At 38.4% G+C, this 57,428-nt stretch carries 60 protein-coding genes (1 of these 60 running past the window's edge); 42 read left to right on the top strand and 18 right to left on the bottom strand.

Annotated features, from left to right (window positions below; all coding sequences use genetic code 11):
• A protein-coding gene (gene aroA, locus V6W77_RS05335; RefSeq protein WP_334254015.1) for a 3-phosphoshikimate 1-carboxyvinyltransferase crosses the window boundary here: on the top strand, positions 1–1,008 show its 3' portion. Its footprint begins 291 nt before the window's first position; only the last 1,008 of its 1,299 coding nucleotides appear in the window; the start codon falls outside the window, past its left edge; its stop codon occupies positions 1,006–1,008.
• A gap of 48 nt (positions 1,009–1,056) precedes the next feature.
• Here aroA and V6W77_RS05330 read toward each other — a convergent pair whose 3' ends face one another.
• The 3 genes from V6W77_RS05330 to V6W77_RS05320 form a co-directional block, all read right to left on the bottom strand.
• Positions 1,057–1,665 (bottom strand): TIGR04211 family SH3 domain-containing protein, encoded by a 609-nt coding sequence (locus V6W77_RS05330; protein ID WP_334254014.1) that lies wholly within the window; start codon positions 1,663–1,665, stop codon positions 1,057–1,059.
• A gap of 65 nt (positions 1,666–1,730) precedes the next feature.
• Positions 1,731–2,996, bottom strand: a complete 1,266-nt coding sequence (locus V6W77_RS05325) for an inorganic phosphate transporter (protein ID WP_334236322.1) — start codon at positions 2,994–2,996, stop codon at positions 1,731–1,733.
• An 8-nt stretch (positions 2,997–3,004) separates the two neighbouring features.
• Positions 3,005–3,685, bottom strand: coding sequence for a TIGR00153 family protein (locus V6W77_RS05320; protein ID WP_334236323.1), 681 nt, complete (start codon positions 3,683–3,685; stop codon positions 3,005–3,007).
• Between the two features lie 257 nt (positions 3,686–3,942).
• On the opposite strand from V6W77_RS05320, the gene V6W77_RS05315 reads away from it, so the two are divergent.
• The 8 genes from V6W77_RS05315 to V6W77_RS05280 all read left to right on the top strand — a co-directional run bounded on the left by V6W77_RS05315 (position 3,943) and on the right by V6W77_RS05280 (position 10,597).
• Positions 3,943–5,406, top strand: a complete 1,464-nt coding sequence (locus tag V6W77_RS05315) for a replicative DNA helicase (RefSeq protein ID WP_334254013.1) — start codon at positions 3,943–3,945, stop codon at positions 5,404–5,406.
• Positions 5,390–5,704: a YcgL domain-containing protein gene (locus tag V6W77_RS05310; protein ID WP_428981775.1), complete on the top strand. Its 315-nt coding sequence runs from the start codon at positions 5,390–5,392 to the stop codon at positions 5,702–5,704. Before V6W77_RS05315 ends, V6W77_RS05310 begins: the two co-directional genes overlap by 17 nt.
• On the top strand, positions 5,704–6,153 hold the full coding sequence (gene nrdR, locus V6W77_RS05305) for a transcriptional regulator NrdR (RefSeq protein WP_025236064.1): 450 nt from the start codon (positions 5,704–5,706) through the stop codon (positions 6,151–6,153). The genes V6W77_RS05310 and nrdR overlap by 1 nt, the downstream gene beginning before the upstream one ends.
• 8 nt (positions 6,154–6,161) lie before the next feature.
• Positions 6,162–6,941 (top strand): peroxide stress protein YaaA, encoded by a 780-nt coding sequence (gene yaaA, locus V6W77_RS05300; protein WP_334234633.1) that lies wholly within the window; start codon positions 6,162–6,164, stop codon positions 6,939–6,941.
• Positions 6,934–7,512 (top strand): ABC transporter ATPase, encoded by a 579-nt coding sequence (locus V6W77_RS05295; RefSeq protein ID WP_334254012.1) that lies wholly within the window; start codon positions 6,934–6,936, stop codon positions 7,510–7,512. The genes yaaA and V6W77_RS05295 overlap by 8 nt, the downstream gene beginning before the upstream one ends.
• Positions 7,509–8,414 carry a cation diffusion facilitator family transporter gene (locus V6W77_RS05290; protein ID WP_334254011.1) on the top strand — a complete coding sequence of 302 codons (906 nt, stop codon included), beginning with the start codon at positions 7,509–7,511 and terminating at the stop codon, positions 8,412–8,414. The genes V6W77_RS05295 and V6W77_RS05290 overlap by 4 nt, the downstream gene beginning before the upstream one ends.
• Complete coding sequence (locus V6W77_RS05285; RefSeq protein WP_334254010.1) at positions 8,414–9,169, top strand: Zn-ribbon-containing protein; 756 nt, start codon at positions 8,414–8,416, stop codon at positions 9,167–9,169. Before V6W77_RS05290 ends, V6W77_RS05285 begins: the two co-directional genes overlap by 1 nt.
• 102 nt (positions 9,170–9,271) lie before the next feature.
• Positions 9,272–10,597, top strand: a complete 1,326-nt coding sequence (locus V6W77_RS05280; RefSeq protein WP_334254009.1) for an L-cystine transporter — start codon at positions 9,272–9,274, stop codon at positions 10,595–10,597.
• A 54-nt stretch (positions 10,598–10,651) separates the two neighbouring features.
• On the opposite strand, the gene V6W77_RS05275 is transcribed toward V6W77_RS05280, so the two are convergent.
• Positions 10,652–11,314: an NAD(P)H-dependent oxidoreductase gene (locus tag V6W77_RS05275; protein ID WP_334229201.1), complete on the bottom strand. Its 663-nt coding sequence runs from the start codon at positions 11,312–11,314 to the stop codon at positions 10,652–10,654.
• Positions 11,315–11,543: 229 nt separating this feature from the next.
• Here V6W77_RS05275 and pheS point away from each other — a divergent pair, with 229 nt between their 5' ends.
• From pheS to yciH, 12 genes are all read left to right on the top strand, one after another.
• The gene (pheS, locus tag V6W77_RS05270) at positions 11,544–12,527 is read left to right on the top strand and encodes a phenylalanine--tRNA ligase subunit alpha (protein WP_334229202.1); all 984 of its coding nucleotides are present in this window, start codon (positions 11,544–11,546) and stop codon (positions 12,525–12,527) included.
• Between the two features lie 59 nt (positions 12,528–12,586).
• Entirely contained in the window at positions 12,587–14,974 is a 2,388-nt protein-coding gene (pheT, locus tag V6W77_RS05265) for a phenylalanine--tRNA ligase subunit beta (protein WP_334254008.1), read from the top strand.
• Between the two features lie 58 nt (positions 14,975–15,032).
• On the top strand, positions 15,033–15,332 hold the full coding sequence (locus V6W77_RS05260; RefSeq protein WP_025236055.1) for an integration host factor subunit alpha: 300 nt from the start codon (positions 15,033–15,035) through the stop codon (positions 15,330–15,332).
• A 52-nt stretch (positions 15,333–15,384) separates the two neighbouring features.
• Positions 15,385–15,909, top strand: a complete 525-nt coding sequence (locus V6W77_RS05255) for an NlpC/P60 family protein (RefSeq protein WP_334254007.1) — start codon at positions 15,385–15,387, stop codon at positions 15,907–15,909.
• 29 nt (positions 15,910–15,938) lie between these two features.
• Positions 15,939–16,982, top strand: a complete 1,044-nt coding sequence (gene degS, locus V6W77_RS05250; protein WP_334254006.1) for an outer membrane-stress sensor serine endopeptidase DegS — start codon at positions 15,939–15,941, stop codon at positions 16,980–16,982.
• Positions 16,983–16,991: 9 nt separating this feature from the next.
• The gene (gene cmk, locus V6W77_RS05245; protein ID WP_334254005.1) at positions 16,992–17,666 is read left to right on the top strand and encodes a (d)CMP kinase; all 675 of its coding nucleotides are present in this window, start codon (positions 16,992–16,994) and stop codon (positions 17,664–17,666) included.
• A 92-nt stretch (positions 17,667–17,758) separates the two neighbouring features.
• Positions 17,759–19,402: a 30S ribosomal protein S1 gene (gene rpsA, locus V6W77_RS05240; RefSeq protein WP_025236051.1), complete on the top strand. Its 1,644-nt coding sequence runs from the start codon at positions 17,759–17,761 to the stop codon at positions 19,400–19,402.
• Positions 19,403–19,531: 129 nt separating this feature from the next.
• The gene (locus V6W77_RS05235) at positions 19,532–19,813 is read left to right on the top strand and encodes an integration host factor subunit beta (protein WP_025236050.1); all 282 of its coding nucleotides are present in this window, start codon (positions 19,532–19,534) and stop codon (positions 19,811–19,813) included.
• Between the two features lie 39 nt (positions 19,814–19,852).
• Positions 19,853–20,140 carry a LapA family protein gene (locus V6W77_RS05230; RefSeq protein WP_025236049.1) on the top strand — a complete coding sequence of 96 codons (288 nt, stop codon included), beginning with the start codon at positions 19,853–19,855 and terminating at the stop codon, positions 20,138–20,140.
• A gap of 3 nt (positions 20,141–20,143) precedes the next feature.
• Positions 20,144–21,337 (top strand): lipopolysaccharide assembly protein LapB, encoded by a 1,194-nt coding sequence (gene lapB / locus V6W77_RS05225; RefSeq protein WP_334229206.1) that lies wholly within the window; start codon positions 20,144–20,146, stop codon positions 21,335–21,337.
• 20 nt (positions 21,338–21,357) lie between these two features.
• Positions 21,358–22,053, top strand: a complete 696-nt coding sequence (pyrF, locus tag V6W77_RS05220; protein ID WP_025236047.1) for an orotidine-5'-phosphate decarboxylase — start codon at positions 21,358–21,360, stop codon at positions 22,051–22,053.
• A gap of 66 nt (positions 22,054–22,119) precedes the next feature.
• Entirely contained in the window at positions 22,120–22,431 is a 312-nt protein-coding gene (gene yciH / locus V6W77_RS05215; RefSeq protein WP_025236046.1) for a stress response translation initiation inhibitor YciH, read from the top strand.
• Positions 22,432–22,471: 40 nt separating this feature from the next.
• Here yciH and ushA read toward each other — a convergent pair whose 3' ends face one another.
• Complete coding sequence (gene ushA, locus V6W77_RS05210; protein WP_334254004.1) at positions 22,472–24,115, bottom strand: bifunctional UDP-sugar hydrolase/5'-nucleotidase UshA; 1,644 nt, start codon at positions 24,113–24,115, stop codon at positions 22,472–22,474.
• A 38-nt stretch (positions 24,116–24,153) separates the two neighbouring features.
• Entirely contained in the window at positions 24,154–24,516 is a 363-nt protein-coding gene (locus tag V6W77_RS05205) for a diacylglycerol kinase (protein WP_334254003.1), read from the bottom strand.
• 252 nt (positions 24,517–24,768) lie between these two features.
• Between V6W77_RS05205 and sstT the strand changes: the two genes are divergently transcribed.
• The 3 genes from sstT to V6W77_RS05190 all read left to right on the top strand — a co-directional run bounded on the left by sstT (position 24,769) and on the right by V6W77_RS05190 (position 28,985).
• Positions 24,769–25,983 carry a serine/threonine transporter SstT gene (gene sstT, locus V6W77_RS05200; protein WP_025236044.1) on the top strand — a complete coding sequence of 405 codons (1,215 nt, stop codon included), beginning with the start codon at positions 24,769–24,771 and terminating at the stop codon, positions 25,981–25,983.
• 140 nt (positions 25,984–26,123) lie between these two features.
• Positions 26,124–28,424 carry a DNA internalization-related competence protein ComEC/Rec2 gene (locus V6W77_RS05195; RefSeq protein ID WP_334254002.1) on the top strand — a complete coding sequence of 767 codons (2,301 nt, stop codon included), beginning with the start codon at positions 26,124–26,126 and terminating at the stop codon, positions 28,422–28,424.
• Positions 28,425–28,781: 357 nt separating this feature from the next.
• Positions 28,782–28,985, top strand: coding sequence for a hypothetical protein (locus V6W77_RS05190; RefSeq protein WP_334236336.1), 204 nt, complete (start codon positions 28,782–28,784; stop codon positions 28,983–28,985).
• Between the two features lie 27 nt (positions 28,986–29,012).
• Here the strand turns inward: V6W77_RS05190 and queA are convergent, their stop codons facing one another.
• On the bottom strand, positions 29,013–30,098 hold the full coding sequence (gene queA, locus V6W77_RS05185; protein ID WP_334254001.1) for a tRNA preQ1(34) S-adenosylmethionine ribosyltransferase-isomerase QueA: 1,086 nt from the start codon (positions 30,096–30,098) through the stop codon (positions 29,013–29,015).
• 601 nt (positions 30,099–30,699) lie between these two features.
• Between queA and V6W77_RS05180 the strand changes: the two genes are divergently transcribed.
• A complete protein-coding gene (locus V6W77_RS05180; RefSeq protein ID WP_334254000.1) occupies positions 30,700–30,894 on the top strand; it encodes a hypothetical protein in 195 nt (64 codons plus the stop codon).
• A gap of 106 nt (positions 30,895–31,000) precedes the next feature.
• Here V6W77_RS05180 and purK read toward each other — a convergent pair whose 3' ends face one another.
• Genes purK through purE form a run of 3 tightly spaced genes read right to left on the bottom strand, consistent with a single transcriptional unit; the run spans position 31,001 to position 33,581 of the window.
• Positions 31,001–32,089: a 5-(carboxyamino)imidazole ribonucleotide synthase gene (purK, locus tag V6W77_RS05175; protein ID WP_334253999.1), complete on the bottom strand. Its 1,089-nt coding sequence runs from the start codon at positions 32,087–32,089 to the stop codon at positions 31,001–31,003.
• Between the two features lie 15 nt (positions 32,090–32,104).
• Entirely contained in the window at positions 32,105–33,070 is a 966-nt protein-coding gene (locus tag V6W77_RS05170; protein ID WP_334229210.1) for an asparaginase, read from the bottom strand.
• 13 nt (positions 33,071–33,083) lie between these two features.
• Complete coding sequence (purE, locus tag V6W77_RS05165; protein WP_334253998.1) at positions 33,084–33,581, bottom strand: 5-(carboxyamino)imidazole ribonucleotide mutase; 498 nt, start codon at positions 33,579–33,581, stop codon at positions 33,084–33,086.
• Positions 33,582–33,755: 174 nt separating this feature from the next.
• Here purE and V6W77_RS05160 point away from each other — a divergent pair, with 174 nt between their 5' ends.
• Complete coding sequence (locus V6W77_RS05160; protein WP_283385832.1) at positions 33,756–34,400, top strand: glutathione S-transferase N-terminal domain-containing protein; 645 nt, start codon at positions 33,756–33,758, stop codon at positions 34,398–34,400.
• Positions 34,400–34,804: a ClpXP protease specificity-enhancing factor gene (locus tag V6W77_RS05155; RefSeq protein ID WP_025236035.1), complete on the top strand. Its 405-nt coding sequence runs from the start codon at positions 34,400–34,402 to the stop codon at positions 34,802–34,804. Before V6W77_RS05160 ends, V6W77_RS05155 begins: the two co-directional genes overlap by 1 nt.
• A gap of 90 nt (positions 34,805–34,894) precedes the next feature.
• Here V6W77_RS05155 and V6W77_RS05150 read toward each other — a convergent pair whose 3' ends face one another.
• A complete protein-coding gene (locus tag V6W77_RS05150) occupies positions 34,895–35,335 on the bottom strand; it encodes a nuclear transport factor 2 family protein (protein ID WP_334236339.1) in 441 nt (146 codons plus the stop codon).
• Between the two features lie 51 nt (positions 35,336–35,386).
• Positions 35,387–35,962 (bottom strand): NAD(P)H-binding protein, encoded by a 576-nt coding sequence (locus V6W77_RS05145; protein WP_334253997.1) that lies wholly within the window; start codon positions 35,960–35,962, stop codon positions 35,387–35,389.
• A 111-nt stretch (positions 35,963–36,073) separates the two neighbouring features.
• On the opposite strand from V6W77_RS05145, the gene V6W77_RS05140 reads away from it, so the two are divergent.
• Entirely contained in the window at positions 36,074–36,964 is an 891-nt protein-coding gene (locus V6W77_RS05140; protein WP_334253996.1) for a LysR family transcriptional regulator, read from the top strand.
• A gap of 67 nt (positions 36,965–37,031) precedes the next feature.
• On the opposite strand, the gene efp is transcribed toward V6W77_RS05140, so the two are convergent.
• A complete protein-coding gene (gene efp, locus V6W77_RS05135) occupies positions 37,032–37,598 on the bottom strand; it encodes an elongation factor P (protein WP_025236031.1) in 567 nt (188 codons plus the stop codon).
• A 167-nt stretch (positions 37,599–37,765) separates the two neighbouring features.
• Here efp and V6W77_RS05130 point away from each other — a divergent pair, with 167 nt between their 5' ends.
• The 7 genes from V6W77_RS05130 to V6W77_RS05100 all read left to right on the top strand — a co-directional run bounded on the left by V6W77_RS05130 (position 37,766) and on the right by V6W77_RS05100 (position 44,821).
• On the top strand, positions 37,766–38,305 hold the full coding sequence (locus tag V6W77_RS05130) for a Cj0371 family chemotaxis-regulating polar lipoprotein (protein WP_283385839.1): 540 nt from the start codon (positions 37,766–37,768) through the stop codon (positions 38,303–38,305).
• A gap of 45 nt (positions 38,306–38,350) precedes the next feature.
• Positions 38,351–39,343 carry an EF-P beta-lysylation protein EpmB gene (epmB, locus tag V6W77_RS05125; protein ID WP_334236342.1) on the top strand — a complete coding sequence of 331 codons (993 nt, stop codon included), beginning with the start codon at positions 38,351–38,353 and terminating at the stop codon, positions 39,341–39,343.
• A 1-nt stretch (position 39,344) separates the two neighbouring features.
• A complete protein-coding gene (locus V6W77_RS05120) occupies positions 39,345–39,839 on the top strand; it encodes a hypothetical protein (protein ID WP_334253995.1) in 495 nt (164 codons plus the stop codon).
• Between the two features lie 333 nt (positions 39,840–40,172).
• Positions 40,173–41,576, top strand: coding sequence for an asparagine--tRNA ligase (gene asnS, locus V6W77_RS05115; protein WP_283385842.1), 1,404 nt, complete (start codon positions 40,173–40,175; stop codon positions 41,574–41,576).
• 278 nt (positions 41,577–41,854) lie between these two features.
• Complete coding sequence (gene sbcB, locus V6W77_RS05110) at positions 41,855–43,399, top strand: exodeoxyribonuclease I (protein WP_334253994.1); 1,545 nt, start codon at positions 41,855–41,857, stop codon at positions 43,397–43,399.
• Position 43,400: 1 nt separating this feature from the next.
• Entirely contained in the window at positions 43,401–44,000 is a 600-nt protein-coding gene (locus V6W77_RS05105; protein WP_334253993.1) for a DNA glycosylase, read from the top strand.
• A gap of 2 nt (positions 44,001–44,002) precedes the next feature.
• On the top strand, positions 44,003–44,821 hold the full coding sequence (locus V6W77_RS05100; protein WP_334253992.1) for a PHP domain-containing protein: 819 nt from the start codon (positions 44,003–44,005) through the stop codon (positions 44,819–44,821).
• 56 nt (positions 44,822–44,877) lie between these two features.
• On the opposite strand, the gene glnS is transcribed toward V6W77_RS05100, so the two are convergent.
• Complete coding sequence (glnS, locus tag V6W77_RS05095; RefSeq protein WP_334253991.1) at positions 44,878–46,548, bottom strand: glutamine--tRNA ligase; 1,671 nt, start codon at positions 46,546–46,548, stop codon at positions 44,878–44,880.
• Between the two features lie 229 nt (positions 46,549–46,777).
• Between glnS and V6W77_RS05090 the strand changes: the two genes are divergently transcribed.
• From V6W77_RS05090 to V6W77_RS05070, 5 genes are all read left to right on the top strand, one after another.
• On the top strand, positions 46,778–47,737 hold the full coding sequence (locus tag V6W77_RS05090) for an ABC transporter substrate-binding protein (protein ID WP_334253990.1): 960 nt from the start codon (positions 46,778–46,780) through the stop codon (positions 47,735–47,737).
• Positions 47,738–47,798: 61 nt separating this feature from the next.
• Positions 47,799–48,059 (top strand): GlsB/YeaQ/YmgE family stress response membrane protein, encoded by a 261-nt coding sequence (locus tag V6W77_RS05085; RefSeq protein WP_025236021.1) that lies wholly within the window; start codon positions 47,799–47,801, stop codon positions 48,057–48,059.
• A 195-nt stretch (positions 48,060–48,254) separates the two neighbouring features.
• Complete coding sequence (locus V6W77_RS05080; RefSeq protein ID WP_334253989.1) at positions 48,255–48,893, top strand: nucleoside recognition domain-containing protein; 639 nt, start codon at positions 48,255–48,257, stop codon at positions 48,891–48,893.
• Positions 48,890–49,348, top strand: a complete 459-nt coding sequence (locus V6W77_RS05075) for a YjiG family protein (RefSeq protein WP_334229225.1) — start codon at positions 48,890–48,892, stop codon at positions 49,346–49,348. Before V6W77_RS05080 ends, V6W77_RS05075 begins: the two co-directional genes overlap by 4 nt.
• A 12-nt stretch (positions 49,349–49,360) precedes the next feature.
• Positions 49,361–50,485 carry a M20/M25/M40 family metallo-hydrolase gene (locus V6W77_RS05070; protein ID WP_334253988.1) on the top strand — a complete coding sequence of 375 codons (1,125 nt, stop codon included), beginning with the start codon at positions 49,361–49,363 and terminating at the stop codon, positions 50,483–50,485.
• An 83-nt stretch (positions 50,486–50,568) separates the two neighbouring features.
• Here V6W77_RS05070 and V6W77_RS05065 read toward each other — a convergent pair whose 3' ends face one another.
• Positions 50,569–51,459 carry a LysR family transcriptional regulator gene (locus tag V6W77_RS05065; RefSeq protein WP_025236017.1) on the bottom strand — a complete coding sequence of 297 codons (891 nt, stop codon included), beginning with the start codon at positions 51,457–51,459 and terminating at the stop codon, positions 50,569–50,571.
• Between the two features lie 129 nt (positions 51,460–51,588).
• Between V6W77_RS05065 and topA the strand changes: the two genes are divergently transcribed.
• Positions 51,589–54,195, top strand: a complete 2,607-nt coding sequence (topA, locus tag V6W77_RS05060; RefSeq protein WP_334253987.1) for a type I DNA topoisomerase — start codon at positions 51,589–51,591, stop codon at positions 54,193–54,195.
• Between the two features lie 90 nt (positions 54,196–54,285).
• On the opposite strand, the gene V6W77_RS05055 is transcribed toward topA, so the two are convergent.
• Genes V6W77_RS05055 through V6W77_RS05045 form a run of 3 tightly spaced genes read right to left on the bottom strand, consistent with a single transcriptional unit; the run spans position 54,286 to position 57,099 of the window.
• Positions 54,286–55,218, bottom strand: a complete 933-nt coding sequence (locus V6W77_RS05055) for a gluconeogenesis factor YvcK family protein (RefSeq protein WP_334253986.1) — start codon at positions 55,216–55,218, stop codon at positions 54,286–54,288.
• Positions 55,219–55,235: 17 nt separating this feature from the next.
• Entirely contained in the window at positions 55,236–56,312 is a 1,077-nt protein-coding gene (locus tag V6W77_RS05050; protein WP_025236014.1) for an AI-2E family transporter, read from the bottom strand.
• Between the two features lie 31 nt (positions 56,313–56,343).
• Positions 56,344–57,099 carry a class I SAM-dependent methyltransferase gene (locus tag V6W77_RS05045; protein WP_188156336.1) on the bottom strand — a complete coding sequence of 252 codons (756 nt, stop codon included), beginning with the start codon at positions 57,097–57,099 and terminating at the stop codon, positions 56,344–56,346.
• 140 nt (positions 57,100–57,239) lie between these two features.
• Here V6W77_RS05045 and V6W77_RS05040 point away from each other — a divergent pair.
• On the top strand, positions 57,240–57,428 hold a 189-nt coding region (locus V6W77_RS05040), incomplete at its 3' end, for an alternative ribosome-rescue factor A (RefSeq protein WP_334248001.1).

The raw sequence follows: 57,428 nt of genomic DNA, 5'->3' as shown, positions 1-57,428 counted from the left end.
GCGATGCGACCATTAGCTGCCGCGTTGTGCTTAAAAGGGGAGAATAGGGCTCAAATTATTTTGACAGGTGAGCCTCGAATGAAAGAACGCCCAATCAAGCATTTAGTTGATGCGTTACGCCAAGTTGGGGCAGAAGTAGAATATTTAGAAAATGAAGGCTATCCGCCATTAGCCATCACAAATAGTGGTTTAAATGGTGGAAAAGTACAAATTGATGGCTCAATTTCCAGCCAATTCTTAACCGCATTATTGATGTCTGCACCTTTAGCTGAAAATGATATGGAAATTGAAATTATTGGTGATCTGGTATCAAAACCTTATATTGATATTACGCTATCAATGATGAAGGATTTTGGGATAACCGTTGAAAACCGTGATTATCACATATTTTCAGTAAAAGGCAATCAAACCTATATCGCACCACAAGGCAATTATCTGGTGGAAGGCGATGCGTCCTCTGCTTCTTATTTCTTAGCCGCCGGGGCGATTAAAGGTAATGTTAAGGTTACGGGTATTGGTAAAAAATCAATACAAGGCGACCGCTTGTTTGCTGATGTATTAGAGGCAATGGGGGCAAAAATCACTTGGGGTGAGGATTTTATCCAAGCAGAGCAAGCCCCGTTAAGAGGTGTGGATATGGATATGAACCATATTCCTGATGCGGCAATGACGATTGCTACCACTGCCTTATTTGCCGAAGGAGAAACGGTTATTCGTAATATCTACAATTGGCGGGTAAAAGAGACTGACCGTTTAACTGCAATGGCTACGGAATTACGCAAAATCGGGGCAATTGTTGAAGAAGGTGAAGATTTTATCCGTATTCAACCTCTTGAATTGGATAAATTCCAACACGCAGAAATTGAAACTTATAACGATCACCGAATGGCTATGTGTTTTTCATTGATTGCATTGTCTAATACACCAGTAACGATTTTAGATCCAAACTGTACGGCAAAAACCTTCCCGACCTATTTTACTGAGTTAGAGAAATTATCAGTAAGATAGAAATGAAAAAAGGATTTAGTTTTAAGCTAAATCCTTTTTATCTTTTTATTAAGCCCAACCACCACTATTACGTTTACGGCGAGGAATTAAGAATGGTACAAGTAAGCCGAGTAGTAAACCAGCCCCTAAAACAGCACCACCGTAGATAAACCATTGAATTACAATTTCACGCTTTTCAGAATCATGCATTGTTTCTAAATCACGGTTTTTGTTTTTTAAGATTTCCAATTCACGTTTTAACTGAGCGTTTTCTTCTACTAAATCACTACTTTTTTGAACGGCATCTTGCGTTCTACGCTGCATTTCCGCCGTACGTTGTTGCCATTCAGTATCAATTTTGCTCAAACGATTGGTTAAGTCTTGAACCTGTTGATTTAACTGGGGAATAAGCTCTTTTGGGCTTGCGGTATTACTTAAATCAGAATTTAATACCCAGCCTTCACGGTTTCGGGTGTCTCTAATTAAGCTATAACGATCTTTTTTGTCTAATACCGTTACCTTTTCTCCTGCTTGGATTGCACCGGCAATTCTAAAATTATCCCCTGCACCTTTACGCATATAGGTATTAAGATTTTCACTAATATATTGCGTTTGAGCAAGTGTAGGGAATGCCGTGCAGAACAGTAGTCCCGAAAGTAAATAAACGGTTTTTTTCATAATGCTCCTTGCAATTTAAAATAGAAAAGGGGTAAGCAGAGTTACCCCTTAAAAGAGTAAGTGGATTAATGAAAAATTGCACTTAAGATATAGTAAATCACAATGGATAGCAATGCCCCTGCCGGTAAAGTAATTACCCAAGATGCGATGATATTACGAATTACGCTCAGGTTTAATGCCGCAATACCTCGTGCAAAAGCTACACCAATAACTGCACCTACAAGTGTTTGCGTTGTAGAAATTGGAAGCCCTGTACCGGATGCTATTACTACTGTAGCTGAACAAGCAAACTGAGCTGCAAAACCACGACTTGGTGTTAAATCAGTAATACCTGTGCCGATAGTACCCATTACTTTATGACCCATTACCGCAAGACCAACTGCAATACCTACCGCACCTAATGGTAAAACCCAAGGAGCCATAACTGTTTTTCCTTCAATCACACCGCCGTGATCAACAATAGAAACCACCGCAGCTAAAGGACCGATAGCATTAGCAACGTCATTTGAACCGTGTGCGAAAGCCATTGCACAAGCTGTAATCAGCATTAAAATACTGAATACTTTTTCTACACCGCTAAACGTAGAGTTTTCTTTTAAGCTTGCTTTGAAAGCATTACTACGAAGATAAAACACACAAATAATGGCACAAACTACAGAAATTGCAGCGGAAAGAAGAGCCGTCTGTAAACCACTAAGATCCAAACCAACGTGTTTTAAGCCTTTTTCTAGCGTAACGATACAAATAATAAATACTGTTAGAGCTGTATAATAAGGAGCATATTTCTCAGCATTTGCCATTGGGTTTTCAGTATCAAAAATCATTCTTTGTGTAGACACAAAGATAAGGTAGGCAACAACACCAGCAATAAATGGCGTAATAAACCAGCTACCCACAATACCGCCAAATTGTCCCCATTGTACTGCTTCCATACCTACAGATACGATAGCAAAACCCACAATAGCACCGATAATTGAGTGGGTAGTAGAAACAGGCCAACCTTTTTGTGAGGCTACAACTAACCAGATACCTGCAGCAAAAAGGGCTGACATCATACCTAGAATGAGAATATCCGGGCGACCAATGAAAGCATCAGTTGAAATAATACCGCTTTTAATTGTTTCAGCTACTTCACCACCGGCAAGGTAAGCTCCAAAAAACTCGAAAACTAACGCAATATAGATTGCTTGTTTTGCGGTAATGGTGCGAGAGCCAACAGCAGTTCCCATTGCATTTGCAACGTCATTTGCACCGATACCAAATGCCATAATAAAACCAAAAACGGCTGTAATGACAACAATAATAAAACCGTAGTTGTTAATCAGTTCCATTGTACTTCCTATGATTTAGCTAACATCAATTCAATGCGAGAACCGATTCGCTGTGCTTGATCGGCTAAAATACTGATACGTTCGATACATTTGTATAAGAACATCACATCAATCGGATTAAGTGTTTTTTCCAATGATAACAGAGTATGGCGTAATGTAATTTGGTATTGATCAGTGTCGTCTTCGATCTGGTCGAGTTCAAGAATCATCTTATTAACGAAGTCCAGCTCTCTACCTCTAAAGCCGGTTTCTAATAGTTCATCCATTTCATCTAATACTTTGCGTACTTGACGGCTGGCATCAATACTACGAGAAAGGAATTTTTTGAATAATGGTTGCATTTCCGCAGGAATAACTAGCTGACGTCCGATAATGCGACCTGAAATATCTCTTGAATAATTTGCAAGTTTGTCTAATTGTGTTACTAGCTCTAACAAATCCGTTCTTTCTAACGGCATAAATAAGCCACGAGGAAGTTTTAGGCGGATTTCACGTTTTAGTGAGTCTGCACGGCGTTCTAAATCAACAATTTGACCACGAACTAAAGAGGCTTTTTCCCAATTATGTTCAAAAGTAGCCTCAAAAAAAGATTCTAGTAATTCGCTACATTCTACCACTTTATTCGAGTGTTTTTGTAACGGTTTAAGTGGGGACTGGGCGAATAAACCTAAAATGTTATTCAATGCCATAGAATATCTCCATAGTGATAAATTTAAAATGATTTCCTATTTGAAATCCTGCGTATTTTACTTGATGTATCAGCAAAGATCACGGTGTAATGAGTGTTTTTTAAACAAGCGGTCGGGTTTTGTAAGCATTTTGCAAAAATTTAAAGAAATTTGACCGCTTGCTATTGTTTGAATAAGGTATAAAAAAATGCAAATTTCAATTTAATGTAAATTCCGATAAACTATACCAATCAAACTTTATTTAATAAGAGATGAAAATGGCAGAATATAACGGCACACCTCGTGAAAAAGTAAAAGATAAGCAAGTTGAGCAGATTAGCATTTCTCCGCATTCTATTGAGGCAGAGCAGGCAGTGCTTGGAGGCATTATGCTAAGTAACGATCATTGGGATAATGTGGCTGAGCGTGTGCAACCGCACGATTTTTATAATTATGCTCACCGCATTATTTTTGAGCAAATGGCAGATCTGGTACGTGCTAACAAGCCTGTTGATATTATTACCCTTGACCAATTGTTAAAAGATAAAGGCGTATTACAAGATGTCGGCGGTTTTGCCTACCTTGCAGAACTCTCTAAAAATACCCCAAGTGCAGCAAATATTCTTGCTTATGCGGATATTGTTCGAGATCGTTCCGATTTAAGAAGTGTTATCAGTGCAGGCAATCAAATTGCGGAAATGGGTTATAAAACCAAAGGGCGAAATTCTAAAGAGGTTTTAGACGAAGCTGAACGTATCGTATTTGAAATTGCCGAAAAGAGAAATAATGCTAATGAAGGTCCGCAACGCATTGATGATATTTTGTTAAAAACGTTGGCGAGAATGGATACCTTGTCTAAAAATCGTCATAACGGTGGGGTAACGGGCGTTTCCACAGGCTTTACCGATCTCAATAAAAAAACGGCTGGATTACAGCCTTCGGATTTAATTATTGTTGCTGCTCGTCCTTCAATGGGAAAAACGACTTTTGCGATGAATTTATGCGAAAATGCCTCGCTCATTGATATTGAAGATAAAGACGATTTAGATGAAAACGGCAATCCGAAGAAAAAGCCGGCAAAACCTGTACTGATTTTCAGTCTTGAGATGCCAGCCGATCAAATTATGATGCGTATGTTGGCTTCACTTTCTCGAGTGGATCAAACCAAGATTCGAACAGGGCAAATCTCAGACGATGAAGATACGGCTAAAATTTCCACTACAATGGCAATTTTGCAAGAACGTAATAATATTTATATTGATGATAGTTCAGGCTTAACGCCAACAGAGCTTCGTTCCCGAGCGAGACGTGTTTACCGTGAAAACGGTGGTTTGAGCTTGATTATGGTCGATTATTTACAATTAATGCGTGCTCCGGGTTTTGCCGATAACCGAACGCTTGAAATTGCGGAAATTTCCCGTTCCCTAAAAGCATTGGCAAAAGAATTAGAAGTCCCTGTGGTGGCTCTTTCACAGCTTAATCGTAGCTTAGAGCAACGTGCAGATAAACGTCCGGTAAACTCGGATTTGCGTGAATCCGGCTCTATTGAGCAAGATGCGGACTTAATTATGTTTATTTACCGTGATGAAGTTTACAATGACAATTCTGATCTGAAAGGCATTGCCGAGATCATCATCGGTAAACAACGTAACGGTCCAATTGGACGAGTGAGATTAACCTTTCAAGGACAATATTCCCGATTTGATAACTATAGTGGTGGACATTATGACGATGAATACTAAACCAATGGCACTTTGTGCGATTTATAAAAGCAAAGCAAAAGATGAAATGTATTTATATGTAGCAAAGCGAGATCAATTTGAACAAGTTCCGGAGACTTTACGTCAAATATTTGGCAAACCTGAATTTGTGATGATGTTCAATTTAGCAGGCGATAAACAGCTGGTTCGAGCTAAAAACGAAGAAGTTTTGCAAAAATTAGTAGAGCAGGGTTACTATTTACAAATGCCACCGCCGCCGGAAAATTTGCATAAAGCTTTTATCGCACAGCAAGCAGCACAACAAAAAGGGGAAAAATAATGCGTTGCCCGTTTTGTTCAACCGAAGAAACCAAAGTGATTGATTCACGTTTGGCGGCAAACGGCTACCAAATTCGCCGTCGCCGTGAATGTGTGGGGTGCAAAGAACGCTTTACCACCTTTGAATCGGCAGAATTGGTTGTGCCTTATGTGATTAAAAATAACGGCAGTCGAGAGCCGTTTGATGCTGAAAAGCTCAGAATGGGCTTAAGACGTGCTTTAAACAAACGCCCTGTGAGTGCTGATGATGTAGAAAAAGCCATCAGCCAAATCATCATTCAGCTACAAGCAATGGGCGAGCGAGAAGTGCCAAGCCGTCATATCGGCACACTTGCAATGAATGCGTTAAAACAACTAGATAAAGTGGCTTATATCCGTTTTGCCTCTATTTATTTGAGTTTTAGCGATATTGAGGAATTCACAAAAGAAATTGAAAAATTAAAAGAGTAAAAGATCGTATGTTAGCCATTATTTCCCCTGCTAAAACCCTTGATTTTGAGACTAAAATTGACGGATTTGCATTTTCTCAGCCAAATTTGACCGCTTACAGCCAAGAATTAATTGATATTTGTAAACAACTTTCGCCTGCTGAAGTGGGGAGTTTGATGTCAATTAGCGACAAATTAGCTGCACTTAATGTTGCTCGTTTTACTGAATGGACGCTTGAACATAACGAACAAAATGCGAAAGCGGCAATTTTTGCCTTTAAAGGCGATGTTTATACAGGCTTGGATGCCGAGAGTTTAACCAAAGCCCAAGTGGAATATGCTCAAAATCATTTACGTATGCTCTCAGGCTTATATGGTTTATTAAAACCGCTGGATTTAATGCAGCCATATCGTTTGGAAATGGGAACGAAGTTATCGAATTCAAAGGGCAAAGATCTTTACGCATTTTGGGGGAATATCATCACTGAAAACCTACAAAAAGCGATTGATGAACAAGGTGATGATATTTTAGTTAATCTCGCCTCTGATGAATATTATGGAGCAGTTAAGCCTCAAAATCTAAATGCAACAATCATCAAGCCGGTTTTTTTAGACGAGAAAAACGGTAAATATAAAGTGATCAGCTTCTATGCGAAAAAAGCGAGGGGAATGATGGTTCGCTTTATGTTGGAAACTCAACCAACTAAAGTTGAACAGCTCAAACAGTTTAACTACGGTGGTTATTGGTTTGATGAGGAAAGTTCAACCGCAACAGAATTGGTGTTCAAGCGAGAAGAACAAAATGATTAAGCGTTTATTTAGCAGGCAAATGCTATTTGCTCCTACTATTTTGATAATGGCAGGCTGCGTTAGCCAAAGTAATCAATTTGCTGTGCCGGAAAAAGTGGATTTTCAAGGGCAGACTTACATTAAAGTTACGACAAATCAGCTTGATGAAATGCAGCATTTACTTTACTTACCTGAAATTGGTGAGAAAAATGCTGAAAATTGGGAAAAAGGGATTTTGTTTTTCTTAGATAAAAACAGTAAAAATCAGACGTTGGAACAACGATCCGCTTTTCGTCAATCCAGTTTTGCCAAACAACAAGATGTGATTGCGAAATTTAAGATTGAGCAAAACGAACTCCAGAGTAATGTAATTTATCCGCCAACAGAACGTTTTAATAATGTAATGCTAGAAGTAACGCGTGGGCGTAATTTGGATTGTGGTTATGGGCAGATCCAATTTTCAGATAAAAAATCGTTGAATAACACCGAATTTGCAAAAAAATCGAAAAATTTGACCGCTTACAGCCAAGCAATGACAAAACTTGCTTTTGAATTTAATCAACTTGCTTGGTTAGTTGAATGTAGAAAATGACAGAAAATTATAACAAATTAGTGAAACGAGCTGCGAATTTTGCCATTATTATTGCGGTTTCACTTATCATTATTAAAGCCTTTGCCTGGTGGCAAACTGGCTCGATTTCCATTTTAGCGGCAATGACCGATTCGGTTGTGGATCTGTTTGCCTCTCTTACTAATATTTTAGTGCTACGTTTTGCACTTCAACCTGCTGATGATAATCACGCTTTCGGACACGGCAAGGCTGAATCTTTGGCGGCACTTGCACAAAGTGCTTTTATTTCCGGTTCGGCAGTGTTCTTGCTATTGCAAGGCTTCCATAAATTAACCAATCCGGAATTGATTACTCAATCACATATTGGGGTAATTGTCAGTATTGTTTCTATTATAGCGACAGCTATTTTAGTGTTATACCAACGTTATGTGGTGAAAATTACGCAGAGCCCGGCAATTGAAGCAGATTCGCTACATTATCAAACAGATTTATTTATGAATGCGGCGATTTTGGTAGCAATGTTACTTAACGGAGCAGGTTTTATTTATGCAGATGCGATTTTTGCTATCGGTATTGCTCTTTATATCGCCTTCAATGCGGTAAAAATGTTTTGGGAAGCGGTACAAACCTTACTCGATAAATCATTACCCGATGAAGAGATTGAGCAAATTAAAGAAATTGCCTCTCATCACCAAAATATTTTAGGTATTCACGATATTCAAACTCGCCGAGCAGGGGCAGTACGTTTTATCCAACTGCATTTGGAGTTAGATGATCATTTAACACTATTGGTGGCTCACGATATTACCGATAGCCTTGAGCAGAAATTGTTAGAAGCTTTTCCAATGTCAAAAGTGATTATTCATCAAGAACCGACCACAGTGGTTAAGCAAGAATTTCAAGATATGGCAGAGAATATTTAATGTATCAAGTTATCGTTCATTTTAGTTATCAACATTTTGAACAAGACCCTGTCACGTTAATTGGGCAGGTTTTAAATCAGTGGCTATATAATGGGCAAGTTATCGGCAGAGAAATGCCGATAACCTTTCATCAAACAGAATTTCAAGCCAGAGTTTGCACACCAGAGCAAGATAGTTTATTGCCAGCTAATAACAGCGATGAAGTAAATGAAGCACTATTACAAGCGGTCGAAAATGGTGTAACTTTTACTAGTTTTGAAATTGTTGGGCGTGATTATCAAGGCGAGGAAACGAGCCATAGTAAACAACCTAAATTCCAAATTCTATACACAACGCATCTAGATACCTGTTCACCACTTTATGATGGCGAGCAATTTGCCCCTATTCCGCTTTATCGTTTGAAAGATCAAGTGTTAAGTGAAGCATTATTAGATTGGCAGCAGAATTGGCAAGCGTGTGATCTCTTGCAAATGAAAGGAGATATTTTAGAAGAAAGTGCGTTAATGCAGATCTCGGATAATAGAAGTGAATTGGCAATATCCGGCTTAGATTTATGCAAACAAGTGGAAGAAAAAACGCAGATTCCAACTTTTTATTATCTCTATCGCTTAGGTATCGATGAAATGGAAGAACACAATAGGAAATGTCCATCTTGTAATGGCGAGTGGAAGTTGGCATCTCCATTACACGATATTTTTCATTTTAAATGCGATCATTGCCGTTTAATTTCTAATCTAAGCTGGGAGTTGTTATAACTTTTAGTTATGATAAAGTAACAATTCGTCTTTTAGAAATGCCGTAAACATAATAACCTTGCGACATTTTTTATTATATGACTATTTATATTAGGAGGCTTTGTGCTTATTCTAAATTTAGCGGTTTTTGCTGCTATTTTATTTTTACTGGCAAGAATTTATAAATCGACGCAAAAACTGGGGCAAACCGTATTTATCGGCTTAGTGTTAGGTCTTGCAAGCGGTGTAATTTTACAAACTTTTTACGAAAAACCACTTATTGATGCAACACTTGATTGGATCAATTTAGTAGGTAACGGTTATGTACGTTTATTACAAATGATCGTAATGCCGCTTGTTTTTGTTTCAATTCTATCTGCGATTACCCGTTTAAAAGAAGCGGGAGCATTAGGCAAAATCAGTTTTGGTGTGCTGTCAGTATTATTAGTTACCACAGCAATTTCTGCCGTTATCGGCATTGCGTTGGTTTATCTATTTGATCTTTCAGCAGAAGGGTTAGTCGCTGGCACACGTGAAATTGCTGCACAAGAAAAAGTCGTGGGGCGTGCAGAGCAAGTGAGTAACTTATCGGTGCCGGCAATGTTACTTTCTTTTATTCCTAAAAATCCGTTTTTAGAATTGACAGGTGCAAATCCGACTTCCATTATTAGTACAGTAATTTTTTCCGCTTTATTAGGTTTTGCTGCACTAAGTTTAGGTAAAGAGGACAGAAATTTAGGTGAGCGTATTGCTCAAGGCGTAGAAACCTTGAATAAATTAGTGATGCGTTTAGTTCGTTTTGTCATTCGTTTAACGCCTTACGGAGTGTTTGCGTTAATGATCAAGATGGCGGCAACTTCGCAATGGAGTGATATTGTAAACTTAGGCAGCTTTATTGTTGCTTCTTATATCGCAATGGCGTTGATGTTTATCGTACACGGTATCTTGCTATTCATCGCCAAAGTGAACCCGTTTGATTATTATAAAAAAGTTTTACCGACATTAAGTTTTGCTTTCACTTCACGCTCAAGTGCAGCAACGATTCCGCTGAATATTGAAACGCAAACGAACAAATTAGGCAACCATAGTGTGATTGCAAACTTTGCTGCAACCTTTGGGGCAACTATCGGTCAAAATGGCTGTGCGGGGATTTATCCTGCGATGTTAGCGGTAATGATTGCACCAACAGTCGGCGTTGATCCCTTTAGTTTAAATTACATTTTAACGCTGATTTTAGTTGTGGCTATTTCATCATTTGGGATTGCAGGCGTTGGTGGTGGGGCAACATTTGCCGCGATTGTAGTGCTATCAACCTTAAACTTACCGATTGAGTTAGTGGGACTATTAATTTCTGTTGAACCACTTATCGATATGGGAAGAACTGCATTAAATGTAAATGGGGCAATGGTAGCCGGCACAATTACAAATAAATGGGTAAAACCAGAATAAATGAGATAAAAATGGGCGAAATAAATCGCCCATTTTTATAAATTCCACTTTAGATTATTCAATCCACTCAATCACTTCTTCTACCGGTTTGCGTGATTTTTTCTTAATATCTTTGTTGCGGTAGCCAAAAGTTACCATACACGAAATACCATATTCATTGAGATCAAATAAGCCTTCATCAGCTAAAATCTGATTTACTTTATCATAATGGAAACCTTCAATCGGGCAAGAGTCAATACCGATTAAAGCCGCACCGCTCATCATATTACCTAATGCGATATAGGTTTGTTTGGTACTCCAATCAAATAAAGCTCTCTCACTTTCTAAAATTTTCATATCTTCTTCTTGGAAACTTTTATAGCGAGCGATAGAGCCTTCAATTTGTTGTTCGGTTAAACCACGTTTAATCAGTGAATCTCTTAAATATTGTGAGTCATAGCGAACGTTTTTCTTAGCAAGAATGATCACTAGATGGCTCATTTCTTCCATCGGGTGCTTAATTCCCCAAGAGAACGGTGCAATTTTGCTGCGAATTTCAGGATTTTGTAGCACTAAAAATTTCCAAGGTTCAGAACCTACCGAACTTGGCGAAAGACGACCGAGCTCTAAAATGTAATCCATATCCGCTTTGCTTATTTTGCGGGCAGGATCATAATTACGGCAAGCAGAACGGAAATTAAAAGCCTCTAAAACTTGTTGTTTACTAATATTGAACATCGTTTTTTCCTTTGTTAGTAGCTTAAAAATGTTATTTATAATAACCCTTTTCAAACTTAAAGCCAATTTAATCACTCAAGGCTTGCAAAAAAATGCAGAAATATGACCGCTTGTATCAAAATCCTTTACCTTAAAAATCAACAATTTAGCAAAACGCTACATTTACTTTTTTTTACTAACGTATTATCATTCCCCTAATTTTAAATCATCAAAATTATTAGAGGATAGAATGCACAACTTAGAAGGTTTAGTTGCACAAGCAGTTGATGCTGTGAATGCAGCAAATGATATTGCGACATTAGAAGCATTGAAAGTGGAATATTTTGGTAAAAAAGGGCATTTCACTGCCTTAATGCAAGGTTTGCGTGATGTACCGGCAGAAGAGCGACCAGCAGTCGGTCAAAAAATCAATGATGCAAAACAAATTGCTCAAGATGCGTTAAATGCGAAGAAAGAGAGCTTAGAAACTGCCGAATTAAATGCTAAATTAGCCAATGAAAGTATTGATGTGTCATTGCCGGGACGTAAAACCGAATTAGGCGGCTTACACCCTGTATCTATCACGATTGAACGTGTAGTGAAATTCTTCTCGGAATTAGGTTTTACGGTGGCAAATGGTCCTGAAATCGAAACCGATTACTATAACTTTGATGCGTTAAATATTCCTGCTCATCACCCTGCTCGTGCCGATCACGATACGTTCTGGTTTGATGCAAAACGTTTACTCAGAACCCAAACTTCCGGCGTGCAAATTCGTACGATGGAAACTGTAAAACCACCAATCCGCATTGTAGCTCCGGGGCGTGTATATCGTAACGATTACGACCAAACTCATACACCAATGTTCCACCAAATCGAATTACTTTATGTGGATAAAAAAGCAAACTTTACTGAATTAAAAGGTTTGATCCACGATTTCTTAAAAGCATTCTTTGAAGAAGATTTACAAGTGCGTTTCCGCCCATCATTCTTCCCATTCACCGAGCCTTCAGCAGAGGTGGATGTAATGCGTCAAAACGGAAAATGGTTGGAAGTATTAGGCTGCGGTATGGTTCACCCGAATGTGTTACGCAATGTAGGCATCGATCCTGAAGAATACAGCGGTTTTGCAGTGGGTATGGGCGTTGAGCGTTTAACTATGCTTCGCTACAATGTAACGGATTTACGCTCATTCTTTGAAAATGACTTACGTTTCTTAAAACAATTTAAGTAATTCGCTCACAACAAGCGGTCAAAAAGAACAAAAATTTTGCAAATTAAAGGATATAAATAATGAAATTCAATGAATCTTGGTTGCGTGAATGGGTTAATCCAGCCATTACTACAGAGCAATTATGCGACCAAATTACAATGTTAGGTTTAGAAGTTGATGATGTAGAGGCGGTAGCAGGTGCATTTTCAGGCGTGGTTGTGGGCGAAGTGGTAGCGTGTGCTCAACATCCGGATGCCGATAAATTACGTGTAACTAAAGTAAATGTAGGCGGCGAGCGTTTATTAGATATCGTCTGCGGTGCTCCAAATTGCCGTCAGGGCTTGAAAGTGGCGTGTGCAGTGGATGGTGCGGTTTTACCGGGCGATTTCAAAATCAAGAAAACCAAATTGCGTGGTCAGCCGTCAGAAGGAATGTTATGTTCTTACTCGGAGCTAGGTATTAAAGAAGATCATAGCGGTATTATTGAACTACCAGCTGATGCACCTATCGGTCAAGATTTCCGTGAATATTTGAATTTGAACGATGTAGCGATTGAAATCAGCTTAACGCCAAACCGTGCCGATTGCTTAAGCATTTCAGGTATCGCTCGTGAAGTGGGTGTGATTAACCAAATTGATGTGAAAGCACCGGTAATTACTCCTGTGGCAGCGACTATTGCGGATAAAGTTACGGTGGAATTACAAGCCCCTGAAGCTTGCCCTCGTTATTTATCCCGTGTGGTGAAAAATGTGAATGTAAAAGCGGCCTCACCATTATGGTTGCAAGAAAAATTACGCCGTTGTGGTATTCGTTCTATCGACCCAATCGTGGATATTACTAACTTAAGTTTATTAGAACTCGGTCAGCCGATGCACGCCTTTGATGCGGCAAAAATTGATGGCAATATCCAAGTGCGTATGGCGAAAGATGGCGAAGAATTAGTGTTATTAGACGGCACAACGGCTAAATTGCAAAGTAATACACTTGTGATTGCAGATAGCAAAGGTGCGTTAGCGATGGCGGGTATCTTTGGGGGCGAGGCAAGTGGTGTGAGTGAAAATACCAAAGATGTGGTATTAGAAGCGGCATTTTTTGCTCCATTAGCGATTACCGGTCGTGCTCGTCAATATGGATTACATACTGATGCTTCCCATCGTTTTGAACGTGGTGTTGATCCGGAATTAACCCGTAGAGCGATGGAGCGAGCAACCGCATTATTATTAGAGATTTGTGGTGGTGAAGCTGGTGAAATTGTAGAAGCTGTGAGCGAAGAAAATCTACCAAAACGTAATACTGTCAAGTTACGCCGCAGTAAATTAGATTCGGTTATCGGTCATCATATTGAAGATGTAACCGTAACCGATATTCTAACTCGCTTAGGTTTAAATGTAACTTTCTCAAATGACACTTGGACGGCAATTGCTCCAAGCTGGCGTTTTGATATCGAAATTGAAGAAGATTTAATTGAAGAAGTCGCTCGTATCTATGGATACAACAGTATTCCAAATAATTCTCCGCTTGCACATTTAACAATGAAAGGCACACCGGAAAAATTATTGGAAGCAAACCGTATCCGTATGGCACTGGTGGATAGCGATTACCAAGAAGTGATTACTTATAGCTTTGTAGATCCGAAAAAACAGGAATTATTACATCCAAATCAAGAGGCGTTAATTTTACCTAACCCGATTTCAAGTGAAATGTCGGCGATGCGTGTTTCACTTTTAACCGGCTTATTAGATACTATCGTTTATAACCAAAGTCGCCAGCAAAACCGTGTGCGTATTTTTGAAGGCGGTTTACGCTTTATTCCTGACAGCAAAGCAGAGTCAGGTGTTCGCCAAGAGTATGTATTTGGTGCAGCGATTGTGGGCGATAAACGCCCTGTGCATTGGGAAGCAAAAAACGAAGCAGCGGATTTCTTTGATTTGAAAGGTGATATTGAGCGTGTTCTTTCATTAACCTCTGTTCGCCACGATTTACAATTTGTGGCAAAACAGTTTGCAGCATTACACCCAGGGCAATCTGCTGCGATTATGTTAGACGGCGAAGAAATTGGCTTTATCGGTACGGTTCACCCATCAATTGTGCAGAAACTCGGCATTAAAGGCAAACCGATTGTGTGTGAAATTTTAGCCTCTGCGATTGCAGAGCGTACTGTTGCACAAGCGGGTGAAATTTCACGATTCCCTGCAAATAACCGAGACATCGCAGTTGTGGTGGATGAATCTGTACCGGCAGGAGAAATCTTGAATGCTTGCCGTAAGGCAGCTGGTAGTCAATTAGTTGGCTTAAATTTATTCGATGTTTATCGTGGTGCAAATTTAGCTGAAGGTAAGAAGAGTTTAGCGATTAGTTTGACTGTTCAAGATAAAGAAAAAACATTAGAAGAAAGTGAAATTAATGCTGTCATTCAAAAGGTATTAGTTGAATTGGCAACAAGTTTCAATGCGGTACTTCGTGATTAATCATCAAATAAAATATGGCTGGTGTCATACCAGCCATAAAAATAAATAAGGATCAATTATGGCACTTACCAAGATTGAAATTGCAGAAAACCTAATTGAAAAATTAGATTTAGAAAAGCGTGTTGCTAAGCAATTTGTTGAATTATTTTTTGAAGAAATTCGAGCATCTCTTGAGAATGGTGAGGAAGTAAAATTATCAGGTTTTGGTAATTTTTCACTTCGAGAGAAAAAAGCAAGACCCGGTCGCAATCCTAAAACAGGCGAGAATGTAGCAGTATCTGCTCGTAGAGTAGTAAGTTTTAAAGCAAGTCAAAAATTGCGTGAACGTATTGAGCAGGCGAATATTCAAGTAGAATAATAAGCTTATATTTCATAGACAATGATGTAAATGCTCAGAATAGGGGTATTAAATGAAATTAGTAAAAAAATGGCTATCATTAGGCGTTTTTCTAGCAAGTGCAATCGTATTATCTGCCTGTTCAAGTTCAGATAGAACAGCCTCCAAAGCACAAGCAAGAAGTAAAATTTACCATTCAACCTATCACGCAGATCTTTCTGATCCTATTATGGCAATTAGCCGTTTAAGTGAACACCAGTATGAATGGAAAGGAACACGCTATCGTTTAGGTGGTAATAGCAAATCAGGAATTGACTGTTCCGGTTTTATGCAGGTTACCTTTAGAGATTTATTCGGAATTAGTTTACCAAGAACAACTAAAGATCAAGCCAAAGAAGGGGAGCGAATTTCTAAGCGAGAATTGAGAACCGGGGATTTAGTTTTCTTTAATACAGGCAGAGGTCCAAACGGTAAACACGTTGGTGTTTATGTTAAAAATGGACAATTTCTTCACGCCTCAACAAAAGGTGGTGTGATCTACTCTGATATAGATTCTCCTTATTGGTCAAAAGCATTTTGGCAAGCACGCCGTTTATAATTAAGTAATTAAGTTTCAAGGGATTCACAATGCTGAAAAAAATCGGGCAAGCGGTCATTTTTGGACTTTTTTGTGCAATTTTAATTTTGTTCATTGCTCCCTTATTTCAACATAAAAGTAATGGATTTTCCTTTTTAGCATTAAATCAGAGAGAAATTGCCAGTTACAACCAAGCTGTAAGAATTGCATCGCCAGCAGTAGTAAATGTGTATAACCGAAATTTTAGTGCTGAAAATTCAGCATTTGAAGTTAAAAATTTAGGCTCGGGCGTGATTATGAGTAATGATGGTTATATCTTAACAAATAAACACGTTATTGATGATGCAGATCAAATAGTTATTGCTTTGCAAAATGGTTTAATTTCAACAGATGTAAAATTAGTTGGTGCGGATTCTCTTACTGATTTAGCCGTACTCAAAATAGAGGCTGAAAATCTGCCGACAATACCACAAAATACCGAGCGAAAAATTGAGGTTGGAGATGTGGTTTTAGCCATCGGTAATCCGTTAAATCTAGGTCAGAGTATTACTCAAGGTATAGTCAGTGCCATTGGGCGAAATACTCTAACAGAAAGTGGGCGACAAAATTTTATCCAGACGGATGTGTCTATCAATCAAGGAAACTCAGGTGGTGCATTAATTAATAGTGCAGGAGAACTTATTGGTATTAATACCTTGCGTTTAGGTAAAAATACTAATGAATTATCTGAGGGATTGAATTTTGCTATTCCCATTAATCTGGCTAACCAGATTATGCAAAAAATTATTCGAGATGGTCGTGTAATTAGAGGTTATTTTGGCGTAAGTACAGATTTATTTGATACAGCTAAAATGCAAGGCTATGAAAAAGGCGTAATTATTGGTGATGTAAGTAAAAATGGTCCAGCAGCTAAAGCTGGTATTCAAGCTGGAGATTTGATTCTTAAAATCGGTAACGTTGAAGCATTATCGCCTTCACAAATGATGGAAGCACTAGCTGAAATGCAACCATATTCTACAGTTCGCGTGATTGTTCAACGTGGTAGTCAATTATTAAATTTTGATGTAACTATTACTGAGTTACAAGCACAATAGGGTAAAGAAATGGAAAAAATAGTTATTACAGTTGATGGACCTAGCGGTGCTGGGAAAGGTACACTATGCCACGTTTTAGCAGAAAAACTGGGCTTTGATTTTTTGGATTCTGGGGCACTATATCGAATTACTGCCCTAAGTGCAGTAAAAAAGGGTATTGCACTGGATGACGAAGAAAAATTAGCGGAACTAGGGCGTAATCTAAATATCCAATTTATGCCTGCAAATGGCGAAATTAGTGTGATTTTAGATGGAGAAAATGTAGGCAATCAAATTCGTACTGCTGAAGCAGGGCAGAATGCTTCTAAAGTCGCTGCTTTTCCTAAGGTAAGAGAGGCATTATTAGAACGTCAAAGAGCCTTTAGTACTGAAAAAGGATTGATTGCAGATGGTAGAGATATGGGGACAGTCGTATTCCCAAATGCTCAAATTAAGCTCTTTTTAGATGCAAGTGCAGAAGAACGTGCAAAAAGACGCGTAAAACAGTTGCAAGAAAAAGGATTTAATGCTAACTTTGACGAGATTTTAGCCGAGATAAAAGAACGTGATTTTCGCGATAGAAATCGTGCAGTTGCTCCCCTTGTCCCTGCTAAAGATGCGTTATTGTTAGACTCAACGTATTTATCCATTGAAGATGTGGTTAAACAAGCGTTAGATCATATCGCTCAATATATTAGATTTTAGTTTGTTGGCTTTACATAGGATTTGTTTAGCTTTTATTACCAACCCCGTTTAACAGGACGTTAGATGGATGTTTATTTTATAGAAGATTTATTATGTCAGAATTATCGTTTGCTCAACTACTTGAAGAATCATTTGCAGCTACACCACGTTTAGGTGATGTTGTTAAAGGTACTGTTGTTGCTATCCAGAAAGGTTTAGTGATTGTTGATACAGGTTTCAAATCTGAGTCAGCTATCGATGCATCAGAATTTACTAATGCACAAGGTGAATTAGAAGTTCAAGTTGGTGATGAAGTAGATGTAGTGCTTAAAGCTGTAGAAGATGGCTTTGGTGCAACAGTTGTTTCTCGTGGTGATGCAAAACGTAACGAAGCTTGGATTGCTTTAGAGAAAGCATTTGAAGAACAAGCTACAGTTATCGGTTTCGTTAATGGTAAAGTTAAAGGCGGTTTCACTGTTGAATTAAACGGCGTACGTGCATTCTTACCAGGTTCATTAGTTGATACTCGTCCAGTTCGTGATTCTTTAAACTTAGAAGGTAAAGAGTACGAATTCAAAGTAATCAAGTTAGATCAAAAACGTAACAACGTAGTTGTATCTCGTCGTGCTGTAATCGAAACAGAAAGCAACCAAGATCGTGATGCTGTATTAGCGAACTTAGTTGAAGGTTCAGAAGTTAAAGGTACAGTTAAAAACTTAACCGACTACGGTGCATTCGTAGATTTAGGTGGTGTTGATGGCTTATTACATATCACAGATATGGCGTGGAAACGTGTTAAACACCCAAGTGAAGTGGTTAATGTTGGTGACGAAGTTACTGTTAAAGTATTAAAATTCGACAAAGATAAAACCCGTGTATCATTAGGCTTAAAACAATTAGGTCAAGATCCTTGGGCTGTAATCGCTGAAAACCACCCGGTAAACAGCAAATTAACAGGTAAAGTAACTAACTTAACTGACTACGGTTGCTTCGTTGAAATTTTAGACGGCGTTGAAGGTTTAGTTCACGTTTCAGAAATGGATTGGACAAATAAAAACATTCACCCATCTAAAGTGGTTAATGTAGGTGATGTAGTTGAAGTAATGGTACTTGAAGTTGATGAAGAACGTCGTCGTATCTCATTAGGTTTAAAACAATGTAAAGCAAACCCTTGGGAACAATTCGCTTCTACTCACAACAAAAACGATAAAGTATCAGGTAAAATCAAATCAATCACTGATTTCGGTATCTTCATCGGTTTAGAAGGTGGTATTGACGGTTTAGTTCACTTATCTGACATTTCTTGGAATGTTTCAGGTGAAGAAGCAGTTCGTAACTACAAAAAAGGTGATGAAGTTGAAGCTGTAGTTCTACAAGTTGATGCAGTGAAAGAGCGTATCTCTTTAGGTATCAAACAATTAGAATCTGATCCATTCACAAACTTTGTTGATGGTGCAAAAAAAGGCGAAATCGTTTCTGCAACAGTAGTAGAAGTTGATGCTAAAGGTGCTAAAGTTGAATTAGCAGGTGGCGTTGAAGGCTACATCCGTGCAGCAGATTTAAACGGTGAAGTTGCAGTGAACGATACAGTTGAAGCAAAATACACCGGCGTAGATCGCAAATCTCGCATTGTTCACTTATCTATTCGTGCAAAAGATCAAGCTGAAGAGTCAGCAGCACTTGCACAAGTGAACAAAGAAGAAGTTGCAGTACCAAATGCATTTGCTGAAGCATTCAAAGCTGCTAAAGGCGAATAATTAGATTTAACTGATAATGAAATGGGTATGTTTAAAGCATACCCATTTAAACTTAAATTGCCATTTTAAATATTCATTTAGTGATGAGTGATTATTTAAAATTGCTATATTAATTTTACTGAGGAAACAATGACCAAGTCTGAATTAATTGAGAGTTTAGTGGCTAAAAATCCAAATTTACAGATTAAAACAGTAGAGAATTGTGTAAAAGAGATTTTAGAGCATTTAACACTAACATTAGAAAAAGGCGAGAGAATTGAGGTGAGAGGCTTTGGGAGCTTTTCATTACATTATCGCCAGCCTCGTGTAGGACGAAATCCTAAAACAGGAGACAGTGTCGCATTATCCGGAAAATATGTCCCTCATTTTAAAGCAGGTAAAGATTTAAAAGAGCGTGTGGACTTAATTTAATTCTATCAAATTATAAATTTCTGTAGTGAAGGAGATTATATGCTTAAGTATATTTTAGGGATTTTAGTTGTAATTGCAGTTATCATCGTTGCAGTTACAATTGGGGCAAATAATGATCAACTTATTACTTTCAATTATATTATTGCTCAGAGTGAATTACGCCTATCAACACTAGTGGCAATTTTGTTTGGTTTGGGATTAATTTTGGGCTGGTTAGTAACCGGTATTTTTTACTTAAAAGTTAAAGTGCAAAATATTGCGTTAAATCGCCGTGTAAAACGTCAAGCACAGCAGATAACTGAATTAACCACGCCAAAGGTTGAGTAATCAATGCTTGAATTATTGTTCCTTTTATTGCCTATTGCCGCATTATACGGTTGGTATATGGGGCAACGTAGTGCTAAAAAGGATCAAGAAACTGCTAATAATAAGTTTTCCCGTGAATATGTTACGGGATTGAACTTTCTTTTATCTAATCAACAGGAAAAGGCGGTTGATCTTTTCCTTTCTATGTTACAAAAGCAAGAATCTGAAAATCAAATTTCTACTGAATCCCAATTTGAGGCGGAATTAACCTTAGGTAATTTGTTTCGCTCAAGAGGTGAGGTAGATAGAGCCTTGCGTATTCATCAAGCCTTAGAAAATAATCCGGATTATTCATTTGAACAGAAATTATTAGCCAAACAACAATTGGCTAAAGATTTTATGGCAGCGGGTTTTTATGATCGAGCAGAAAATTACTATATTTCATTGGTTGATGAACCTGAATTTGCTAAGCATTCATTGTCTCAACTTACTGTGGTTTATCAAAAAACACGAGAATGGAAGAAAGCGATTAATGTTGCTGAAAAGTTATTAAAAATTTCGCCGGAATCCGATACAATTCCCTTATCTCATTTTTACTGTGAATATGCACAAGCGGTTAAATTTGAAGATAAAATTGCATTTTTAGAAGCTTTAAATAAAGCTCTAGACTATTATCCTCAATCCACAAGAGCTTCAATAATGCTGGGTGATTTCTATTTAGAGCAAGCAGAATTTACCAAAGCATTAGGTTATTTTGAGCAAATTTTACAGCAAGACCCCGATTATATTAGTGAAGTGCTTGGACGAGTAAGGCAATGCTATACGGCACTAAATGATTCAAATGGCTATGAACTATTCTTGATAAAAGCAAACCAAGTAAAACATAATAGTAGCGTAGATATTGCATTAACCGAATTTATTGAAGAAAAAGACGGTATTAATGCGGCACATTCTAAATTATATCAGCAATTAAGTGCTTACCCGAGTTTGATTACGTTCCATCGTTTTATTCGCTATCAAGCAGATTTTGCTGAAGAAGGAAATGGTAAAGAGAGCTTGGTACTACTGCATAATATGGTGGGTAACCAAATCAAAAAAGGTTTTCAATATCGCTGCTTAAGTTGCGGTTATCAAAGTTATCGCTTAATGTGGCAATGCCCATCTTGTAATCAATGGGAAAAAATTAAACCGATACAGGGTATCGATGGTCTTATCTAATAAAAATTAAGGAGTTCAGTATGAACAATAAAGTCATTGTTGCTTTAGATTATGAAACGGAACGTGAAGCATTGGAATTTGTTGACTTAGTTGAACCATCACTTTGTCGTTTAAAAGTAGGCAAAGAGATGTTTACAACATTAGGTACAAATTTTTTAAAACAATTACACGACCGTAAATTTGATGTATTCCTTGATTTAAAATATCACGATATTCCAAACACAGTTGCCCGTGCAGTACGTTCAGCCGCTGATTTAGGCGTATGGATGGTAGACTTACACGCTTCCGGCGGTTTAAAAATGATGGAAGATGCGAAAAAAATCTTAGAGCCTTACGGCAAAGATGCTCCATTGTTAATTGCAGTAACGGTTTTAACCAGTATGGAAGATTTAGATTTATTACAAATCGGCATTAATGCCTCACCAATGGAGCAGGTGATTCGTTTAGCCCATTTAGCTCAACGTGCCGGTTTAGACGGTGTGGTATGTTCTCCACAAGAGGTTGAAGTATTACGCACACATTGTGGGGCAGATTTCAAATTAATCACACCGGGTATCCGTCCGGAGGGCAGTGATTTTGCCGACCAACGACGTGTAATGACGCCAAAACAGGCAATAGAAACAGGTTCGGATTTCTTAGTAATCGGTCGCCCAATTACTCAAGCAGCAGATCCATTAGCAGTACTCAAATCAATAAATCAATCTATTAATGGTTAATAAATAAGGCGGAATTTTCCGCCTTTTTAATGATACAAGCGGTCGTATTTAAGGAAAAATTTACCAATGACATTAGTTTATTCAACAGAAACCGGTAGAATAAAGCCGGAAATTATTCAAGAAGAACGCCCTAAAGGCGATGGGATTGTACGCATTCAACGCCAAACCAGTGGGCGAAAAGGGAAAGGTGTTTGTGTCATTACCGGGCTTGATTTAGATGATAAAGCAATTAACTCGCTTGCTTCAGAGCTGAAGCGTAAATTAGGCTGTGGAGGTTCATTTAAAGATGGCATTATTGAGATTCAGGGCGATAATCGTGAACTTATTAAGCAAATTTTAGAAAGTAAAGGCTTTAAAGTAAAATTGTCCGGCGGCTAAAAAAATGGGGAAATCGTTTGATTTCCCCATTAACGTTTAATTATTTGAAAATAATGTCATTTTTCGGATCGTATTTATCTGCTTCAATCACTTTATTTTCTTCAAAGAATTTTTTCAGCATTTCCGCATCAATGAAGCCGGTATTTACATAAGTAGGGTGTTTTTTCAGTAATGGATAACCATCACCACCGGCTGCAACGTAGTCAGGTAAAGAAACTTTATAGGTTTTGTTTTCATCAAATGCTTTACCACCAATTTTTACATCAGAAATGGTTTTTGCATTACGATCAACTACCATTGAAATACCTGCAAATTGTGGATATGCACCTGTATCAACATCTTTCAATGCGATAGCCGTAATGGTATCTAACAACTCTTTGCCTTTTAAATCAACCGTTGCAATCATATTACCGAATGGTTGCACAGTCAGTAGGTTTTTATAGATTACTTTTCCTTCCTCAATTGAAGTGCGGATACCGCCGGAATTCATAATACCGATGTCTGCTTTTACACGCTCCATTTGAGATTGAGCAATTAAGCGACCGAGATTGGTTTGATGGAAACGAATATGCTCGCGTTTACCATCTAATAAGCCTTTAACACTTCCGACCTCAATGTTCAGTTTTTGGTCGCCTTCATCTTGATATTTTTTGAGTAATTGATAAGTGGCTTCATCCGCTTTAATTTCAGGTTGGTAGAGCTGGTATTCTTTTGTACCATCTTCTTTTTTGATGGTTTTTTTCAAGTTTACAGGGATTAACTCATATTTTACTAAAGTTGTTTTGCCATTTTTAAACTCAAAATCAGCACGTCCAACAAATTTACCCCATTCACCGGCTTGCACAATCCAAGTACCGTTTTGGAAATCCGGTTTACACTCTTCGCCTGGTGTGTATTTCGCTTTGAATTGACCTTTATCATCAATACATACTGTATCGTGAGTATGTCCACCAATGATTAAATCGAAAGCTCCTTTATCTAAGGTGCGAGCCATTGTTACATCGCCCGGTGCATTAGTTCCGTGTTTACCGTCAAAGTAATACCCCATATGAGTTAAAGCAATACGTACATCCGGTTTTTCAGTTTTGTTAATTTCTGTAAGTGTTGTTTTTGCAGTTTCAATTGGGTTTTTAAATACCGCATTTTCAGTTACATCAGGATTGCCTAATTTTGCAGTATCTTCTGTAGTTAATCCAACAACGGCAATTTTTAGACCGCCTCGCTCAAGAATAACGTAAGGTTTTACGATAGGCTTATCTGTTTTTTTATTAATAACATTCGCAGAAATAAAAGGGAATTTTGCCCATTGTTCTTGCATAGAAAGCACTTGGAGAGGGAAGTCAAACTCGTGATTACCTAACACCATTGCATCATAACCAACCGCATTCATACCCTCAATATCAGGGCGAGCGTTTTGCATATCCGATTCAGGTACACCGGTATTAACATCACCAGCATTTAATACTACGACTGAACCGCCTTTTTCTTCTACATCTTTGCGAATACCATCAATTAATGTTTTTTGTGCCGCTAAGCCATATTCGCCTTTATCATTTTGCCAAAAATGACCGTGTAAATCATTGGTATGTAGCACAGTAAAACTGTAAGTTTTATTGGTTTCATACGCCATCGCAGAGGCTGAGCCTAGAATAGCGAGAGAAAGTAATGTTTTCTTAAAGTTCATAGAAATACCTCAATAAGTATTAGTGTTATAACAGGGCATTAGAAGAATAAAACCAATATCCAAGTAATTGCCAGTAAAATCATTGATAAAAACACAGCTGCTGAACCAAAATCTTTTGCTCTACCGGACAGCTCGTGAAAGTCAGAACCAATGCGATCAACGACGGCTTCAACCGCACTATTAAGTAATTCAACAATTAAGACCAGCAATATTGTCCCGACTAGCAGTACTTTTTCAACATTTGTTTCACCTAAAATTAAGGCTAATGGAAATAGAATAATTGCACACCACAGTTCTTGGCGAAAAGCGGCTTCATTAATATAAGCGGCTTTTAAGCCTTTCATTGAATAATTTGTTGCGTTAATAACACGCTGAAAGTCAGCTTTATTTTTAGGTTTCATAAGTTGTTAGATTAAGTGAATAAGTTAAACGTTATTGTACTGAAAGAAAAGTTATCTTTAAAGAAACTTAGTATGAATAAAATAAATCAATCTGAAAATAGAAAAATCCAACTTTTTGCAAAAAAATTTAAAAAAATAACCGCTTGTTTATTCCATATTGTCTGATTTTCAGCTAATCTACAAACCTATTTTATTAGGTGGATAAATATTATTTATCCTTTTTTATTTTTTGTCTTACATAAGTGAAATTTTATGAGTAATTCATTATCTTCAAAAATTCTTGGCGGTAATCTTGTATTACGCATCGCCATTGGTTTAGTGCTAGGGGTATTACTGGCATTTATTAATAAAGATTGGGCAGTAAATGTTGGCGTATTAGGTCAATTCTTTGTGAAATCGCTTCGTGCTATCGCCCCTATTTTAGTGTTTGTATTAGTGTTATCTGCGATTGCAAATAAAGAAGTGGGATCAGACAGCAAATTAAAACCGATTTTAGTGCTTTATGTATTAGGGACTTTCTTGGCTGCATTAACAGCAGTTGTATTAAGTTTTATGTTCCCAACTACGCTAGAATTAACTGCAAGTCCGGACGGTTTAGCACCGCCGGAAGGCATCGGTCAAATCTTAAAAACTGTGATTTTTAACTTGGTAGATAATCCATTAACCGCATTAAGTAACGGTAACTTTATCGGTATTTTAGCTTGGTCTATCGGCTTGGGTATCGCATTCCGCCACGGTTCAGCAAGTTCAAAAGCATTTTTAAATGATTTATCAAATGCAGTTTCTTTTGTGGTGAAAGTGGTGATTGCGTTTGCACCTATCGGCGTATTTGGTTTAGTGGCAGAAACCGTTGCAGTAAACGGTTTAGATGCGTTTGAAGGCTATGCTCGTTTATTATTAGTATTAGTAGGTGCAATGTTATTTGTAGCATTAGTATTAAATCCATTATTAGTATTTTGGAAAATTCGTCGCAATCCATACCCATTAACATTCACTTGTTTACGTGAAAGTGGTGTAACGGCATTTTTTACCCGTAGCTCTGCTGCGAATATTCCTGTAAATATGAACTTGGCGAAACGCTTAGGTGTACGTGATGAAATAGCTTCTGTTGCCATCCCTCTTGGTGCAAGCATTAATATGGCAGGTGCTGCAATTACCGTTACCGTATTAACGCTTGCAGCAGCATATACACAAGGTATTCAGCCTGATTTCTCAACTGCATTATTATTAAGTGTTGTAGCCTCAATCTGTGCTTGTGGTGCCTCAGGTGTTGCAGGGGGTTCATTATTGTTAATTCCATTAGCTTGCAGCTTATTTAGTATTCCAAATGATATTGCTGCTCAAGTCATTGGTGTTGGCTTTGTGATTGGCGTTATTCAAGACTCGGTTGAAACCGCTCTAAATTCATCAACAGACGTATTATTTACCGCTGCGGTAAGCTACTCTGAAGATCAAAAATCAGCATAATATACTTCACTAAAGGCAGACTTTTTAGTCTGCCTTTCTTTTTGCGTTATTTTTGCGATCTACGTCGAAAATTTACATATTTATTCTGAAAACTTTTGATTTAAACGGCATACTCAGATTAAAAATTCACTTTGTTCGCTATGTTGGATCGTTTCTGTATTGCCATTTTTCTATTCCACCTGCCTATTTTGTTTTTGCCTAAAGACGGACTATTAGGTGGCATCGCTTTTGGCGGAATGATTTTGTTCTATGGCATTTTTGCTCGAACTAAACTCACTTTTGTGCTTGGTGTGATCATTTGTATGAGTTATTTTTACATTGTCCAAGTTGCAAAAAATGCAGAAAATATAACCGCTAGTAAACAGCTCACGCAGTTTAAAATCAGCAAAATTCTTAAGCAGACAGATTATCAAACAGCGATAGCCACACTTCAATCAGGCGAAAATATCTACCTAAATTGGCAAGCAGAGCAGCCGTTATTACTTGATCAATATTACCAAGCCGAACTAAATCTCCGTCCACTTTCAACTCGCAGCAATATAGGTAATTTTGACCGCCAACGTTGGTATTTCGCCAATTATATCAATATGACGGCAACTGTACGTAAAGTCGAACAATTCGTACAAACAGAGAAAAGCTTTCGGACAGACCGGCTAAATAAAGTCAAAGCAGAAACAGAAAGTTTATCTACGCAAGGCTTGTTATTAGCTTTAGCTTTTGGAGAGCGGGCTTGGTTAGAGACCAAACATTGGGAACAATTTCAACAAACCGCCACTGCTCATTTAATTGCCATTTCAGGATTGCATATTGGTCTTGCGATGTTGTTTGGATTTTATTTGGCGAAAAGTGTGCAATGGCTTTGCTTAAAAAGTAGGTTGGAGTGGTTACAAGCGGTTGGATTTTCACTTTATTTTGCAAGAGCAATCGGCTTTTTAACTGCCTTTGTTTACAGCTATTTAGCCGGCTTTGCTGTGCCGACAGTAAGAGCCTTATTCGCCATTGCATTTGTGTTACTTTGCCAATGTTTAAGACGCCATTACACCGCTTGGCAATTTTGGTGGAGAATTGTGGCTTTATTAGTTGTTATTGATCCGCTGAGTTTACTGTCTGACAGTTTTTGGCTCTCTGTATTGGCTGTAGCGAGCTTGATTCTGTGGTACCAAGTTTTTCCGTTAAGTCGCTTTATTTCTGATGGAACTCGCAAAAAAATGACGAAATTTAACCGCTTGTGGTTATCGCTTTTGCATTTACAAACTGGGATTTGGCTGGTTTTCTCGCCTGTTCAGCTCTATTTTTTTGAAGGAGTTTCCGCCTTTGCCTTACTCGCTAATCTGATTATTGTACCTCTTTACAGTTTTTTGCTTGTGCCGCTTATTTTATTCAGTTTATTAACTGATAACCTGTTCGCCACTTGGCAATTAGCGGATTATCTCGCTCAATCTAGCTTATGGTTATTAGCTCCACTTTCTAATGCTTGGATTACACTCAGCTATTGGCAACAATGGCAGCTGCTTTCACTTAACTTGTTGGTTTTATTATGTCTTTATTGCAAATTATATGGGCTAGCTTATAAAAAATGGTTAAGTGCAATTGCATTATCTATATTGTTCAATCTAAGTTTTTATTTGCATAAATGGGCTTATCAAACCAAAGCGGAATGGATTATGTTTGATGTTGGGCAAGGGTTGGCAATGGCGTTGATTGATGAACAAAATAAAGCGGTAATTTACGATACTGGGTCAAGTTGGCAATCAAATGATGGCGAGAGAAACTCAATGGCAAAACTTGAAATACTGCCTTATTTAAAACGCAATGGCATTTCTGTGGAAGCGATTTTTCTCAGCCACGATGATAACGATCATTCAGGTGGCGTGATGGATTTATTATCTGCTTATCCAAATGCTCGGCTGATTAGCTCAAGCAAAGTTCGCTACCACAATGTTGAGCCAGAACCTTGTATTCAAGGAAAATCGTGGCAGTTCGGTAAATGGTATTTATCGGCAATTTATCCTATTCACTTGGTAGAGCGAGCTAAAAATCACGATTCTTGCGTGATTTTAGCAAAAAATGACCGCTTGCAGATTTTGCTCACAGGGGATTCCGGCACAGAGCAAGAACGCCAATTTGCCCCAAATGTCGGGAAAATTGACTTTTTACAAGTTGGACATCACGGCAGTAAAAGTAGTACCAGCGAAACGCTATTAGTCCTAACTGAACCAAAATATGCTCTTATTTCTGCAGGACGTTGGAATGCGTGGAAATTGCCAAATAAGCAAGTAGTTGAGCGATTAAGAAGAAAAGGCATTAAGGTGCTTAATACTGCCGAAGTGGGAATGGTAAGAGTGAAGTTTTATCAAGACAACACAGAAATAGAGCAAGGCAGAGAACACTATTCGGCGTGGTATAAGCAATTTTATGCAGATAAAGTGAGTAAAAAATGAATGCGTATTCCCCTAAAAGGCGAGCAAGGAAGTCTATCAGATTGAAATATTATGATTACCGATCACAAGGATATTACTTTATTACAATATGTTGTAAAGATAAGCAATGTTTTTTCGGCAAAGTTTTAGGGGAGAAATGAAGTTGAATAGAGTAGGAGAAATTGTACATAAAGAATGGTTAAATACAGAAAAGATACGAAAGAATATACAATTACACGAATTTGTTGTAATGCCTAACCATTTTCACGCGATTTTAGAAATTACAGAAAGTTTGGATAACAATAATGTAGGGGCAAATAGCAATTGCCCGATAATACACCGCGTAAGTTAAATGGAACATCAAATACGATAGGTGCTATGGTTCGAGGATTTAAAATTTCTGTTATCAAACAGATAAAATTGTTGTTTGAAAAGGGCGAATTGCAATTCGCCCCTACAGACATTTGGCAACGAAACTATTACGAACATATTATTCGTAATGAAATAGCCTATTTCCAAATTACCGAATATATACAAAATAACCCATCAAAATGGGAAGAAGACCGTTTTTATATTTTGTAGGGAAAATTGCTATTTGCCCTATACATTTCACGGCACATCATTCAAGGCATTCGGATTTTTATTAATAAACATCGCATCGCCATAGCTGAAGAAACGATATTTTGCCTCAACAGCGTGGGCGTAGGCTTTCATTGTGTTTTTGTAGCCTGCAAAGGCAGAAACTAACATAATCAGCGTAGATTCAGGCAAATGGAAGTTCGTTACTAACGCATCAACTACTTTGAATGTTTTTCCCGGATAAAGGAAAATAGAAGTATCAGAGAAGAACGGTACAATCAGTTTTCCCTCGTTATCGGCTGCTTGAGCTGCACTCTCAATTGAACGCACAGAAGTTGTACCAACGGCAATCACCCGTTTTCCTTTTGCTTTGGTGGCTAAAATTTTCTCGACAACCTCTTGGCTCACTTCGGCATATTCCGCGTGCATTTTATGCTCTTCAATGGTATCCACCCGAACAGGTTGGAATGTGCCGGCTCCAACGTGAAGTGTAACAAACGCAGTCTCTACGCCTTTTGCTTTGAGTTTTTCCAACATCACATTATCAAAATGCAAGCCTGCAGTTGGAGCAGCCACAGCCCCCAATACTTTGCTGTAAACCGTTTGATAACGCTCTTGGTCGGCATCTTCATCAGGGCGGTCGATATAAGGCGGTAGCGGCATATGTCCGGCTTGTTGCAATAAATCAAACAACGGTGTTTGTGCATTAAATTCCAATTCAAAGAGCGTATCGTGGCGTTCCACCATTGTTGCGGTAAAGCCGTTTCCTTCGCCTAATTTATCTTCACCAAAAATCAGCTCTGCACCTTCTTTCGGGGCTTTTGAGGCTTTAACGTGAGCTAAACAACGGTGTTCGTCTAATACCCGCTCCACTAAGGCTTCCACTTTGCCCCCACTTGGCTTACGACCATACAAACGAGCCGGAATTACACGGGTATTGTTGAAAATTAATAAATCCCCTGCGTGGATATGATCGTATAAATCAGTAAATTGCTGATCGGCAAATTCGCCTGTTTCACCGTTTAAATGCAACAAACGGCTTGCCGAACGCTCGGCAGTCGGGTAGCGAGCAATCAGCTCATCAGGTAAGTCAAAATGAAAGTCGGAAACTAACACGGTTATTCTATCTCTGTAAAATCAAAAATGGCGGAGATGATAGCATAAAAAAGAGTAGCCGTCAGGTAAGATAGGATTTCTTGTGTTAGACTATCGGAGAAAAGGTACTTATCAGATATGAACACCATCAAGGGGAATTATGTGGCGTATTTTGCAAATTTGAGTGATAAATCAACCGCTTGTTTTGGCACGAGTGAATAATTCGTGCCATCGGAGGTATAAATATCATAAATATACCATGTTAAAATTGAAATTTCCTAAGGAGTAAAATATGAGAAGAATCAAGTTTGGTGGTATTATTTTTACACTACTAAATTTTGTAAAAAATTTATAGAGAAATTAGATCTGAGTGATGACATACCTTGTGGTATTGTTTATGCAAAATTTGATGATGCATTTCACTCTCTTGTTAATCAATTAGAGGGCTCTATAACTATTTTCGACTCTATCTTTGAGGAATTCAGTGCAACTACCCACACGGCAATGAATGAAAACCACGATGCTGCTCGTCTCTGATGAGTGTCAATTCTTATACACTCGTACCATCGGGGGAAAGAAAGTTTATTTTTAATGTTGTAAATTATAGAGGCTAAAGTTTTATATGAAGTTACTTGAGAAAAAACAAAATAATGTTCAAATCCTTTTATCCTCAAAAGAAATTCAATTAATTACAAGTGCATTAGCTGAAATATCTAATATTTTAGATATAGAAGATTGTGAGACTAGAACTGGCTATGAGCTAAAAGATTTTGGGAAATTGTTTTATGAATTTAATGTTATTGATGATAGGCTATAATAGCTATATTATTAAATATGTTCACACAACAAGCGGTTAATTTCCCTTAAATTTTTGCAAATTATAGGAGAAAATTAACCGCTTGTTTTCTGATATCTAATCAATCTTACTTCAGCTTATCAATCGCCCAATCTAGCCCCGAATTAAAATCTTCGGTTAAATTTGGGCGGAGTTGTTCGAGTAAGCCAATCAGTACTTTTTTATCTGGGTGGGTGAGGTTGATATGTCCCACTTTTCTGCCGGCTCGCACGTCTTTGCCGTACCAATGCAGTTGAGCGAAAGGCAGGGCTAACCATTCGTTAGAATGTTCGATGCCAATTAAATTTACCATTACACTTGGGGCAATTTGTTTGAGCTCTGGAGTCGGTAAATCAAGCAACGCACGCAAATGTAGCTCAAATTGGCTGATAGAGCAGCCGAGTTGTGTCCAATGTCCGCTGTTGTGAACACGAGGGGCAAGTTCGTTAATTAACAGTTTATCGCCGACAATAAAACATTCCATCGCCATCACGCCGACATAATCCAACTCTTGCATTACCGCACTGAGCATTTGTTCAGCTTGTTGTTGATAAATGGCTTGGTTAGGTAAATTCACGTTAGAGACCGAATAACGGAGAATGCCGTTTTGTTGAAGGTTATGTGAAATCGGGTAGAAACGGGTTGAGCCATCACGGAATCTTGCCCCGACTACGGAAATTTCACCATCAAACGGAATAAATTTTTCTGCAATCACTTCGCCGAATAAATCAGGTGTGATTTGGTTAATAGAATCAGCGGTTACTATCCATTGACCACGTCCGTCATAGCCACCTGTGCGGCGTTTTACCACTACTTTCTCGCCGATATTTTGGAAAACCTGTTGCCATTGCTCGGCACTTTCCACTAACTGCCACGGTGAAGTCGCAAGATTCAGTTGGTCAAGCAGCGATTTTTGAGTGAATCGATCCGCTAAACGCCCAAATACATTCAAATTCACGAAGTTTTTATGATTGCCTAAAAGCTGGGTTAAAGGCGTATCCTCCCAACGTTCAATTTCAGCGGTAATAATACTATTTGGCTCAATATCAAACACAGTAGCGTCAAAAGCAAGTGGTCTCACTTCGATATCAAGCGGTGCACCTGCATAACGCAACATTCTGCCTAATTGACCATTGCCTAATACGTAAACAGGAGGGTAGATAGCACTTTTTTGCATATAATGTTCTCGAATTTAGAAATAATCTGATAGAGGTTTGTCTAGTTGTTGGTTGAGTAATACCATCAATTTAATGCGGGCTTTTTGTCCGCTTAAACCTTTGGTAAAAATAATGCCTTGCTGCTTGAGCTGCTTTCCACCGCCTATATAATCATACACATCTTGAGTAATGCCGTTGAAAGCACGGGAAACAATAACAACAGGAATATTTGCTTTTACTAAAGCGGCTACACCATCAAGACAGCTTGGGGGCAAATTGCCTGCACCGAGTGCCTCAATCACTACGCCATCACAACGACTCTCGGCGAGTTTCTCAAGTAAGAAACTATCCATTCCTGCATAGGCTTTGAGCAATTGAACGTTCGTTTTAGTGAGTTGATTAAGAGGAAAACGTTCGTAAGCGGTCAATTTTTGGAAAAAAATTACCGATTCTTTCGTGACCAAGCCACAAGGTCCAAATGTTGGCGTTTGGAAAGTGGCAACATTGGTCGTATGGGTTTTGGTTACAAATTTGGCATTATGGATTTCATCATTCATTACCACCAGAACGCCCTTATCTCGGCTTTCTTCATTTAGGGCAACTAAAATCGCACTTTGTAGGTTGATTAAGCCATCAGCTCCTAATTCGTTACTCGAACGCATTGCCCCTGTGATAGCAATTGGGACATTTACATTTAAGGCTAAATCGAGGAAATAAGAGGTTTCTTCTAAGGTATCTGTGCCGTGTGTAATGACAATACCATCAATATTTTCTTCGGTTACGGCTTTCTCTATACGAGTTTTTAGCTGCTCCCAATGTTCAATATTGATATGTGGAGAGGGAATATTAAATAAGGATTCTTGCACCAATTTTGCAGGGTGATTTAAGCGTTCTAACGCATTTAGCAGTGGATTTTCAACAGAAGGAGAGACTTTGCCGTCTTCTCCTTCTTTCATTGAAATAGTCCCACCTGTATGGATAATTAATAATTTTTTAGACATCTGTAAAACGTGATTATTCAATACGCGGATCTGGGTTATCTAACACCATTTGAGTTTGTGTTTGGCGGAAGTGATGTAATTTTTCCGCAATCTCAGGATTGAAAGCAGCTAAAATTTGTGCCGCTAATAAGCCGGCATTTGCTGCACCGGCAGGACCAATGGCAAGTGTGCCAACAGGAATACCTTTCGGCATTTGCACGATAGAATAGAGGCTATCGACACCGCTTAACATTGAGCTTTTAACCGGTACACCTAGCACTGGCACAATGGTTTTAGCTGCAATCATACCGGGTAGATGGGCTGCTCCGCCTGCACCGGCAATAATGACTTTGTAGCCGTTTGCTTGTGCATTTTCTGCAAAGGAAAAAAGTTTATCCGGTGTGCGATGAGCAGAGACTACTTCAACGTGATAGCTTAAACCAAATTGGTCTAGCATTTGAGTGGCTTCAGACATCGTAACCCAATCACTTTTTGAACCCATAACAATGGCAATTTCGGCTTTCTTCGACATTTTAAATCCTTATTCTGATAATGTAAAACGCCGTGATGATACCATATAAAGCAAACGTTTGCTTAGCAATTTAATATAATAAAGACAAATTTTAGGGCTATTATCTGCTGTTCAAAATATGATATAATCAACGACCAATTTTATTTTTTGTAACTTTAATCATCGGAGATATAAATGACGAGTAGTATAAATAAACGTTCAGTAATGACTCTTTTTTCGGATAAAAATGATATTTACAGCCATCAAGTGCGTATCGTATTAGCGGAAAAAGGTGTTCCTTATGAAATTGAGAACGTTATGCTAGGTAGTATTTCTGAAGATTTATTGGAATTGAACTCTTATGGTAATATTCCAACCCTAGTTGATCGTGAGTTGGTATTATTTAACCCTCGCATCATTATGGAATATTTAGATGAGCGTTTTCCACACCCACCATTAATGCCTGTTTACCCTGTATCTCGTGGTCAGTGCCGTTTGAATATCTATCGTATCGAACAAGATTGGTATGCACAAATTGACTTAGTAAACAAAGATCCTGAGTCAGTAGAAGGTAAAAAAGCATTAGCACAGCTAAAAGAAGATATTTTAGCATTAGCTCCTGTTTTTGCCGCTAAACCTTATTTTATGAGTGATGATTTCAGTCTTGTTGATTGCTATATCGCTCCATTATTATGGCGTATGCAATTATTAGGCGTGAAATTTACGGGTGCAACTGCAAAACCAATCAATACTTATATGACTAGAGTGTTCCAGCGTGATAGTTTTATTCAATCTGTTGGCGGCGAAGCTCCAAAGCATTTAATGGACGATAAAGATTAATGAAACCGTTAAGACCTTATCTTTATAACGCCTATTACAACTGGATTATTGATAACGATAACACGCCCTATTTATTGGTAAATGCAGAATATCCAGATGTTGATGTGCCTGTTGAATTCGTCAAAGAAGGGAAAATTATTTTAAATATTTCCTCACGTTCAATCGGGCAATATGTGGCGACTGATGAATATATTGGTTTTAGTGCTCGTTTTCAGGGAATGTTAAGAGATATTCATATTCCTTTTGGTGCAATGGAAGCTATCTATGCTCAAGAAACAGGCGATGGCATTATGTTCCAAGAGGAAGAGTATTATAATGTTGAGGCTTATCACACCCGCACTAAACCGGAGCAACCCTCAAAACCTAAATTAAAAAAGGCATCTACACTAAAATTAGTGAAATAAAAATAATTGAAGGGTTGTTTCCAATTAATTAGGAAACAACCCTTTTAATTTGCAAATTTTTCGCCTTTTTTAACCGCTTGTTATCGCTGTTTAGCCAATTTCTCGAGTCTCGCTAATCATAAAATTCGCAATCCGTTTAGCAATCAACCATTTTCCATCTTGTTTTACATAAGTGTCGGCGTAACGCACGCTATGGTCGTGTAAGATTTCTTTGCCGTCTTTGGTTTCAATTAGTTTCACCGCACAATAGTTAATCGCAGTGGCGTTATTTTCATCAACAAGGGTAACAGTGTGCTGACCGTTTAGATGATAAACACTGTGAAATGGCGTTAAAAAGGTAGTAAAGACCTCTTCGATTTGAGCAACTCCTGCCATTTCAAACACTAATTTGCCGCCTATATAAGTATTGACAATGGCATCTTTAGTGAAAAGAAGCATTTGCTCGGCAACTTTTTTCTCATCGGCAAGATTAGAGAACGTGTCCACTAAGTCTTTCAGTGCTAAACGATCTTGAATTTGTTGTTGATTCATTGTGTTTTTCCTTCTGATTTTTGCAAATTTTATTTTGTTTTTAACCGATTGTTAAGCCGCAATGCCAACACTTTCACGGATCTCACTGTATTCACGCAAAATTTTAGCGACAAAATCAGCAATAGATTTGCGGGAAACGCTATGTCCTTTAAAGGGTTCCCCTTTGTGAGTCAGTTGATATTGCACTTTTGAATCGTTGGTAAACCAGCCAGGGCGGACAATGGTATAATCTAACTTGCTGGTTTCAATGACTGCTGCCGATTGGCGGTAAGGTTCTAAAATTGCTCCGTGATCTTCACCGGTTTCGCCGTAAATCCCCATTGAGCTAATCCAGACTAAGCGTTTCACCTGAGCATTATTCATTGCTTTTACAACATTTTCCGCCATCGCTTTTAAGTTGCCTGCAAGTCCGGCGTAAACCGCATTAACGCCTTGCATTGCTTGTTGTAGGCTTGCCAAATCCAACACATCGCCTTGCACGATTTTGACTCGTTCACTTTCAAATTTCGCTACCGACTGTGGACGACGGGTAAAAAGAGTTAATTGTACGTTACCATCTTGAAGTAGTTCAGGAATAACTGTTGTAGCAAGGCTACCGCTTGCTCCTAAAATTAAGATCTGTTTCATAATTTGTTCTCCGCTCAGTTGTTGATGTCAGTATAACAAGGTAGATTGCATTTGATTAGTAGGGTAAAATTGCTTAAAGTAATGAGAAAAATTCATTAATAAGGTGGTTTAATGAAAGAAAACCTTAACGATTTAAGAGCCTTTTTGATAGTGGCACAAACGGGCAGTTTTACCAAAGCGGCTGCACAGATGGGGGTATCGCAATCAGCGTTATCGCACAGTATTAGAGGGATTGAAGATCGGTTGCAAATTAAGCTATTTCACCGTACTACACGCAGTATTTCAAATACTGAGGCTGGGGAGCAGTTATATCAACGTTTGTTACCGTTGTTTGATGAGATAGACCAAGAAATTAATGGGTTGAGCGAGTTTCGCAATGCGTTAAAAGGCGTACTGAGGATTAACGGCAACGAACACGTTTTCCGAGATGTACTGGCGGATAAATTTGCCGAGTTTGCCAAACGTTATCCTGAAGTAGCGTTGGAACTGGTGGCGGAAGATCGTTTTGTGGATATTGTCGCAGAGCGTTTTGATGCCGGGATTAGATTGGGAGCAGATGTAGCAAAAGATATGATTGCGTTACGCATTTCTCCTGATTTAACGATGGTAACCGCCGCCAGCCCCAACTATTTAGCACAGAATGGCACACCGAAAACGCCATTTGATTTAACGGAACACGCTTGTCTAAAGCATCGGCTTGCCACACTGGGTGGCATTTTGGCGTGGGAATTTCGAGACCCGCTTACCCAAAAAATCGTTAAAGTGCAACCACAGGGAAAACTTACCTCAAATAATGGTTTTTTGCTGCAATACTATGCTTTACAAGACTTAGGCATTCTTTGGTGTCCGCAAAACAGCATTCAAGCAGAGTTGGAAAGCGGTAAATTAGTGCCGATTTTAACCGATTGGACAATGCATTATGAAGGCTACCATCTCTATTACCCCGACCGCTGTCAAAATTCCCCCTTGCTCAAAGCGTTGATTGAGGTGTTGAGAGGATAGTTAAAAAGTAAGCGGTCGTTTCTTGCAAAAAATTTACCAAAAATGACCGCTTGTATAGAGAGATAAATTATTTCACACGAGAAACATATTCACCAGAGCGAGTATCTACTTTGATTACTTCGCCGATTTGTACGAATAATGGTACGCTCACAACTGCACCTGTACTTAATGTTGCCGGTTTACCGCCTGTACCTGCTGTATCACCTTTTAAACCCGGGTCAGTTTCAACAATTTCTAACTCAACAAAGTTTGGTGGGGTAACTGCGATTGCTGCACCATTCCATAACGTTACGATACATTCAGCATTATCAACCAACCATTTTACGTTGTCGCCTAATGCTTTCTCATCTACAGAGATTTGCTCAAATGTTTCCGGGTGCATAAAGTACCAGAAATCGCCATCGCTGTAAGAGTAGTTGTAGTTAGCATCAACAACATCAGCTGCTTCAACAGAAGTACCTGATTTGAAGTTGATCTCTAATACTTTACCGGAAATTAATTTACGGATTTTAGTACGTGTAAATGCTTGACCTTTACCCGGTTTTACGAATTCGTTTTCAACGATTACACAAGGTTCACCATCTTGGATAAATTTTAAACCTTTTTTAAAGTCGTTAGTGCTGTAACTAGCCATTATTTCCTCAATTATTCAAAAAATAACAATAAATTAACACATTTTGAACCTAACCCTATTGGGTTTGTCAAAAAGAGCCATATAATAACCTAAATTCACAAAATTAGCGAAAGATCTCTAAAATTTTTTGCTATAATTTTTATAACAACACTCAACAAGGAATGCGAATGAAAAAATTAATTACTCTTTCTGCCATTTTAGCGGTTTCTGTAGCAACAGTTGCGGAGGCAAAACGAGGCGGAGGTAGTTTCCGTTCAGTAAGTTCTTCGAAAGCTGTTGCAACTAAACCGGTAGCTAAACAACCAACTCAGCAGCAAAGAGATGCAACTTTTGCCAATACACCAAATAATGCAACGGCTCAGCCACAAGTGCGTCAAGGTAGCACAATGGCAAATGTTGCAATGGGGGCAGCGGCAGGTTATATTTTAGGCGATATGATGTCATCAAATGCTCACGCAAACCAACCTGCTGATGCAAATGCACAACAAGCGGTTAATTCTGCTCAAAATGTTGCAAATGGGGCTATTGCAGAATTTAAGAGCATTGGTGGTCAAATTGATCCATTCTTGGTTGAGAAAACTGACGGTTATCGCCGTTATTGTATCTCGGGCGTGCAATATTTAATTGCTGCACAGGGCGTGCAAACCTCGCCTGTAGTGATGGTGAACCCGAACGGCACACCATTGCAATGTAATTTAATCCCTTAATTTTTCTATTCGCCCTCCCATTTTTGGCGAGGGCTTTTTGTTTTTATGCAACCAATTCAAATCAAACCACTTTGGCTGACTGAACTTGCTCAAGCCTTTAATAATCCTATCGACTTACTGCAATTTCTCAAACTCAATCCAACCGATTTTGAGGCGGATATTGCTGCTCGCAAATTATTTGCCCTCCGAGTGCCGAGAGCCTTTGCTGAAAAAATGGAAAAGGGTAATCCCAAAGATCCGCTTTTCCTACAAGCAATGTCTGTGCAACAGGAATTCATTGAGCAAGAAGGATTTGTTGCCGATCCGTTAGAAGAACAGCAAAGCCCCGCTCCGAATATTCTGCATAAGTATCATAACCGTTTGTTATTTATGGTAAAAAACAGTTGTGCCATTAATTGTCGATACTGTTTCCGCCGACACTTTCCGTATAATGAAGTAAAAAGTGGAAAAACGGTATGGCAAGAAAGTTTAGACTATATTGAACAGCATACTGAATTGGAAGAGGTTATTTTTTCAGGTGGCGATCCGTTAATGGCAAAAGATCAGGAATTGGATTGGTTATTAGATAAGCTAGAGCAAATTCCACATATCAAAACATTGCGTATTCATTCACGCCTTCCTGTAGTGATTCCAAATCGAATTACACCAGAATTATGTGAACGGTTATCACAATCTCGTTTGAATGTTGTGTTGGTTACTCATATTAACCACGCAAATGAAATTGATGATGTTTTTGCTGAAAAAATGGCTCAACTTAAAAAAGTGGGCGTTGTATTGTTGAACCAATCGGTAATGCTAAAAGAGGTAAATGATAATGCTCAAACCTTAAAAGCATTAAGTGATAAACTTTTTGAATATGGAATTTTGCCTTATTACTTGCACTTGTTTGATAAAGTTGCAGGAGCAAGCCATTTCTATATTGAAGATGAAAATGCGATTGAAATTTATCGAGAATTGCAAAAGATTACATCGGGCTACCTTGTCCCCAAATTGGCAAGAGAAATAGCGAAAGAACCGAATAAAACATTGAAAGGGTAAAATGGCAAGTTCAAAATTTAATTTGATTGGCAATCAAATTCTATCTATATTGTATTTTATTAGTGCTATTCCTATATTACTCATTGTCTATGGATTGTCTTATGATTTTAATATGCCATTAGTTTTTGGGGCATTAGTCATTTTACTACATTTAGGTATTCTTACATTTTTCATTATCGACAATAAGATACAATTAACGGGTAGTGTTATTGTTAGGTACTTAAAATTATCTCCTTTTTATGTTTCTTCATATTTAGTAGTAATGATATCCATCACATTGTTACTTTATGATCATAATGAATTCTCTCAATTAACAGGCAAGATATTTTCAGTAGAAGAGCTTTTTAAACTAAGATTTTGGCTATCTATCATATCTAGTTCTTTGCTTCCATTTCTAATAAGAAGAGTAGATACATACCGTAGAAAAACAGTTTTGTTAGAAGAACGATTTATTCGATTTAATAAATATAAAAAGTCTCTAAAAAACGGTATATAGGACAAAATAGTTACAATGTTGCAAAACTGACCATAAAAAAAGCCCCTAATCAAAAAAGCGAAAAGGGGCGGAGGTCTTACCTAAGGAAATTAATGAAAAAAACTTGCATAAATCTGTTACATATACTCAGACTAACTAACTGAACGAAAGTTCATTAAAAATGAAAAAATTTTTAAAAACTAAGTAAATTCAGATTCAACTGCTTGCAATGTTTATATAGACCAACAAATTTTCAAATAATTCCTTAAAATTATTATATTTCCCCCTATTTTCTTGTAGAATATTGAACATTATTTTCTTAAAAGAACTCACAAGAAAAATCTGAGGTATTAAATGTCTAAATTTCCAACAGTTTCGGAAATCCTATCTGGCAAAGTTGCGGTAGGTGAAGAGGTTGCAGTACGTGGTTGGGTGCGTACCCGCCGTGATTCAAAAGCTGGTTTATCTTTCTTAGCCGTGTATGACGGCTCTTGCTTTGACCCAATCCAAGCTATTATTAACAACGATCTACCAAATTATAATGACGAAGTATTGCGTTTAACCGCAGGTTGCTCTGTTATTGTTACGGGTAAAGTGGTGGAATCACCTGCTGAAGGTCAAGCGGTTGAATTACACGCAACAAATGTAGAAGTTGTCGGTTGGGTTGAAGATCCGGACACTTACCCAATGGCAGCAAAACGCCACTCGATTGAATATCTACGTGAAGTCGCACACTTACGCCCTCGCACAAACTTAATCGGTGCGGTAGCACGTGTTCGCCACTGTTTAGCTCAAGCAATCCATCGTTTCTTCCACGAACAAGGTTTCTACTGGGTAGCTACACCTGTAATTACCGCATCAGATACCGAAGGTGCTGGTGAAATGTTCCGTGTTTCTACCCTTGATTTAGAAAACCTACCGCGTGGTGAAAACGGCAAAGTGGATTTCAATCAAGATTTCTTTGGAAAAGAGTCATTCTTAACTGTATCAGGTCAGTTAAATGCCGAAACTTATGCTTGTGCATTAAGTAAAGTTTATACTTTCGGTCCAACTTTCCGTGCAGAAAACTCCAACACAACTCGCCACTTAGCTGAGTTCTGGATGATGGAACCTGAGGTCGCATTCGCAGACTTAAACGATAACGCAAAATTAGCTGAAGATATGCTGAAATACGTTTTCCGTGCAGTCCTTGCAGAGCGTAAAGATGATATGGAATTCTTCGTTAAACACGTGGATAAAGATGCGGTAAGCCGTTTAGAGAACTTTATTAACGCACCATTTGCTCAGGTAGACTATACTGATGCTATTGAGATTTTATTGAAATCAGGTAAAGAGTTTGAATTCCCTGTAGAATGGGGTATTGACCTTTCATCTGAACACGAACGTTATTTAGCAGAAGAACACTTTAAATCGCCAGTGGTAGTGAAAAACTATCCGAAAGATATTAAAGCTTTCTATATGCGTTTAAATGAAGATGGTAAAACGGTTGCCGCAATGGACGTATTAGCACCGGGCATCGGCGAAATTATCGGTGGTTCACAACGTGAAGAGCGTTTAGAAGTATTGGATAAACGTATGAACGAAATGGGCTTAAATCCTGAAGATTACTGGTGGTACCGTGATTTACGCAAATACGGCACTGTACCGCACTCAGGTTTCGGCTTAGGCTTCGAGCGTTTAATCGTGTATGTAACAGGTTTACAAAACATTCGTGATGTAATCCCATTCCCTCGTGCTCCACGCAATGCAAACTTCTAATTTGCAAAAAAATTAGATAAAAACAACCGCTTGCAAGCGGTCAAAAAAGGCGAAAATTTTACGTTTTCGCCTTTTTATATTTGGTTTATTAGAAAAATGTATAGTAAACAAAATAGTTGCTAAAAACCGCATTGTTTATCTAGAGTTATTTAACTTTTCTCTCCGAGTTGAATTTATATCTATCTACAAAATTTTATCTAAAAACAACCGCTTGTATTTCCTCTCTTTCCTTTCAACTATGATACAATTCTCCCAATCTTTCCAACCAACGAACAGTAATGAGCAAAAATTTTTCTTTTTTCTTTTACGACTATGAGAGTTTTGGGGTAAGTCCGGCTCACGATAGACCGGCTCAGTTTGCGGGTATTCGTACTGATGAAGAGTTTAATATCATCGGTGAGCCAGTAATGTTTTTCTGTAAGCAAACGCCAGACTATTTACCAAGCCCTGAAGCCGTTATGGTAACTGGTATTACACCGCAACAATGTAACGCTGAGGGAGTGTCTGAACCTGAGTTTGCTGCTCGTATTCACGCAGAATTTAGCCAGCCAAATACTTGTACCATCGGCTATAACAATATCCGTTATGACGATGAAATGACCCGCTACACTTTTTTCCGCAATTTTTACGATCCGTATGAATACAGTTGGAAAAACGGTAATTCTCGTTGGGATTTATTGGATTTAGTAAGGGCTTGTTATGCGTTACGTCCAGAAGGCATTGAGTGGTCAAAAGATGAAAATGGAATGCCGAGCTTTAAACTAGAGAATTTAACTAAAGCAAACGGTATTGCTCACGAAAATGCTCACGATGCGATGTCAGATGTTTATGCTACCATTGCAATGGCGAAACTAATTAAAGAAAAACAGCCGAAATTATTCAATTTTTTCTTTAATCTACGCAGCAAAAAAAAGGTAGAAAAACTGATAGATACCGGCGAAATGACACCGTTGGTTCACGTTTCGGGAATGTTGGGAAATTATCGAGGTAATACCGCTTGGGTTGTGCCGTTAGCGTGGCATCCGACTAATCAAAATGCGGTGATTGTGTGCGATTTATCGGGCGATATGAATGGTTTACTCAATGAAAATGCTGAAAGTTTACGCCAACGCCTATATACCAAACGTGAGGCGTTAGCTGAACACGAGCTACCTGTGCCACTGAAATTAGTGCATATCAATAAATGCCCGATTTTAGCTCCGGCAAAAACCTTGTTACCTGAAAATGCAGAACGACTAGGCATTGATAGAGCGTTATGTTTAGAAAATTTGAAGGCGTTAAAAGCTCAGAAATCCTTGGTTCGAGAAAAAGTATTGGAAATCTTTAATGATGAACGTACATTTGAACCTTCAGCTAATGTAGAAACGACACTGTATGACGGCTTTTTCTCAACTGCGGATAAAAACAATATGGCGATTTTACGTTCTTTGCCTCCTGAAAGTTTAGCGGATCACGGCTTAAGATTTGAAGATCCTAGAGTAGAGCAACTTTTATTCCATTACCGAGCAAGGCATTATCCGCAAACGCTGACAAGGGCAGAGCAGATTAGATGGCAGAAATATTGCTATCAGCAACTTGATGCAAAAGCAGAACAGTTTGCGAACGCTATTGATGCATTGTTCCAGCAACATCACGATAATCCGGAAATGGTAAAATTATTGGAAAATCTGACCGCTTACGCTGAGCAAATCTCACAAGAACAGACGGCGATTTATGCTAAAAATAGTGAAGATGAAACGCTAGTGAGTGATTTGAATAAAGTAGCAGAGCAACCATTAGATAAAGCTGACAAATTAAAGCTATTAAAGGAATTAATCAAATAGAATGGAAATACTTGAACTAGAACATCATCCTTTTGCTCCCATTTTACCGGAACAAGCTACTGTTGTGATGATGGGAACTTTTCCTCCAACATCAGAAAAACGCTGTATGGAGTTTCACTATCCAAATTTCCAAAATGATATGTGGAGAATAATGGGAAAGGTGTTTTTTGATGATGTAGATTATTTTCGTGTAAATGATGAAAAACGCTTTGACCCTATTCGCATTGAAGCCTTTTTACGAAAAAAGGGTATTGCACTCTCTTCTTCCGCTAAAACGGCAGTTCGTTTAAAAGGCAATGCGGCGGATAAAGATCTCAAAATTGTTGAACCTGTAGATATGAACGAATTATTAGCCCAATTGCCAAAAATGAAATGGCTGTTTACTACAGGTAGTTTAGCTACAGATGTGTTATTAGACCTGCTTTCAGAAAAAATCAAAGCCCCGAAAACGAATGAATGGGTAGTGTATCCTTATTCTAAATCAAGGGAACTTTATTTATACAGACTACCTTCTACCTCAAGAGCTTACCCATTAAGTTTGGAGAAAAAAACAGAAGCCTATCGACAATTTTTTATTCAAGCAGGGCTTATTAAGGATTAACAATGAAATACGATTTACATTCCCACAGCACCGCCTCTGATGGGGTGCTTTCTCCTACGGAATTAGTTCAACGAGCGGTTGAACAAGGTGTTGAAATGCTTGCTTTGACTGATCACGATACTATTTCCGGCATTTGTGAAGCAAAAAAATTTGCCCAAACACAACCAATCAAATTTATCTCGGGTGTCGAAATTTCGGTATTATGGCAAGATAAAAGTATTCATTTGGCAGCTTTAAATATTGATGAAAATAATAAGGAATTAATTCAATTTTTGGATAATCAAGCCAAATTGCGTGAAGAACGAGCGGTCGAAATTGGCGAAAAATTAGCAAAAGCAGGCATTCCAAACGCTTATGAAGGTGCAAAAGCTCTTGCTTCAGGTGAAGTAACTCGGGCTCATTATGGACGCTTTTTATATGAACAAGGACACGTTCGCAACATTGAACACGCTTTTAAACGTTATTTAGGAATGGGAAAACCTGCTTACGTTAAGCCTATGTGGAGCAGTTTAGAAGAAGCAGTTCAAATAACACACAATGCAGGTGGAGTTATTAATATCGCCCACCCACTACGTTATAAAATGACTGCACGTTGGATTCGCCGTTTGATTGTTGATTTCAAAATAGCAGGCGGAGATGGCATTGAAGTTTCAGGCTGCGGACAAACCCCAGACCAACGGCAATTACTTACTCGCTGGGCAAAAGAATTTGATTTATATGGTTCAGTTGGCTCTGATTTCCATTACCCAACAGGCTGGATTGAACTCGGCAGAAGTTTAGAACTGCCAAAAGAGTGCAAGCCTATTTGGGAGCTGTTTTAATTTGTCCTATGCCGAAAAAATACCGACATTACTGTCGGTATTTTTATTTGAGAAGCTTAGAATGCCACGCTTTCTTTTAGGCTAACGGTTAAGTTAAACACTAAATTATCTGCTGAACCGTCTTTGCTGTCTAAGCAGAAGTAGCCTTCACGCTCAAATTGATAACCTTGTTCTGCTTTTGCATTGACTAAACTTGGCTCAACAAAACCGTGTTTTACCACTAAAGATTCCGGATTTAACACCGCATTAATATCATCTTCTGCACCCGGGTTTGGTACAGTGAATAAACGGTTGTAAATGCGGAATTCTGCCGGTTTGTTATCTTCCGCTGAAACCCAATGAATTACCCCTTTCACTTTGCGTCCGTCAGCCGGGTTCTTGCCTAATGTTTCCGGATCGTAGGTGCAAAAAATTGTGGTAATTTGACCGCTTGCATCTTTTTCCACACGCTCGGCTTTAATTACATAGGCATTACGCAAACGCACTTCTTTGCCTAGCACTAAGCGTTTATATTGCTTGTTCGCTTCTTCACGGAAGTCGGCTTCGTCAATGTAAAGCTCACGGGTAAATGGCAAATCACGCTCGCCTAATTCCGGGCGGTTAGGGTGGTTTGGTGCTTTTAAGATCTCTTTCTCACCAAAATTCTCAATTACTACACGCACAGGATTGATTACTGCCATCGCACGAGGTGCGTTGTCGTTTAAATCTTCACGAATACAAGCCTCAAGTGCGGAGTATTCCACCACGTTATCTTGTTTTGTTACACCGATACGGCGGCAGAATTCACGCAGTGCCGCAGGAGTATAGCCACGGCGGCGTAAGCCTGAAATGGTTGGCATACGAGGGTCGTTCCAACCGTCCACAATGCCGTCTGTGACTAATTTCAATAATTTACGTTTAGAGGTTAAAGTGCCTTCTAAATTTAAACGTGAAAATTCGTACTGATGCGGCAATGGGCGTTCAATACTGATATTTTCCAACACCCAATCGTATAAACGGCGGTTATCTTGGAATTCCAACGTACAGATAGAGTGAGTGATTCGCTCAATCGCATCAGAAATACAGTGGGTGAAATCGTACATTGGGTAAATGCACCATTTGTCACCGGTTTGGTGATGTGAGGCAAATTTCACACGGTAAATTACCGGATCACGCATGACGATAAACGGCGATGCCATATCAATTTTGGCACGCAAGCACGCTTTACCTTCCTCAAACTCGCCGTTTTTCATTTTTTCAAATAGGGCAAGGTTTTCTTCAACAGAACGGTCACGATAAGGGCTGTTTTTGCCCGGCTCGGTTAACGTGCCACGGTATTCACGCATTTCTTCAGGCGAAAGTTCATCTACATACGCCAAGCCTTTGTTGATAAGCTCAATCGCATAACCATAAAGTTGGTCGAAATAATCTGAGGCATAACGTGGCTCGCCTTCCCATTTAAAGCCTAACCATTCCACGTCTTGCTTGATAGAATCCACATATTCCACGTCTTCTTTTACCGGATTTGTATCATCAAAACGTAAGTTACATTTTCCTTTATATTCTTGAGCGATACCAAAGTTCAAGCAGATTGATTTAGCGTGTCCGATGTGTAAATAACCGTTTGGCTCAGGTGGAAAACGGGTGTAAACGTTGCTATGTTTACCGCTTGCTAAATCTTCATCAATAATATGGGTAATAAAATTGGCTCGAGTTTCTGTTTCAGCTGTTAAAATTTCTTCGCTCATAATTCTCTCTAATGTTCTAATTAAAATAACTGCTTATTCTACACGTTATTGCAATAATCTAAAAGAGCTTGCAAAGAATTGGGTTAAAATGTGAAAGATTAATATTTAACCAGTTAAAATATGTTTATAGAAAAATAAAAAATTCTGCTTGCACAAATTTCTAAAATTACTTATCTTTGGATAAAAATGTACTATTGCAATAGTGCAAAATTTAAATCAAGGAGTATGTATGAAATTTCGTAAAACATTGTTAGTTGCTGTATTAAGTGCTTTTTCTATTACCGCATTCAGCCAAGATAAAATTCAAAATGTAGCAATTACGGCGATTGTCGATCACCCGGCATTAGATTCCATTCGTAAAGGTGTTATTGAAGAGCTTGAGCGTGAAGGCTTTGTTGATGGCAAAAATATCAAAATCGACTACCAATCAGCACAAGGCAGTACTGCGACGGCTGCTCAAATTGCCCGTAAATTTGTTGGTGATAAAGCAGATATCATCATCCCGATTACTACGCCTTCCGCACAACCGGTGGTTGCAGCAACTCGTTCTATTCCGATTGTTTTCTCCGGTGTAACCGACCCGGTTGCAGCAAAATTAGTGAAATCTTGGGAGCCATCAGGCACAAATGTAACGGGGATTTCAGATCACAAGCCTATCGCTCCACAAGTAAAATTAATTCAAACGTTAGTGCCCGAGTTAAAATCCGTAGGCTATGTTTATAGTGCAGGTGAAGTGAACTCTACAATTGTGTTAGAAGAACTAAAAGAAGAAGCGAAAAAGCAAAGGTTTAATGTTGTCCCTGTAGCGGTTCAACGTAGTGCAGATATTGGCACAGCTGCTCGCAGTTTAAATGGTAAAGTACAAGCTATCTATATTTCAGAAGATAATGGTGTGGTGTCTGCTTATGAAGCCTTACATAAAGCAGCGTTAGAAGCAAAAATTCCGGTTATTGCATCAGACAGAGATACCGTTGAGCGTGGTGCACTTGCTGCTTATGCGGTAAATCAGTATGATATCGGCGTTGCAACAGGTAAAAGTGCGGCTCGTGTGTTAAAAGGTGAAAAAGCTGGTTTAATTCCTACACAAGAAGTGAGCCAATTAGAGCTTTCTATTAATACAAAAACAGCAAAAGACTTAGGTGTTAATTTACCTCAAGATTTATTAAAAGAAGCAAAAGAAACCTTTTGATAATTATGGAATAATAGCGAGAAGTTATTAAATTTTTTTCAATCAAACAAAGGAGTATGTTATGGGCTGGATTGCTGCAATTATTGTCGGTGCTATTATTGGTTGGTTAGCATCAATTGTAATGAAAAGTGAAGGTGGTCTTTGTAAAAATATCATTGTAGGTATTGTCGGTTCATCTTTAGGACGTTGGTTATTTGGCGACATATTAGGCATTGGTTCTGCATACAAAGCAGGAGATTTCAATATAATTGGTATTTTCTTTGGTGTATTAGGTGCAGCCTTGTTAATTTTCATCTTAAGAAAATTAAGAATTTTTGATTAGTAAATAGAAATGTTTAAAACAAGCAGTTATGAAAATAACTGCTTGTTTTGTTTTTAGCGATCTCTTTCCTTATTTAATTTGCAAATTATCAAGAAAATTTGACCGCTTGTTGGTGTTTTTGCGAAGTAGATCACAGCGTTTTTTATATGCTCGTTATAGAATAAAAATAATTTTATTCTATCTTAAGGAGCATTTATGGAAGACAATGTAACAACGAAAAAGCTGATTGTTGGCACGATTTCATTAGTATGTGCAGTGATTTTCTTTGGTGGTTTTGCTAAAGATATCGCTGGTGGTATTTTTGATTTTGGCAAATTAACAGGACAATTTCCTGAATGGTTAAAAACTGCAGGCGGTACAAGTGCAAAAGGCGGATTTATTTTTGCCCTAACGTTAGTACCTAGTGTGATGTTAGCACTTGGTTTTGTCGCAATTTTTGAACATTTCGGTGCTTTAGCTGCTGCTTCAAAATGGTTAAGCCCAATCTTAAAACCTTTAATAGGAATTCCGGGTAACTGCTCAATTTCATTGATTGCAAGTACACAAAGTACCGATGCAGGAAGTTCAACCACCAAATTCTTACGCGATGAAGGTAAAATCACTTATAAAGAATTGTTAATTTTTGCTGCTTTCCAATTTAGTGCAGGTGCGTTACTTACGAACTTCTTAGCCTCTTTTGCACCATTGTTATTGATTTCAGATAAATCAGGTACAGTTGCACCGACTTCTATTGCAATATGCTTAGGAGTGATTTTCCTATTCAAAATCTTTGGCGCTAATTTAATGCGTTTATATGTGAAAAAATTTGTAAAAGAGACGGAGGCAGAAGTATGAGTTCGCAAAAGAAATTAATTACGGATATTTTTATTGATGGTGCTCGTAAAGGTTGGGATATTGCCGTACATAGTACCATTCCTAACGTGCTGATGGCATTTGTTATTATTTATATGCTTAATGCTTCTGGCTTACTGAAAATAATCGGCGAATGGCTTGGTTTTATTATGGCACCTCTTGGTTTACCCGGTGAAGCTATTGCCGTATTCCTTGCAGCATTCCTTAGTTGGGGCGGAGCGGCTGGTGTCTTAGTTGCTTTAGTACAAGAAGGCGTACTAAATGCTCAGCATATTGCTATCTTATTGCCGGGTATGGCGTTAGTAGGCTCGACGGTGCAATATATGGGGCGTATTCTAGGTGTATTAGGTGTGCCGGGCAAACATTATTTAGTGCTATTTGGTATCTGTATCATCAATGCTTATCTTGCGATGTTTGTAATGCAATTTTTAATCTAGGAGATAATAGTAATGGAAACTCAAACCGTAGAAAAATTTTTAGCTGAATTAAAAGAAATTACTGACGTTGAAAGCCCGGCAAATTCGATTGAAGGTGTTAATCAAGTTGCTCAGTGGTTCATTCGTAAAGCAGAAAAATCAGGATTAGAGTATAAGCGTTTACCAATGACAAGCGATAAAGTAGCAGAGAGCTTACTTATTAGTAACGATCTTAATGCTTCGCAATACGATATTCTTTTTGTAGCTCATATGGATACGGTTTTTCCTGTTGGTACAAGCAAAGATGTTCCATTTACTCGTAAAGATGGGATTGTTAATGCACTAGGAGCGATTGATGATAAATCAGGGGCTCTTTTAACCTTCTATATTTTAGAGAAGCTGGATTTAAGTAAATTAAAAATTGCGATTTATCTCAACTCACACGAAGAAATCGGCTCAACTTATGCCAAAGAGAGTATTCGTGAATATGCTCGTAAGTCAAAATATTGCTTTGTAATGGAACCCGCTCGTGAAGATGGCTCAATGGTTGCAACTCGTAAAGGTGTTATTACCTATGATGTTGAATTTCACGGTGTTGCTGCTCACGCAGGGAATAATCCGGAACGTGGGCGTTCGGCATTAGTTGAAGCAGCTAATTTTATCGTGGAATTCTCCAAGCTGAACGATTACCAAATAGGGCATACTTTCAATTGTGTAATGACGCACGGCGGTACTGCACATAATGTGATCGCGGATTACGCCAAGTTGACCATTGAAATGCGTTATCGTTTGCCATCATCAAGAAAATATTTTGAAGAGCAATTACAACGAGTGTTAGGCAATCCTCTTATAGAGGGGGTAACTTCTACTAAAATATTGGTAAATGATGAAGCCCCGATGATTGATGAGGTACATCTACCAAAAATCAAAGTATTATTTGATGAGGTAGGGAACTTATTACAAACCGAAATTAAATGGGTTGATGCGGGTGGATTAAGCGATGGTAATATTGCTGCTTCAGTGGGTTGTCCAACTATTGATGGATTAGGTCCGACAGGGGGAAATATGCACGCGAAGACAGAATATTTGGTCGTTGATTCGATTGTACCAAAACGTAATTTGGTTGTTAATGTGATTAATAGACTATTTAATCTTTAAAAGCATTTTACAAGCGGTCAGATTTCTGCATTTTTTTGCAATTGAAAGGCTGTAACTGAAGCTATCTGTTACAGCCTTTTTACCTACAAATATTGTTGTTGTTCTTTCATCAGTTGAGAGAAAAAATCGATCAACACTCGAACTTTAGGCGAAAGGTAACGGCGGTTAGGGTAGAGTAAGCTGATTTGCAGCGTGTCTTGTTCTAAAAATGGCATAATCGGCACTAGCTCTCCATTTTTGAGTTCCTCCTTTATTAAAAATTTAGGAATATTGATAATACCTAACCCGGCTTTTGCCATTTGGACTAATGCATAGCCATTATTGCTGTAAATTTTTCCCTCAGGCTTAATGCTACTTTTTTGTCCTTGCTGCGTGAATTGCCACTGTGGATGATATTCGTAAAGCAAGCAACCACGTTTACTGAGTTCTTCTAGACTTTGAGGCTCGTTATTTTTGGCTAAATAGTCAGGAGAGGCAACTAGCATTAAGTGCGAATCAGCAATTTTTTTCGCCACAATAGAGCTGTCCGTAAGGCTACCAATACGCAAAACTAAATCAAAGCCTTCGGCAATGACATCAACGCGACGGTCGCTAAATTCAATATGGAGCTGTAAATTAGGGTAGCGTTCCATAAATTTTCCTAAATAAGGTGCAATAAAGCGAGAACCAAAATCCATTGGCACAGACATTGTAATTTTGCCTTGTAGCGTTGAGCTGATATTACTGACACTTGCTTCCGCCTCTTTCAATTCATTTAAAATAGGCAAACAGCGATGATAATAAAGTAACCCTGCTTCCGTTGGCGTAATTTTACGCGTGGTGCGTTGTAATAAACGTACATTCAAATACTCTTCCAGTTGAGCCACTAATTTACTCGCCATTGGCAGTGAGATTTGGGTTTGTTGTGCGGCTTGGGTAAAACTTTGGGTTTCAACTACTTTGCAAAATAAACTGATTGCGTTTAGTTTGTCCATTTTCTCTCTTCTTTATATTGTAATTTTTGCTAAGGCTTGCTATCGTAAAAATAGTATATTGAAAAATCAATTAAAAAAGAAATAATTTAAAGAAAATCCAAATAATTATTAAAAATTAGGTAATAAACTATGGGAAAATCACTCGTTATTGTGGAGTCTCCGGCTAAGGCGAAAAAAATTAATCAATATCTTGGTAGCGACTATGTTGTGAAATCAAGCGTGGGGCATATCCGTGATTTACCGAAAAGCGGCAGTGATGAAAAAACGGAAAAAGCAAAGCCGATTTCAACTAAAGGGTTGAGTGTAACAGAAAAAGCAAAAGTAAAGGCAGAAAAAGAACGTACAGCTTTAGTGAAACGTATGGGAATCGATCCATACAACGGCTGGAAAGCGAACTATCAGATTATGCCTGATAAAGAAAAAGTAGTATCTGAATTAAAATCACTGGCGAAGAAAGCAGACCATATCTATCTGGCAACCGACTTGGATAGAGAAGGGGAAGCTATTGCGTGGCATTTACGTGAAATTATTGGCGGTGATGACAGTCGCTTTAGTCGAGTTGTGTTTAATGAAATTACCAAAGATGCGATTAAAAAGGCATTTGAAGATCCGCAACCACTGAATATTGATCGCGTGAATTCCCAACAAACCCGTCGCTTTTTAGACCGAGTGGTGGGCTTTATGGTATCGCCATTACTTTGGAAAAAAGTCGCTCGAGGTTTATCTGCCGGGCGTGTGCAATCTGTCGCGGTGAAATTGTTAGTTGAGCGAGAGCGTGAAATTAAAGCTTTCCAAAGTGAAGAATTTTGGACCATTTTAGCCAATACGCAAATTAATCGTAAAAAATTACCGCTTGAATTGACGGCTTACAAAGGTAAAAAATTCTCAGCGAAAAATGAAGAAGAAGCGAATATTGCCGTTCAAGCATTAGAAAAAAGTGATTTTATTGTTTCTAATATTGAAGCAAAAGAGACTAGTTCTCGAGCATCTGCTCCATTCATTACTTCATCGTTACAACGTACCGCAAGCACACGTTTAGGCTTTGGGGTAAAGAAAACAATGATGTTGGCTCAACGTTTGTATGAAGCAGGTTACATTACCTATATGCGTACCGACTCTACAAACTTAAGCCGTGAAGCTCTGGCGATGGCTCGTGGTTATATTGAAGATAACTTTGGGGCAAATTATTTGCCAGAGAAAGCCAATGTGTATCGCAGTAAAGATAATGCACAAGAAGCCCACGAAGCCATTCGACCATCTGATGTGAATGTAAAAATGGCTGATTTAAAAGGTATGGATAAAGACGCTGAACGTTTATATGACTTAATTTGGCGTCGTTTTTTAGCTTGCCAGATGTTGCCTGCACGCTACGATTCTACTTCATTAACTGTTCGTGCCGGAGATTATGAATTAAAAGCGAGCGGACGTGTAATGCGTTTTGATGGTTGGACGAAAGTATTGCCGGTACAAGGGAAAAATCCTGAAGATCAAGAATTACCGGCAGTAGAACTTCATCAAAAACTCAAACTTGATGAAGTTTTGCCAAGCCAGCACTTTACCAAACCGCCTGCACGTTTTAATGAGGCTTCATTAGTTACAGAGCTTGAAGAGCGTAAAATTGGTCGCCCTTCAACTTATGCTTCAATTATTTCGACCATTCAAGAGCGTGGCTATGTTCGCACTGAAAACAAACGTTTTTATGTGGAAAAAATCGGTGAGGTAGTTACCGATCGTTTAAATGAATCTTTTAAAGATTTAATGAATTACGACTTTACTGCCAATATGGAAGAAGTTTTAGACCAAATTGCAGAAGGTAATAAAAACTGGAAAGATGAATTAAATACATTCTTTAAGCATTTTTCTGAAGAGCTAACCCAAGCGGAATTAGATGAGCTTGAAGGAGGGATGAAGCCAAATAGCATTGTGCCGACAGATATTGATTGCCCGACTTGTGGCAGAAAAATGGCTATCCGTACCGCTTCTACAGGGGTTTTCTTAGGTTGTACAGGCTATGCATTACCACCAAAAGAACGTTGCAAAACTACGATGAATTTAATTCCTGAAGCCGAATTCTTGAATGTCTTGGATTCAGATTCTGAGGCAAAAGCCTTAATGGCACGCAAACGCTGTCCGAAATGTGATTCAGCGATGGATAGCTATGTGATTGATGCTGAGCGTAAACTTCACGTTTGCGGTAATAACCCAAATTGTGATGGTTATGTTGTCGAACAAGGCTCATTTAAAATTAAAGGCTATGACGGACCTGTTGTGGAATGTGATAAATGTGGTGCGGATATGCACTTAAAATTAGGTCGTTTTGGCAAATATATGGGTTGCACAAGCTGCGATAACACCCGAAAAATTTTGAAAAATGGTGAAGTTGCCCCTCCACGAGAAGAGCCTATTGCTTTTCCTGAGCTAAAGTGCGAAAAGGCAGATGCTTATTTTGTGTTAAGAGATGGAGCAAGTGGCGTATTTATGTCTGCTCATAATTTCCCGAAAGTGCGTGAAAGCCGAGCTCCGAAAGTGGCGGAATTAGCCTTGTATCGTGATAGATTGCCAGAGAAATTACAATATCTTGCGGATGCTCCGCAGCAAGATCCTGAAGGAAATGAGGCGATTATTCGTTTTAGTCGTAAAGAAAAACGCCAATATGTAACTTCAGAGAAAAATGGTAAGGCAACCAAATGGATTGTTGATTACGTTGATGGTAAGTGGGTAGAGCGTTCAAAATAATGAATTGATTGAAAGTACAAGCGGTTAAATTTCTTTTACATTTTGCAAATTGCAAAAAATTAGAGAAATTTAACCGCTTGTTTTATTTAGTTATAGATTGTGAATTAATTCATCAATCGCTTTGCTTAATTTATTGCGATCGTGGCGGTAATAAACATCATCAGCCGATAAATTTTTACGCAGCGTTTTAATATGTAGCGGAAGTATAGATGGTTCATCATCAGTTGTAATAACACCATTTATGCGAGATTGCCCGATACAGTGCTCAATCCATTCAACTCGCTGATTAAGCGATAAATTCCCGGCAGGTCCGTGTTCTTGCCCGATGTTATCAATAAAAATGACTTTAGCTTGGCTTTGATGAATAGCTTGAGCAAGATCCGAAACCAGTAAATTCGGCATAATGCTGGTAAAAAAACTGCCTGGACCGAGTAGTATTAACTCTGCTTCTTGAATAGCAGCAATCGCTTCTGGCGTGCCTAAGACAGGCGTATCTAGCTCTAAATGATGTGGTGTTTCAGCCAGTGCATCAATTTGAACTTCGCCCAATACTTTTGTGCCACATTGTAACTCTGCAATTAAATGAACAGGTGTTTCCGACATCGGAATAAGCTTTGATCTAACGTGTAGCAAATCTCGCACAAGGTTAATTCCATCAAGCGGTCTGATTTGCATATTTTCAAGGGCGGTAAGAATGAGATTACCGAGATTATGCCCGCTGAGTTCGCCCGTTCCACCAAAACGATATTCAAAAAGGCGAGAGGCAACCGTAGGTTTTACAATAATTTGATTCAAACAGTTGCGTAAATCGCCCCAAGCAATTACACCTTGTTGAGAGCGGATACGTCCTGTTGAGCCGCCATTATCGGTGGTTGCAACAATACCTGTGAGCCGTTCTTTTAAAAATGGCAGAGCAGAGAGTAGCCGTCCTAAACCGTGTCCGCCTCCTAAGGCAACAACAGCATTAAGTCGGTTAAGATGATGGTGGCGAGCAGGCTTTTGCGAGAGTTGTTGAGTATCCATTCTTTATAAAAAACCGCTTATTTCTCTAATATAATTGCATCTGTATGGTTAGATGGAATGGCTTGAACCACAGCTTTAACCAATGTTGCCAATGGAATAGCAAAGAATACGCCCCAGAAGCCCCATAATCCACCAAAAATCAGCACGGCAATAATGATGGTGAGAGGGTGTAGATTAACCGCCTCAGAAAATAGATACGGCACAAGTAAGTTTCCATCTAGTAACTGACTAATAATAAAAGCAAGCATTAAATAATAAAAATCAGGCGATAAACCAAATTGGAATAAGGCGACCAACATTACCGGAATACTTACTAATACCGCACCAATGTAAGGAATTAAAACTGAAATCCCTACTGCAACAGAAAGCAGTAACGGATAGCGTAGATCAAAAAAGAGGAAGATGATGTAGGTTACAACTCCGACAATTACAATTTCCAGAAATTTACCACGAATATAGTTAGCAATTTGTTGTTGCATTTCAAACCAAACGCGTGTAGCTAAGCGACGGTTTTGTGGTAATACTTTGCTAAATGAACGCATTAACACTAATTTGTCTTTCAATAAGAAAAATACCATTAACGGCACTAGGAATGTATAAATACCTAATCCAACCAAACTAATAATAGAGTTAATAGAAAGTGTTAAAAGCGACTCTCCCATACTCAAAATATTGCTTTTCGCTGTATTCATAATTGAATCAACAGTGGCGTAGTCCACCAACTCCGGATAATGTTCAGGTAATCCTTGCACCCAAGCATTGAGCAAGTTGAACATTGACGGCAAATCTTGAATAAAAGTTACCGCTTGATTCCATAAGGTTGGTAACAATACTACCCCTAAGAATGACAGCAAGGCGATAAAACTACCTAAGATTAAAATAACGCTTAACGTTCTTGGTAACTTTAATTTAACCGTTAAAAAGCGGGTTGGCCATTCAAGCAAATAGGCAAATACGAGAGCGACTAATAGCGGCATTAATAAATCACTGAAAAAATAAATAATGCCAAACCCAATTAATAGAATACCAAATAGCACAACTATTTGTGGGTCGGTAAATTTTCTTTGATACCACTCTCGCAACATTTGAAACATATTTTGTATTGCCTTTTAACTAACTGGAAAATTATTTTTGACTACAAACCGCAACAAAGCCTAACTTTTGGTCAGGATCGTTAAAAATTTTGTACATTTTATTGAACGTTTCACGATTTTCAGGTTTTAATGCGTTTCCTACGATTTTCATTGCCCCTAATACGCCTTCATCGTGAATTAGACCTTTCGGAGAGAGTAGCGACATCTCGCCTGAAAAAGTTTCCACATTTCTAAAGCCGCAATGGTGGAATAACGCTTTCCAATCCGGCTTTGTAAGTGGTGATACGGTGATATTAATCGCATCACGCAACTCAGCTAATAATTCATCTGCATTGTCTGTGTTTAGCATAATATCGTGTGTGAGTAAAAAACCGTTTGGCTTTAACACACGAAAATATTCACGAATGGCTTTTTCTTTTACTTCTTGTGGGAGCATTGTAAGCATTGCTTCGTTAATCACAATATCAAAGCTTTCATCTTCAAATGGCAGTTTTGTCGCATTTGCTCTTTGTACTTGAACTAAATGCTCAACTTCTTGATCTTTGATGTTTTCACGGGCTTTTTCAAGAGCCTCTTCGTCTAAGTCAATACCAATAATTTGGCATTCAAACTGTTTTGCCAGTTGAATAGCGGTTGTTCCCATATTACAAGCAACTTCTAATACTTTTTTGTCTTTTGAAAAATCACCGCTCCCGATTAACCAATCCGTTGCAACTTTGCCACCCGGACGTAAGCGGGTTTTACCTAAGCGAGCTAAAAAATGATGTCCAACTTCTTCTTTTTTCATAATAAAACCTCTGAATTTGCAAAATAATCTGAAAATATGACCGCTTGCATTGAAATTTTAACAATTATACCCAATTTTTATATACAACGGCAGATGAATTTGACAGAATATTGCTTACTTTTTATGAAGAGGGAAATAGTATGACAAAACAAAATAATGGTTATCTCCATCAGCGTGGCGATATCCAAGAGAGTGCAGTAAAAGCGTTAGTAACAGATCCGTTGTTTAAAATGCGAGTAGAGAAAAATCGTAAAGGCAAGGGGAGTTACCGCCGAAATGAAAAACACAAAAAAACATTATATGTTAAAGGAGAAACCCCATATAAAAAT

It is taken from the genome of Mannheimia indoligenes (assembly GCF_036880405.1).
GTDB lineage: Bacteria > Pseudomonadota > Gammaproteobacteria > Enterobacterales > Pasteurellaceae > Mannheimia > Mannheimia indoligenes.
The sequence above is the reverse complement of the archived record's forward strand: the minus strand, read 5'-3'. Positions and strand labels throughout refer to the sequence as shown.

Bases quoted from the DNA above. Each gene is read 5' to 3' on its own strand.
- V6W77_RS05330 (WP_334254014.1), bottom strand. From the start codon at position 1,665: ATGAAAAAAACCGTTTATTTACTTTCGGGACTACTGTTCTGCACGGCA.
- V6W77_RS05325 (WP_334236322.1), bottom strand. From the start codon at position 2,996: ATGGAACTGATTAACAACTACGGTTTTATTATTGTTGTCATTACAGCC.
- V6W77_RS05320 (WP_334236323.1), bottom strand. From the start codon at position 3,685: ATGGCATTGAATAACATTTTAGGTTTATTCGCCCAGTCCCCACTTAAA.
- V6W77_RS05315 (WP_334254013.1), top strand. From the start codon at position 3,943: ATGGCAGAATATAACGGCACACCTCGTGAAAAAGTAAAAGATAAGCAA.
- V6W77_RS05310 (WP_428981775.1), top strand. From the start codon at position 5,390: ATGACGATGAATACTAAACCAATGGCACTTTGTGCGATTTATAAAAGC.
- nrdR (WP_025236064.1), top strand. From the start codon at position 5,704: ATGCGTTGCCCGTTTTGTTCAACCGAAGAAACCAAAGTGATTGATTCA.
- yaaA (WP_334234633.1), top strand. From the start codon at position 6,162: ATGTTAGCCATTATTTCCCCTGCTAAAACCCTTGATTTTGAGACTAAA.
- V6W77_RS05295 (WP_334254012.1), top strand. From the start codon at position 6,934: ATGATTAAGCGTTTATTTAGCAGGCAAATGCTATTTGCTCCTACTATT.
- V6W77_RS05290 (WP_334254011.1), top strand. From the start codon at position 7,509: ATGACAGAAAATTATAACAAATTAGTGAAACGAGCTGCGAATTTTGCC.
- V6W77_RS05285 (WP_334254010.1), top strand. From the start codon at position 8,414: ATGTATCAAGTTATCGTTCATTTTAGTTATCAACATTTTGAACAAGAC.
- V6W77_RS05275 (WP_334229201.1), bottom strand. From the start codon at position 11,314: ATGTTCAATATTAGTAAACAACAAGTTTTAGAGGCTTTTAATTTCCGT.
- pheS (WP_334229202.1), top strand. From the start codon at position 11,544: ATGCACAACTTAGAAGGTTTAGTTGCACAAGCAGTTGATGCTGTGAAT.
- pheT (WP_334254008.1), top strand. From the start codon at position 12,587: ATGAAATTCAATGAATCTTGGTTGCGTGAATGGGTTAATCCAGCCATT.
- V6W77_RS05260 (WP_025236055.1), top strand. From the start codon at position 15,033: ATGGCACTTACCAAGATTGAAATTGCAGAAAACCTAATTGAAAAATTA.
- V6W77_RS05255 (WP_334254007.1), top strand. From the start codon at position 15,385: ATGAAATTAGTAAAAAAATGGCTATCATTAGGCGTTTTTCTAGCAAGT.
- degS (WP_334254006.1), top strand. From the start codon at position 15,939: ATGCTGAAAAAAATCGGGCAAGCGGTCATTTTTGGACTTTTTTGTGCA.
- cmk (WP_334254005.1), top strand. From the start codon at position 16,992: ATGGAAAAAATAGTTATTACAGTTGATGGACCTAGCGGTGCTGGGAAA.
- rpsA (WP_025236051.1), top strand. From the start codon at position 17,759: ATGTCAGAATTATCGTTTGCTCAACTACTTGAAGAATCATTTGCAGCT.
- V6W77_RS05235 (WP_025236050.1), top strand. From the start codon at position 19,532: ATGACCAAGTCTGAATTAATTGAGAGTTTAGTGGCTAAAAATCCAAAT.
- V6W77_RS05230 (WP_025236049.1), top strand. From the start codon at position 19,853: ATGCTTAAGTATATTTTAGGGATTTTAGTTGTAATTGCAGTTATCATC.
- lapB (WP_334229206.1), top strand. From the start codon at position 20,144: ATGCTTGAATTATTGTTCCTTTTATTGCCTATTGCCGCATTATACGGT.
- pyrF (WP_025236047.1), top strand. From the start codon at position 21,358: ATGAACAATAAAGTCATTGTTGCTTTAGATTATGAAACGGAACGTGAA.
- yciH (WP_025236046.1), top strand. From the start codon at position 22,120: ATGACATTAGTTTATTCAACAGAAACCGGTAGAATAAAGCCGGAAATT.
- ushA (WP_334254004.1), bottom strand. From the start codon at position 24,115: ATGAACTTTAAGAAAACATTACTTTCTCTCGCTATTCTAGGCTCAGCC.
- V6W77_RS05205 (WP_334254003.1), bottom strand. From the start codon at position 24,516: ATGAAACCTAAAAATAAAGCTGACTTTCAGCGTGTTATTAACGCAACA.
- sstT (WP_025236044.1), top strand. From the start codon at position 24,769: ATGAGTAATTCATTATCTTCAAAAATTCTTGGCGGTAATCTTGTATTA.
- V6W77_RS05195 (WP_334254002.1), top strand. From the start codon at position 26,124: ATGTTGGATCGTTTCTGTATTGCCATTTTTCTATTCCACCTGCCTATT.
- V6W77_RS05190 (WP_334236336.1), top strand. From the start codon at position 28,782: ATGGTTCGAGGATTTAAAATTTCTGTTATCAAACAGATAAAATTGTTG.
- V6W77_RS05180 (WP_334254000.1), top strand. From the start codon at position 30,700: ATGAAGTTACTTGAGAAAAAACAAAATAATGTTCAAATCCTTTTATCC.
- purK (WP_334253999.1), bottom strand. From the start codon at position 32,089: ATGCAAAAAAGTGCTATCTACCCTCCTGTTTACGTATTAGGCAATGGT.
- V6W77_RS05170 (WP_334229210.1), bottom strand. From the start codon at position 33,070: ATGTCTAAAAAATTATTAATTATCCATACAGGTGGGACTATTTCAATG.
- purE (WP_334253998.1), bottom strand. From the start codon at position 33,581: ATGTCGAAGAAAGCCGAAATTGCCATTGTTATGGGTTCAAAAAGTGAT.
- V6W77_RS05160 (WP_283385832.1), top strand. From the start codon at position 33,756: ATGACGAGTAGTATAAATAAACGTTCAGTAATGACTCTTTTTTCGGAT.
- V6W77_RS05155 (WP_025236035.1), top strand. From the start codon at position 34,400: ATGAAACCGTTAAGACCTTATCTTTATAACGCCTATTACAACTGGATT.
- V6W77_RS05150 (WP_334236339.1), bottom strand. From the start codon at position 35,335: ATGAATCAACAACAAATTCAAGATCGTTTAGCACTGAAAGACTTAGTG.
- V6W77_RS05145 (WP_334253997.1), bottom strand. From the start codon at position 35,962: ATGAAACAGATCTTAATTTTAGGAGCAAGCGGTAGCCTTGCTACAACA.
- V6W77_RS05140 (WP_334253996.1), top strand. From the start codon at position 36,074: ATGAAAGAAAACCTTAACGATTTAAGAGCCTTTTTGATAGTGGCACAA.
- efp (WP_025236031.1), bottom strand. From the start codon at position 37,598: ATGGCTAGTTACAGCACTAACGACTTTAAAAAAGGTTTAAAATTTATC.
- V6W77_RS05130 (WP_283385839.1), top strand. From the start codon at position 37,766: ATGAAAAAATTAATTACTCTTTCTGCCATTTTAGCGGTTTCTGTAGCA.
- epmB (WP_334236342.1), top strand. From the start codon at position 38,351: ATGCAACCAATTCAAATCAAACCACTTTGGCTGACTGAACTTGCTCAA.
- V6W77_RS05120 (WP_334253995.1), top strand. From the start codon at position 39,345: ATGGCAAGTTCAAAATTTAATTTGATTGGCAATCAAATTCTATCTATA.
- asnS (WP_283385842.1), top strand. From the start codon at position 40,173: ATGTCTAAATTTCCAACAGTTTCGGAAATCCTATCTGGCAAAGTTGCG.
- sbcB (WP_334253994.1), top strand. From the start codon at position 41,855: ATGAGCAAAAATTTTTCTTTTTTCTTTTACGACTATGAGAGTTTTGGG.
- V6W77_RS05105 (WP_334253993.1), top strand. From the start codon at position 43,401: ATGGAAATACTTGAACTAGAACATCATCCTTTTGCTCCCATTTTACCG.
- V6W77_RS05100 (WP_334253992.1), top strand. From the start codon at position 44,003: ATGAAATACGATTTACATTCCCACAGCACCGCCTCTGATGGGGTGCTT.
- glnS (WP_334253991.1), bottom strand. From the start codon at position 46,548: ATGAGCGAAGAAATTTTAACAGCTGAAACAGAAACTCGAGCCAATTTT.
- V6W77_RS05090 (WP_334253990.1), top strand. From the start codon at position 46,778: ATGAAATTTCGTAAAACATTGTTAGTTGCTGTATTAAGTGCTTTTTCT.
- V6W77_RS05085 (WP_025236021.1), top strand. From the start codon at position 47,799: ATGGGCTGGATTGCTGCAATTATTGTCGGTGCTATTATTGGTTGGTTA.
- V6W77_RS05080 (WP_334253989.1), top strand. From the start codon at position 48,255: ATGGAAGACAATGTAACAACGAAAAAGCTGATTGTTGGCACGATTTCA.
- V6W77_RS05075 (WP_334229225.1), top strand. From the start codon at position 48,890: ATGAGTTCGCAAAAGAAATTAATTACGGATATTTTTATTGATGGTGCT.
- V6W77_RS05070 (WP_334253988.1), top strand. From the start codon at position 49,361: ATGGAAACTCAAACCGTAGAAAAATTTTTAGCTGAATTAAAAGAAATT.
- V6W77_RS05065 (WP_025236017.1), bottom strand. From the start codon at position 51,459: ATGGACAAACTAAACGCAATCAGTTTATTTTGCAAAGTAGTTGAAACC.
- topA (WP_334253987.1), top strand. From the start codon at position 51,589: ATGGGAAAATCACTCGTTATTGTGGAGTCTCCGGCTAAGGCGAAAAAA.
- V6W77_RS05055 (WP_334253986.1), bottom strand. From the start codon at position 55,218: ATGGATACTCAACAACTCTCGCAAAAGCCTGCTCGCCACCATCATCTT.
- V6W77_RS05050 (WP_025236014.1), bottom strand. From the start codon at position 56,312: ATGTTTCAAATGTTGCGAGAGTGGTATCAAAGAAAATTTACCGACCCA.
- V6W77_RS05045 (WP_188156336.1), bottom strand. From the start codon at position 57,099: ATGAAAAAAGAAGAAGTTGGACATCATTTTTTAGCTCGCTTAGGTAAA.